General features: G+C 71.5%; 54 protein-coding genes (2 of these 54 cut by a window edge). 47 read left to right on the forward strand and 7 right to left on the reverse strand.

Going from position 1 to position 57,671, the window contains the following annotated elements:
- On the reverse strand, positions 1–87 hold the beginning of the coding sequence (locus ACLJPL_RS26870; RefSeq protein WP_411083516.1) for a potassium channel family protein. Its footprint begins 591 nt before the window's first position; 87 of the gene's 678 nt are visible here — the first part of the coding sequence; the start codon lies at positions 85–87; its stop codon lies beyond the left edge, outside the window.
- A gap of 66 nt (positions 88–153) precedes the next feature.
- Between ACLJPL_RS26870 and ACLJPL_RS26875 the strand changes: the two genes are divergently transcribed.
- Positions 154–714: an HIT family protein gene (locus tag ACLJPL_RS26875; RefSeq protein WP_019765397.1), complete on the forward strand. Its 561-nt coding sequence runs from the start codon at positions 154–156 to the stop codon at positions 712–714.
- Positions 715–787: 73 nt separating this feature from the next.
- On the opposite strand, the gene ACLJPL_RS26880 is transcribed toward ACLJPL_RS26875, so the two are convergent.
- Entirely contained in the window at positions 788–2,458 is a 1,671-nt protein-coding gene (locus ACLJPL_RS26880; protein WP_411083517.1) for a hypothetical protein, read from the reverse strand.
- 181 nt (positions 2,459–2,639) lie between these two features.
- Positions 2,640–4,880 (reverse strand): elongation factor G-like protein EF-G2, encoded by a 2,241-nt coding sequence (locus tag ACLJPL_RS26885; protein ID WP_411083518.1) that lies wholly within the window; start codon positions 4,878–4,880, stop codon positions 2,640–2,642.
- Positions 4,881–5,327: 447 nt separating this feature from the next.
- On the opposite strand from ACLJPL_RS26885, the gene pgsA reads away from it, so the two are divergent.
- The 16 genes from pgsA (at position 5,328) to ACLJPL_RS26965 (ending at position 21,824) form a co-directional block, all read left to right on the forward strand.
- Complete coding sequence (pgsA, locus tag ACLJPL_RS26890) at positions 5,328–6,059, forward strand: phosphatidylinositol phosphate synthase (protein WP_411083519.1); 732 nt, start codon at positions 5,328–5,330, stop codon at positions 6,057–6,059.
- Positions 6,056–6,967, forward strand: coding sequence for a phosphatidylinositol mannoside acyltransferase (locus ACLJPL_RS26895; protein ID WP_411083520.1), 912 nt, complete (start codon positions 6,056–6,058; stop codon positions 6,965–6,967). Before pgsA ends, ACLJPL_RS26895 begins: the two co-directional genes overlap by 4 nt.
- Positions 6,964–8,124: a glycosyltransferase family 4 protein gene (locus tag ACLJPL_RS26900; RefSeq protein ID WP_411083521.1), complete on the forward strand. Its 1,161-nt coding sequence runs from the start codon at positions 6,964–6,966 to the stop codon at positions 8,122–8,124. Before ACLJPL_RS26895 ends, ACLJPL_RS26900 begins: the two co-directional genes overlap by 4 nt.
- Before the next feature lie 280 nt (positions 8,125–8,404).
- A complete protein-coding gene (locus tag ACLJPL_RS26905; RefSeq protein WP_411083522.1) occupies positions 8,405–8,953 on the forward strand; it encodes a hypothetical protein in 549 nt (182 codons plus the stop codon).
- 250 nt (positions 8,954–9,203) lie between these two features.
- Positions 9,204–10,124, forward strand: coding sequence for a pyridoxal 5'-phosphate synthase lyase subunit PdxS (gene pdxS, locus ACLJPL_RS26910; protein ID WP_030574184.1), 921 nt, complete (start codon positions 9,204–9,206; stop codon positions 10,122–10,124).
- Between the two features lie 6 nt (positions 10,125–10,130).
- A complete protein-coding gene (gene pdxT / locus ACLJPL_RS26915) occupies positions 10,131–10,724 on the forward strand; it encodes a pyridoxal 5'-phosphate synthase glutaminase subunit PdxT (protein WP_411083523.1) in 594 nt (197 codons plus the stop codon).
- Between the two features lie 61 nt (positions 10,725–10,785).
- Positions 10,786–11,538 (forward strand): YebC/PmpR family DNA-binding transcriptional regulator, encoded by a 753-nt coding sequence (locus ACLJPL_RS26920; protein ID WP_026242063.1) that lies wholly within the window; start codon positions 10,786–10,788, stop codon positions 11,536–11,538.
- Between the two features lie 162 nt (positions 11,539–11,700).
- Positions 11,701–12,315 carry a crossover junction endodeoxyribonuclease RuvC gene (gene ruvC / locus ACLJPL_RS26925; RefSeq protein ID WP_411083524.1) on the forward strand — a complete coding sequence of 205 codons (615 nt, stop codon included), beginning with the start codon at positions 11,701–11,703 and terminating at the stop codon, positions 12,313–12,315.
- Positions 12,312–12,938 (forward strand): Holliday junction branch migration protein RuvA, encoded by a 627-nt coding sequence (gene ruvA / locus ACLJPL_RS26930; RefSeq protein ID WP_411083525.1) that lies wholly within the window; start codon positions 12,312–12,314, stop codon positions 12,936–12,938. Before ruvC ends, ruvA begins: the two co-directional genes overlap by 4 nt.
- Positions 12,939–12,967: 29 nt before the next feature.
- Positions 12,968–14,056 carry a Holliday junction branch migration DNA helicase RuvB gene (gene ruvB / locus ACLJPL_RS26935; protein ID WP_411083526.1) on the forward strand — a complete coding sequence of 363 codons (1,089 nt, stop codon included), beginning with the start codon at positions 12,968–12,970 and terminating at the stop codon, positions 14,054–14,056.
- A 167-nt stretch (positions 14,057–14,223) separates the two neighbouring features.
- A complete protein-coding gene (gene yajC, locus ACLJPL_RS26940; protein WP_411083527.1) occupies positions 14,224–14,718 on the forward strand; it encodes a preprotein translocase subunit YajC in 495 nt (164 codons plus the stop codon).
- Positions 14,719–14,958: 240 nt separating this feature from the next.
- The gene (gene secD / locus ACLJPL_RS26945) at positions 14,959–16,614 is read left to right on the forward strand and encodes a protein translocase subunit SecD (protein WP_411083634.1); all 1,656 of its coding nucleotides are present in this window, start codon (positions 14,959–14,961) and stop codon (positions 16,612–16,614) included.
- Between the two features lies 1 nt (position 16,615).
- Positions 16,616–17,710 carry a protein translocase subunit SecF gene (gene secF / locus ACLJPL_RS26950; protein WP_411083528.1) on the forward strand — a complete coding sequence of 365 codons (1,095 nt, stop codon included), beginning with the start codon at positions 16,616–16,618 and terminating at the stop codon, positions 17,708–17,710.
- Complete coding sequence (locus ACLJPL_RS26955) at positions 17,707–18,252, forward strand: adenine phosphoribosyltransferase (RefSeq protein WP_411083529.1); 546 nt, start codon at positions 17,707–17,709, stop codon at positions 18,250–18,252. Before secF ends, ACLJPL_RS26955 begins: the two co-directional genes overlap by 4 nt.
- A gap of 280 nt (positions 18,253–18,532) precedes the next feature.
- On the forward strand, positions 18,533–18,979 hold the full coding sequence (locus tag ACLJPL_RS26960) for a hypothetical protein (protein WP_411083530.1): 447 nt from the start codon (positions 18,533–18,535) through the stop codon (positions 18,977–18,979).
- A gap of 211 nt (positions 18,980–19,190) precedes the next feature.
- The gene (locus ACLJPL_RS26965) at positions 19,191–21,824 is read left to right on the forward strand and encodes a RelA/SpoT family protein (RefSeq protein ID WP_411083531.1); all 2,634 of its coding nucleotides are present in this window, start codon (positions 19,191–19,193) and stop codon (positions 21,822–21,824) included.
- A gap of 162 nt (positions 21,825–21,986) precedes the next feature.
- On the opposite strand, the gene ACLJPL_RS26970 is transcribed toward ACLJPL_RS26965, so the two are convergent.
- Positions 21,987–23,216, reverse strand: a complete 1,230-nt coding sequence (locus ACLJPL_RS26970) for a DUF349 domain-containing protein (RefSeq protein ID WP_411083532.1) — start codon at positions 23,214–23,216, stop codon at positions 21,987–21,989.
- Between the two features lie 202 nt (positions 23,217–23,418).
- A complete protein-coding gene (locus tag ACLJPL_RS26975) occupies positions 23,419–24,225 on the reverse strand; it encodes a peptidylprolyl isomerase (protein WP_411083533.1) in 807 nt (268 codons plus the stop codon).
- Between the two features lie 148 nt (positions 24,226–24,373).
- Between ACLJPL_RS26975 and ACLJPL_RS26980 the strand changes: the two genes are divergently transcribed.
- The 4 genes from ACLJPL_RS26980 to ACLJPL_RS26995 all read left to right on the forward strand — a co-directional run bounded on the left by ACLJPL_RS26980 (position 24,374) and on the right by ACLJPL_RS26995 (position 28,700).
- Positions 24,374–25,063 carry an MBL fold metallo-hydrolase gene (locus ACLJPL_RS26980; protein WP_411083534.1) on the forward strand — a complete coding sequence of 230 codons (690 nt, stop codon included), beginning with the start codon at positions 24,374–24,376 and terminating at the stop codon, positions 25,061–25,063.
- Positions 25,064–25,078: 15 nt separating this feature from the next.
- Positions 25,079–26,341, forward strand: a complete 1,263-nt coding sequence (gene hisS / locus ACLJPL_RS26985; protein WP_411083535.1) for a histidine--tRNA ligase — start codon at positions 25,079–25,081, stop codon at positions 26,339–26,341.
- A 288-nt stretch (positions 26,342–26,629) separates the two neighbouring features.
- Positions 26,630–27,268, forward strand: a complete 639-nt coding sequence (locus ACLJPL_RS26990) for a vitamin K epoxide reductase family protein (RefSeq protein WP_411083536.1) — start codon at positions 26,630–26,632, stop codon at positions 27,266–27,268.
- A gap of 64 nt (positions 27,269–27,332) precedes the next feature.
- A complete protein-coding gene (locus ACLJPL_RS26995; protein WP_411083537.1) occupies positions 27,333–28,700 on the forward strand; it encodes a replication-associated recombination protein A in 1,368 nt (455 codons plus the stop codon).
- A gap of 22 nt (positions 28,701–28,722) precedes the next feature.
- Here the strand turns inward: ACLJPL_RS26995 and ACLJPL_RS27000 are convergent, their stop codons facing one another.
- Positions 28,723–29,424 (reverse strand): DUF2470 domain-containing protein, encoded by a 702-nt coding sequence (locus ACLJPL_RS27000; RefSeq protein ID WP_411083538.1) that lies wholly within the window; start codon positions 29,422–29,424, stop codon positions 28,723–28,725.
- 188 nt (positions 29,425–29,612) lie between these two features.
- Between ACLJPL_RS27000 and rpsD the strand changes: the two genes are divergently transcribed.
- The 14 genes from rpsD to nusB all read left to right on the forward strand — a co-directional run bounded on the left by rpsD (position 29,613) and on the right by nusB (position 44,057).
- On the forward strand, positions 29,613–30,227 hold the full coding sequence (gene rpsD, locus ACLJPL_RS27005; protein ID WP_015607373.1) for a 30S ribosomal protein S4: 615 nt from the start codon (positions 29,613–29,615) through the stop codon (positions 30,225–30,227).
- 286 nt (positions 30,228–30,513) lie between these two features.
- Complete coding sequence (locus ACLJPL_RS27010; RefSeq protein ID WP_411083539.1) at positions 30,514–30,975, forward strand: DUF948 domain-containing protein; 462 nt, start codon at positions 30,514–30,516, stop codon at positions 30,973–30,975.
- Between the two features lie 7 nt (positions 30,976–30,982).
- The gene (locus ACLJPL_RS27015) at positions 30,983–31,330 is read left to right on the forward strand and encodes a DUF6167 family protein (protein WP_411083540.1); all 348 of its coding nucleotides are present in this window, start codon (positions 30,983–30,985) and stop codon (positions 31,328–31,330) included.
- Positions 31,330–33,999, forward strand: a complete 2,670-nt coding sequence (gene alaS, locus ACLJPL_RS27020) for an alanine--tRNA ligase (protein WP_411083541.1) — start codon at positions 31,330–31,332, stop codon at positions 33,997–33,999. Before ACLJPL_RS27015 ends, alaS begins: the two co-directional genes overlap by 1 nt.
- A gap of 8 nt (positions 34,000–34,007) precedes the next feature.
- Positions 34,008–34,481 (forward strand): Holliday junction resolvase RuvX, encoded by a 474-nt coding sequence (gene ruvX, locus ACLJPL_RS27025; protein WP_411083635.1) that lies wholly within the window; start codon positions 34,008–34,010, stop codon positions 34,479–34,481.
- A 101-nt stretch (positions 34,482–34,582) separates the two neighbouring features.
- On the forward strand, positions 34,583–36,361 hold the full coding sequence (gene mltG, locus ACLJPL_RS27030; protein ID WP_411083542.1) for an endolytic transglycosylase MltG: 1,779 nt from the start codon (positions 34,583–34,585) through the stop codon (positions 36,359–36,361).
- A complete protein-coding gene (locus ACLJPL_RS27035) occupies positions 36,354–37,184 on the forward strand; it encodes a shikimate dehydrogenase (RefSeq protein WP_411083543.1) in 831 nt (276 codons plus the stop codon). Before mltG ends, ACLJPL_RS27035 begins: the two co-directional genes overlap by 8 nt.
- 146 nt (positions 37,185–37,330) lie before the next feature.
- Positions 37,331–38,515, forward strand: coding sequence for a chorismate synthase (gene aroC / locus ACLJPL_RS27040; protein WP_411083544.1), 1,185 nt, complete (start codon positions 37,331–37,333; stop codon positions 38,513–38,515).
- A complete protein-coding gene (gene aroB / locus ACLJPL_RS27045) occupies positions 38,512–40,149 on the forward strand; it encodes a 3-dehydroquinate synthase (RefSeq protein ID WP_411083545.1) in 1,638 nt (545 codons plus the stop codon). Before aroC ends, aroB begins: the two co-directional genes overlap by 4 nt.
- Complete coding sequence (aroQ, locus tag ACLJPL_RS27050; protein ID WP_411083546.1) at positions 40,146–40,586, forward strand: type II 3-dehydroquinate dehydratase; 441 nt, start codon at positions 40,146–40,148, stop codon at positions 40,584–40,586. Before aroB ends, aroQ begins: the two co-directional genes overlap by 4 nt.
- Before the next feature lie 122 nt (positions 40,587–40,708).
- Positions 40,709–41,656, forward strand: a complete 948-nt coding sequence (locus ACLJPL_RS27055) for a Pro-rich N-terminal domain-containing protein (protein WP_411083547.1) — start codon at positions 40,709–40,711, stop codon at positions 41,654–41,656.
- Positions 41,657–41,899: 243 nt separating this feature from the next.
- Positions 41,900–43,006: a M24 family metallopeptidase gene (locus tag ACLJPL_RS27060; protein WP_411083548.1), complete on the forward strand. Its 1,107-nt coding sequence runs from the start codon at positions 41,900–41,902 to the stop codon at positions 43,004–43,006.
- 50 nt (positions 43,007–43,056) lie between these two features.
- Positions 43,057–43,623 carry an elongation factor P gene (efp, locus tag ACLJPL_RS27065; protein WP_411083549.1) on the forward strand — a complete coding sequence of 189 codons (567 nt, stop codon included), beginning with the start codon at positions 43,057–43,059 and terminating at the stop codon, positions 43,621–43,623.
- 2 nt (positions 43,624–43,625) lie between these two features.
- Positions 43,626–44,057, forward strand: coding sequence for a transcription antitermination factor NusB (nusB, locus tag ACLJPL_RS27070; RefSeq protein ID WP_411083550.1), 432 nt, complete (start codon positions 43,626–43,628; stop codon positions 44,055–44,057).
- A gap of 213 nt (positions 44,058–44,270) precedes the next feature.
- Here nusB and bldD read toward each other — a convergent pair whose 3' ends face one another.
- Entirely contained in the window at positions 44,271–44,771 is a 501-nt protein-coding gene (gene bldD, locus ACLJPL_RS27075; RefSeq protein ID WP_014157378.1) for a transcriptional regulator BldD, read from the reverse strand.
- Between the two features lie 220 nt (positions 44,772–44,991).
- Here bldD and pyrR point away from each other — a divergent pair, with 220 nt between their 5' ends.
- The 12 genes from pyrR to coaBC all read left to right on the forward strand — a co-directional run.
- On the forward strand, positions 44,992–45,576 hold the full coding sequence (gene pyrR / locus ACLJPL_RS27080) for a bifunctional pyr operon transcriptional regulator/uracil phosphoribosyltransferase PyrR (protein ID WP_161277780.1): 585 nt from the start codon (positions 44,992–44,994) through the stop codon (positions 45,574–45,576).
- A gap of 95 nt (positions 45,577–45,671) precedes the next feature.
- Positions 45,672–46,691 (forward strand): aspartate carbamoyltransferase catalytic subunit, encoded by a 1,020-nt coding sequence (locus ACLJPL_RS27085; RefSeq protein ID WP_411083551.1) that lies wholly within the window; start codon positions 45,672–45,674, stop codon positions 46,689–46,691.
- A gap of 2 nt (positions 46,692–46,693) precedes the next feature.
- Positions 46,694–47,980 carry a dihydroorotase gene (locus tag ACLJPL_RS27090; protein ID WP_411083552.1) on the forward strand — a complete coding sequence of 429 codons (1,287 nt, stop codon included), beginning with the start codon at positions 46,694–46,696 and terminating at the stop codon, positions 47,978–47,980.
- On the forward strand, positions 47,977–48,555 hold the full coding sequence (locus ACLJPL_RS27095; protein WP_411083553.1) for a hypothetical protein: 579 nt from the start codon (positions 47,977–47,979) through the stop codon (positions 48,553–48,555). Before ACLJPL_RS27090 ends, ACLJPL_RS27095 begins: the two co-directional genes overlap by 4 nt.
- Complete coding sequence (gene carA, locus ACLJPL_RS27100) at positions 48,552–49,691, forward strand: glutamine-hydrolyzing carbamoyl-phosphate synthase small subunit (protein WP_411083554.1); 1,140 nt, start codon at positions 48,552–48,554, stop codon at positions 49,689–49,691. The genes ACLJPL_RS27095 and carA overlap by 4 nt, the downstream gene beginning before the upstream one ends.
- On the forward strand, positions 49,684–52,992 hold the full coding sequence (gene carB, locus ACLJPL_RS27105) for a carbamoyl-phosphate synthase large subunit (RefSeq protein WP_411083555.1): 3,309 nt from the start codon (positions 49,684–49,686) through the stop codon (positions 52,990–52,992). The genes carA and carB overlap by 8 nt, the downstream gene beginning before the upstream one ends.
- Positions 52,993–53,088: 96 nt before the next feature.
- A complete protein-coding gene (locus ACLJPL_RS27110) occupies positions 53,089–54,201 on the forward strand; it encodes a quinone-dependent dihydroorotate dehydrogenase (protein WP_411083556.1) in 1,113 nt (370 codons plus the stop codon).
- Positions 54,198–55,037, forward strand: coding sequence for an orotidine-5'-phosphate decarboxylase (gene pyrF, locus ACLJPL_RS27115; RefSeq protein WP_411083557.1), 840 nt, complete (start codon positions 54,198–54,200; stop codon positions 55,035–55,037). The genes ACLJPL_RS27110 and pyrF overlap by 4 nt, the downstream gene beginning before the upstream one ends.
- 245 nt (positions 55,038–55,282) lie before the next feature.
- Positions 55,283–55,606, forward strand: coding sequence for an integration host factor (locus tag ACLJPL_RS27120; RefSeq protein ID WP_014157387.1), 324 nt, complete (start codon positions 55,283–55,285; stop codon positions 55,604–55,606).
- A 38-nt stretch (positions 55,607–55,644) separates the two neighbouring features.
- Entirely contained in the window at positions 55,645–56,262 is a 618-nt protein-coding gene (gene gmk, locus ACLJPL_RS27125; RefSeq protein WP_411083558.1) for a guanylate kinase, read from the forward strand.
- 103 nt (positions 56,263–56,365) lie between these two features.
- Complete coding sequence (rpoZ, locus tag ACLJPL_RS27130; protein WP_003970369.1) at positions 56,366–56,638, forward strand: DNA-directed RNA polymerase subunit omega; 273 nt, start codon at positions 56,366–56,368, stop codon at positions 56,636–56,638.
- Between the two features lie 139 nt (positions 56,639–56,777).
- Positions 56,778–57,671, forward strand: the 5' portion of a protein-coding gene (gene coaBC, locus ACLJPL_RS27135) for a bifunctional phosphopantothenoylcysteine decarboxylase/phosphopantothenate--cysteine ligase CoaBC (protein WP_411083559.1). It continues 315 nt past the right edge of the window; the window shows 894 of its 1,209 coding nt (coding positions 1–894); the start codon lies at positions 56,778–56,780; its stop codon lies off the right edge, out of view.

The following is a 57,671-nucleotide window of genomic DNA, read 5'->3' on the forward strand; positions in this document are numbered from 1 at the left end:
CAGCGAGGCGACGAAGAGCGGGATCTCCGTGCGCTGCTCCCAGCGGGTCGACCGGGTGGGGGCCTCGGGGGCTGGTCGAGGGCTCATCGCCTCAGCATCGCCGGGCGGACTCGGGCGCCGCCCCGGCGACACGCTCCGCGCGGGTGACGCAATATGCTGATCGGCATGACGAGTGAGCCGGAGCAGCAGATCGGCGTGGGGACGCCCGACGCGTTTCAGCGTCTGTGGACGCCCCATCGGATGGCGTACATCCAGGGTCAGGACAAGCCGAGCGGCCCGGGGGCCGAGGACGGCTGCCCGTTCTGTTCGATTCCGGCGAAATCCGACGAGGACGGGCTCGTGGTGGCGCGCGGCGAGCACGTCTACGCGGTGCTGAACCTCTACCCGTACAACGGCGGGCACCTCATGGTCGTCCCCTACCGGCACGTGGCCGACTACACGGAGCTGGACGGTCCGGAGACGGCGGAGCTCGCGGACTTCACCAAGCGGGCGATGGCGGCCCTGCGCGCGGCCTCCGGGGCGCACGGGTTCAACATCGGGATGAACCAGGGCTCGGTCGCCGGGGCCGGGATCGCCGCCCATCTGCATCAGCACCTGGTGCCGCGCTGGGGCGGGGACACCAACTTCATGCCGGTCATCGGCCACACGAAGGTGCTGCCGCAGCTGCTGGGCGACACCCGGAAGATGCTGGCCGACGCCTGGCCGGCCGGCTGAACGAGCCGTCCCGTACACGGAGAAGGGCCCCCGCTGTAGCAGGGGCCCTTCTCCGTTTGCGCGGTACGCGCGCCTACGCGTCGTAGACGTCGGCCCTGCGCGGGGCCGGGTCCTGGACGAGGCCGCTCAGTATCATCGAGCGGTTGTCGAAGCGCTCGGTGTCCACGCCGTTCTCCGCCAGGACCCGCATCGCCGCCGCGTGGACCACGCGCAGCACCGGGGTGGCCGCGCGCATCGCGTCGTCCGCCATGAAGCGGTGGTTCCACGGCTTGGCGGCCCAGGCGTGCCGCAGTCCGAAGGGCTCCGGAAGCGCTATCTTCCCGCCCAGGTAGTCCAGCAGCGGCGGATACCAGGTGAAGGGGGCCCGCAGGGCGAGCCGGACGACCTCCTTGGCCTCCACCAGCGGCAACTGGACGTCCCGGGTCTCCCAGAACCTCACGGTCTTGTTGACCGTCTTCGTCCTGGCCTCCGGCTTGGAGAGGAACAGGCCGTGCACCGGGCCCAGCGCGTGTCCGGTGACCTCGATGCGCAGGGTCTCGTGGAGCACGGTCACCGTGATCATCATGGTGATCACGAGCTGGCCGTCCCAGAGGGTGAACTGCACGCCCAGGTAGTGCCGGTCGCCGCTGCCGAACTGCTGGTGGTTGCAGATCCGCTGTATCTCGTGCGGCTTCACCTGGAAGGTGGCGACGTCCTCGCCCTTGCGGCGGGTGACGGAATCGGCGTTCTCCCCGATGGGCGAGACGATCCAGTGCTTCACGGACGGCTTGGGGAAGCCGCCGGTGTTCAGCGGGCCGCGCTCCAGCATCTTCAGCTGGTCGTGGATGATCCGGATCAGGTCCCAGCTGCGGAACTGGTGGATCTCCTTCGTCGGGTCCTTCGGGGTCAGCTCCTCCGCCAGCTGCCAGCTGCCCCACCGGGTGCCCATGCCGAGGATGCCCTTGGGGCCTGCGTAGAAGACGGAGTTCGACTCCTGCTCGGCGGAGAGCTTCTCCAGCCCCTGGCGCAGAGACTCGCGCGCGGTCTCGTTGGGGTTCTTCGGCACCGCCTCCGGGATCTTCGCGATGACCCCGGTGCCGGACAGCAGCCCGTCCCAGCGGGCCCGCAGGTCCCTGGCCGAGGTCTCCGCGATCCGCTTGGCGATGAGCCACCCGATCACCGGGGCCACCATCGCCCCGCGCACATACAGCGCGAGCAGCCCGGCGAGGGGCAGCTTGATCATCAGGATCAGCGCGCCGATCCCGAACACGACGAGGAGCACCGTGCCGACCGCGCGGAACGCCATGTCCTTGGACTTGTTGAGCGAGTCGCGGATGCGGAAGGCGATCACCCACAGCACCAGCCCCGGCAGGAAGAGGATGCCGAACAGCACGGTCACCAGCGTGAGACGGGTGTCGCGGGCCTTGCGCAGGTTGTTCGCGGACAGGCAGTGCTCCACCACCGTCTGCGGATCGGTGCCGAAGGACTGGATGAGGTCCTTGCGGGCCCCGCCCAGCATCCGTTCCTGGACGGCCCGGGCGAACGCCTCCCCGAGATTCGGCTTGAAGTAGCCGGACTTGAAGAGCTTGGACGAGCCCGCCTTCACCTCGGACTTGTGCCACTCGCTGTTGGCGTCGAGGATCTTCTCCACCGGGCTGTCGCGATAGGCCGCCGACGCCAGGGCGTTGGTCGCCACCGACTGGCCGCCGGACCCCTGGATCGGGATCTGCGCCCCGGGTGAGAAGTCGAATACGTCGTTGGCCACTGTCGCCCCCCACTCGCCGCACGGTCTGCTCCTGCGGGTGTGCCCAACTACCGTACGCGGCATACCTTCTGAGCTGCGACCACAGCGTATCGTCCGCGCCCCCGCACCGCGCGTCACCCACACGGACGCGGGCGGTGTTTGCGACAGTGCGCCGGTCACGCGCCGTGCCGGAGTGCGCCGGTCACGCGCCGGGCCGCCCCTCCCCCTGCCGCCCGCCCTCCGCGCGCACCCGGTCGGCGAGCTGCGGCGGCATCGCCTCGAACCGGGCGTGGGCGCGGTCGAAACGGCCGGTGCCATGGGTGAGGGAGCGCAGGTCGAGCGCGTACCGGCCGATCTCCGACTCGGGGGCCTCGGCCCGTACGAGAGTGCGCCCGTCCGGGCCCTGTTCGGTGCCCACGACCCTGCCGCGCCGCCCCGACAGGTCACTCATCACCGGGCCCACATAGTCGTCCGGGACCAGCACGGCGACCTCGCAGACCGGCTCCAGGAGCTGGATGCGGGCGTCGGCCGCCGCCTCGCGCAGGGCGAGCGCCCCGGCGGTCTGGAAGGCGGCGTCGGAGGAGTCCACCGCGTGCGCCTTGCCGTCGAGGAGGGTGACGCGCACGTCGACGAGCGGGTGGCCCGAGGCCAGGCCCCGGGCCGCCTGCGCCCGGACGCCCTTCTCCACCGAGGCGATGAACTGGCGGGGCACCGATCCGCCGACGACCTTGTCGACGAACTCGATGCCGCCGCCCGCCGGCAGCGGCTCCACCTCGATCTCGCAGATCGCGAACTGACCGTGGCCGCCGGACTGTTTGACGTGCCGACCGCGCCCGGCGGCCCGCCCGGCGAACGTCTCGCGCAGGGCGACCCGGTGCGGTTCGGCGTCGACCCGGACGCCGTAGTGGTTGCGCAGCCGGTCCAGAGCGACCTCCTGGTGGGCCTCGCCCAGGCACCACAGGACGAGCTGACGGGTGTCGGGGTTCTGCTCCAGGCGCAGGGTGGGGTCCTCCGTGACCAGCCGGGCCAGCCCCTGGGAGAGCTTGTCCTCGTCCCCCTTGCCGTGCGCCCGGACCGCCAGCGGGAGCAGCGGGTCCGGCGTCGTCCAGGGCTCGATGAGGAGCGGGTCGCCGGGTGGGGAGAGGGTGTCGCCGGTCTCCGCGTCCCCCAGCCGGGCCACACAGGCCAGATCGCCCGCCACGCACCGGTCCACCGGGTGCTGCTGCCGGCCGAACGGCGAGGTGAGCGCGCCGACGCGGACCTCCGCCTCGTGACAGGGCCGCGGCTCACGCCCCGCCGCGTCGAGCCCGTGGCCGTACAGGTGCACGGTGTCGTCGGCCCGCAGGGTGCCGGAGAAGACCCGGACCAGCGAGATCCGGCCGGCGTACGGGTCGGACGCCGTACGGATCACCTCCGCGAGCAACGGGCCCTCCGGGTCGCAGGCCGGGGCGGTCCGGGGCTCGCCGGACGGGGCGGCGACGGCGGGCGGGGTGCGCTCCAGCGGGGTCGGGAAGCCCCGCGTGACGAGGTCGAGCAGCTCCACGGTGCCGACGCCCTGCCGGGCTCCGCCGGCCGCGGGGGCGGCGGCCAGCACGGGGTGGAAAGCGCCCCGGGCGACGGCCCGCTCCAGATCCGCGATCAGTGTCGACCTATCGAGGCCGTCGCCGCCGCTGTCGAGATAGCGGTCCATCAGCGACTCGTCCTCGCTCTCGGCGATGATCCCCTCGATCAGCCGGTCGCGGGCCGCGCCCAGCGCCGCCTCCTGGTCCGGCGCGGGCGGCAGCTCGGCCCGCTCGCCCGAGGAGTAGTCCGAGATCCGTCGCGTGAGCAGCCCGGTGAGCCCGGTGAGCGGGGAGTGCCCGTCCGCGCCCTCGGGACCCGGCACCGGCAGATAGAGGGGCAGTACGGCATCGGGGTCGCCCCGGCCGAAGGCGTCCGCGCAGATCCGGGTCATCTCCTCGAAGGAGGTGCGGGCGGTGTCGAGGTGGGTGACGACGATGGCCCGGGGCATCCCCACGAGCGCGCACTCCTCCCACACCGCCCGGGTGGTCGCGGCCACGGACTCGGCCTCCTGGGCCGCCGAGACCACGAAGAGGGCCGCGTCCGCCGCCCGCAGACCGGCCCGCAGCTCCCCGACGAAGTCGGCGTAACCCGGGGTGTCCAGCAGATTGACCTTGCGGCCGTCCCAGGACACCGGGACCAGCGACAGCTGTACGGAGCGGTGTCGCCGCCGCTCGATCGCGTCGTGGTCGGACACGGTCGCGCCGTCCTCGACCCGGCCCGCCCGGTTCACGGCCCCCGCCGTCAGGGCCAGCGCCTCGACCAGCGTGGTCTTGCCCGAACCGCTGTGGCCGACCAGCACCACGTTCCGTACGGCGGAGGGGTGGGCGGCCGCCGGTGCTCTTCCGGCGGCCCCGGGGTGTGCGTTCGTCTTCTCGCCCATGATGCGTGCCTCCCGGTGGGTGGCGCGGCACGGGGGAGGAGCCGACCGCGCGGTGGGGGAGCGGTGGTCACGGGCACGGGGAGGGCCGCCGCGGCGGTCCCGGCGACGCCCGCGGTCCTTCGAGCTTGGCACCCGGGCGGCGGGGCGTCCATACATCGCGCGGGGGCCCGGAACGCGTCGGGCGCGGCCCCGGAACACATCGGGTGCGGCCCCGGAGCGCCTCGGGCGCGGCCACGGGCCCCATCGTGTGCGGCCCCGGACCGGACGGCCGACCAGTCCGGGGGGCGGCGGCCGCGGTGACATCCGGCGACGGTCCGATCCGGACGCCGAGGGTCCGGTGACACCCTGCGGGCGGGTGCCCGTCCGGTGGCGGGCACTCGGCGTGACTACGATGGGCCCGCCGGTGGCCGTAGGGGCCGCTCGGCCAACCGAACCCTCGGGAAAGCCATGCTGAACAAGTACGCGCGTGCATTTTTCACGCGTGTCCTCACACCGTTCGCCGCCCTGCTGCTCCGTCTCGGGGTCAGCCCCGACGCGGTCACTCTCATCGGCACGGCCGGAGTGATGGCGGGTGCGCTGGTCTTTTTCCCGATGGGGGAGTTCTTCTGGGGCACGATCGTCATCACGATCTTCGTCTTCTCCGACCTCGTCGACGGCAACATGGCCCGGCAGGCCGGGATCTCCAGCCGGTGGGGCGCGTTCCTCGACTCGACGCTGGACCGGGTCGCCGACGGGGCGATCTTCGCCGGCTTCGCCCTCTGGTACGCGGGCGGCGGCGACGACAACGTCCTGTGCGCCGTCTCGATCTTCTGCCTCGCCAGCGGCCAGGTGGTCTCGTACACCAAGGCGCGCGGTGAGTCGATCGGCCTGCCGGTCGCGGTGAACGGACTGGTGGAGCGCGCCGAACGCCTGGTCATCTCGCTGGTCGCCGCCGGCCTCGCCGGACTGCACGGCTTCGGCGTCCCCGGCATCGACGTCCTGCTGCCGATCGCGCTGTGGATCGTCGCCGCGGGCAGCCTGGTGACGCTGATCCAGCGCGTGGTGACCGTGCGCCGTGAGTCCGCCGAGGCCGACGCCGCGGCCGTCGCGGAAGCCCCGGCGGGCGCCCCGGGACAGGCCGACGCCGACGCGGAAGCCGCCGCCGGTCCGTCCGAGCACGGGAGCGGGGCCGACCGGTGAGCGCTCTCAAGGGCCGGATCACCGATGGCCTGTACGGGCTCGGCTGGGGCGCGGTGAAGAAGCTGCCCGAGCCCGTCGCCACGGCGCTCTTCCGCACGATCGCCGACCGGACCTGGAAGCGGCGCGGCAAGAGCGTGCTGCGGCTGGAGTCGAACCTCGCGCGGGTCGTGCCGGACGCGGGCCCGGAGCGGCTGGCCGAGCTGTCCAGGGCCGGGATGCGCTCGTACATGCGGTACTGGATGGAGTCGTTCCGGCTGCCGACCTGGACCCCGGAGCGCATCAGGGCGAGCATCGACGTCCAGGACGCCCACCACCTGACCGAGGGCCTGGACGCCGGCAACGGCGTGATCATCGCCCTGCCGCACCTGGGCAACTGGGACCTCGCCGGAGCCTGGGTCACCACCGACCTGAAGGTCCCCTTCACCACCGTCGCCGAACGGCTGGAGCCCGCGACCCTCTACGACCGGTTCGTCGCCTACCGCGAGGGCCTCGGCATGGAGGTCCTGCCGCACAGCGGCGGGGCGGCCTTCGGCACACTGGCCCGGCGGCTGCGCGCGGGCGGCCTGGTCTGCCTGGTCGCGGACCGGGACCTCTCCGCCTCGGGCGTGGAGGTGTCGTTCTTCGGCGCGACCGCCAGGATGCCGGCCGGCCCCGCGCTGCTCGCCCAGCAGACGGGCGCGCTGCTGCTGCCGGTGACCCTCTGGTACGACGGCACGCCGGTCATGGGGGCACGCGTCCACCCGGCGGTCGAGGCGCCGGAGGAAGGCACTCGCGCCGAGAAGACCGCCGCCATGACCCAGGCACTGGCCGACGCCTTCGCCGGCGGCATCGCGGAACATCCTCAGGACTGGCACATGCTCCAGAGGCTCTGGCTGGACGACCTGGACCCCCGGGGGGAACCCACGTGAAGATCGGCATCGTCTGCCCGTACTCCTGGGACGTACCGGGCGGTGTGCAGTTCCACATCCGGGACCTGGCCGAGCACCTCATCGGGCTCGGGCACACCGTCTCCGTGCTGGCCCCGGCCGACGACGAGACCCCGCTGCCGCGTTACGTCGTCTCGGCGGGCCGGGCCGTCCCCGTCCCGTACAACGGTTCCGTCGCCCGGCTGAACTTCGGGTTCCTCTCCGCCGCCCGGGTCCGCCGCTGGCTGCACGACGGCACCTTCGACGTGATCCACATCCACGAGCCGACCTCCCCGTCGCTCGGCCTGCTCGCCTGCTGGTCGGCGCAGGGCCCGATCGTGGCCACCTTCCACACCTCCAACCCGCGCTCCCGGGCGATGATCGCCGCGTACCCGATCCTCCAGCCCGCCCTGGAGAAGATCAGCGCGCGGATCGCGGTGAGCGAGTACGCCCGGCGCACGCTGGTCGAGCACCTGGGCGGTGACGCCGTGGTCATCCCGAACGGCGTCGACGTCGGCTTCTTCGCCGAGGCCGAGCCGAAGGCCGAGTGGCAGGGCCAGACCCTCGGCTTCATCGGCCGCATCGACGAACCCCGCAAGGGGCTGCCCGTCCTGATGAAGGCCCTGCCCGCGATCCTCGCCGCCCGCCCGGAGACCCGGCTGCTGGTCGCGGGGCGCGGGGACGAGGAGGAGGCGGTGGCATCCCTGCCGAAGGAGCTGCGCGAGCGGGTGGAGTTCCTCGGCATGGTCAGCGACGAGGACAAGGCCCGGCTGCTGCGCAGCGTCGACGTGTACGTGGCCCCGAACACCGGCGGCGAGAGCTTCGGCATCATCCTGGTCGAGGCGCTGTCGGCGGGGGCCCCGGTCCTCGCCAGCGACCTGGACGCCTTCGCACAGGTGCTGGATCAGGGCGCGGCGGGCGACCTGTTCGCCAACGAGGACGCGGACGCGCTGGCCGCCGCCGCGATCCGGCTGCTGGGCGACCCCGAGCGCCGGGCCGGACTGCGGGAGCGGGGCGAGGCCCACGTACGGCGCTTCGACTGGGCGACGGTGGGCGCGGACATCCTCGCGGTGTACGAGACGGTGACGGACGGGGCCGCGTCGGTGGCGGCGGACGAGCGGCCGGGGCTGCGGGCCCGGTTCGGGCTGGCGCGGGACTGAAGGGCTGGGCGCGTCCTGGCCGGCGCGGGACTGAGGGCGGGCGTGTCCGGGCCGGCGCGGGACTGAGGGCGGGCGTGTCCGGGTTGGCGCGGGACTGACGGGATGAAGCCCGGCCGGGGGGCCGGGCGCGCACCCGGCCTCATGTGCCTCACGCGTCTCGTGTGCCTCACGCGCCTCGTCTGAAGGGGCCGTCCGACGCGGCCGGGGGCCTCCGGCCGGAGGCGGGGCCGGGGCGGCCCGTTGGAAAGGGCGGGCCCCGGCGGCGGTAGCGTGTGCGACCGTGACCGTAACCCTCATCGTCTGGATCGTCGTCGCCCTCGTCGCGATCGGCGTGTACCTCAGCTGGACCGCCGGCCGGCTCGACCGCCTGCACTCCCGGATCGACGCCTCCCGCGCCGCACTCGACGCCCAGCTCCTGCGCCGCGCCTCGGTCACCCAGGAGCTCGCCACCTCCGGCGTCCTGGACCCGGCCGCCTCCATCGTCCTGTACGAGGCCGCGCACGCCGCCCGGCAGGCCGAGGAAGACCACCGCGAGGTCGCCGAGAGCGAGCTCAGCACCGCCCTGCGCGCGGTGTTCGGCGAACCGGCCCAGGTGGAAGCGGTGAAGGAGGTCCCCGGCGGGGAGGAGGCGGCCACCGAACTGGCCGCCGCCGTACGCCGCGTACCGATGGCCCGTCGCTTCCACAACGACTCCGTGCGCGCCGCCCGGGCGCTGCGCCGGCACCGTACCGTACGGCTGTTCCGGCTGGCCGGGCACGCGCCCTTCCCGCTCGCCTTCGAGATGGACGACGCCCCGCCGGTGGCGCTCGCGGACCGCCCGGGAACCTGAGGAGGCCGGGGAACCGGGAACCCGGGACGGCCGAGGGACCGGGGACCCGAGACAGCCGGGGGACCGGGAGCCCGAGACGGCCGGAGAGCGGGAACCTGAGACGGCCGGAGACCGGGAGCCCGGGACGGCCGGGGAGCGGATACGGGGCCAAAACGATCCACGGCCTCCCTATTGGCCCTTGCTGTGGACTGGTCCCACAGCGTTTCCTCAGGGGCGCAGTATCCAGCGTCTTTTCACCGAGTGAGGTTCCGTGTCCACGCTTCCCAGCACCCCGCAGTCCGCCGAGTCCCCCGCCATCGGCACCGCCCGCGTCAAGCGCGGCATGGCCGAGCAGCTCAAGGGCGGCGTGATCATGGACGTCGTCGACGCCGAGCAGGCGAAGATCGCCGAGGACGCGGGCGCCGTGGCCGTCATGGCCCTGGAGCGGGTGCCCGCCGACATCCGCAAGGACGGCGGCGTGGCCCGGATGTCCGACCCCAACATGATCGAGGAGATCATCGGGGCCGTCTCCATCCCCGTCATGGCCAAGTCCCGCATCGGCCACTTCGTCGAGGCCCAGGTCCTCCAGTCCCTCGGCGTCGACTACATCGACGAGTCCGAGGTCCTCACCCCGGCCGACGAGGTCAACCACAGCGACAAGTTCGCCTTCACCACCCCCTTCGTCTGCGGCGCCACCAACCTGGGCGAGGCCCTGCGCCGCATCGCCGAGGGCGCGGCCATGATCCGCTCGAAGGGCGAGGCCGGCACCGGCAACGTCGTCGAGGCCGTCCGCCACCTGCGCCAGATCAAGAACGAGATCGCCCGTCTGCGCGGCTTCGACAACAACGAGCTGTACGCCGCCGCCAAGGACCTGCGCGCCCCCTACGAGCTGGTCAAGGAGGTCGCCGAGCTCGGCAAGCTGCCGGTCGTGCTGTTCTCCGCCGGTGGCGTGGCCACCCCGGCCGACGCCGCGCTGATGCGCCAGCTCGGCGCCGAGGGCGTCTTCGTCGGCTCCGGCATCTTCAAGTCCGGCGACCCGGCCAAGCGCGCCGCCGCCATCGTGAAGGCCACCACCTTCTACGACGACCCGAAGGTCATCGCGGACGCCTCCCGCAACCTGGGCGAGGCCATGGTCGGCATCAACTGCGACACCCTGCCCGAGTCCGAGCGCTACGCCAACCGCGGCTGGTAACCACTGATGAGCGACACCCCTGTGATCGGCGTCCTCGCACTCCAGGGCGACGTACGGGAACACCTGATCGCCCTGGCCTCGGCGGACGCCCTGGCCAGGCCGGTCCGGCGTCCCGAGGAGCTCGCCGAGGTCGACGGCCTGGTCATCCCGGGCGGCGAATCCACCACCATATCCAAACTGGCGGTCCTCTTCGGCATGATGGAGCCGCTGCGCGAGCGGGTGCGGGCCGGGATGCCGGTCTACGGCACCTGCGCCGGGATGATCCTGCTGGCCGAGAAGATCCTCGACCCGCGCTCGGGCCAGGAGACCGTCGGCGGCATCGACATGATCGTCCGCCGCAACGCCTTCGGCCGGCAGAACGAGTCCTTCGAGGCCGCGGTCGAGGTCGACGGGATCGACGGCGGCCCGGTGGAGGGCGTGTTCATCCGCGCCCCCTGGGTGGAGTCGGTCGGGGCCGAGGCCGAGGTCATCGCCGAGCACGGCGGCCACATCGTGGCCGTTCGGCAGCGCAATGCCCTCGCCACGTCGTTCCATCCCGAACTGACCGGCGACCATCGCGTGCACGCTCTGTTCGTGGACATGGTGCGCGCGGTGAAGTGAGTGGACCCCGGTAGGATCTCTCGGGTTCGACTCGATTTTGGTGACGCGAAGGAGAAGGCAGATGTCCGGCCACTCTAAATGGGCTACGACGAAGCACAAGAAGGCCGTGATTGACGCCAAGCGCGGCAAGCTCTTCGCGAAGCTGATCAAGAACATCGAGGTCGCCGCGCGCTCCGGCGGCGTGGACCCCGATGGAAACCCGACCCTCGTCGACGCCATCCAGAAGGCGAAGAAGAGCTCCGTCCCGAACAAGAACATCGACTCCGCGGTCAAGCGCGGCGGCGGTCTCGAAGCGGGCGGCGCCGACTACGAGACGATCATGTACGAGGGTTACGGCCCCAACGGTGTCGCGGTGCTCATCGAGTGCCTCACCGACAACCGCAACCGCGCCGCCTCCGACGTACGCGTGGCGATGACCCGGAACGGCGGCTCGATGGCCGACCCGGGCTCCGTCTCGTACCTCTTCAACCGCAAGGGCGTCGTCATCGTCCCCAAGGGCGAGCTGGGCGAGGACGACGTCCTCGGCGCGGTCCTCGACGCGGGCGCCGAGGAGGTCAACGACCTCGGCGAGACCTTCGAGGTGGTCAGCGAGGCCACCGACATGGTCGCGGTGCGCACGGCGCTCCAGGAGGCGGGCATCGACTACGACTCCGCCGAGGCCAACTTCCTGCCGACCATGCAGGTCGAGCTGGACGAAGAGGGCGCGCGCAAGATCTTCAAGCTCATCGACGCGCTGGAGGACAGCGACGACGTGCAGAACGTCTTCGCCAACTTCGACGTGTCCGACGAGGTCATGGAGAAGGTCGACGCCTGAGGCGCGGCCGGCACAGCCCGGTACGACGTGACGACGGGCCGACGGGGACACACCCCGTCGGCCCGTCGTCCTGTCGGTTGCGACGGTTTGTCAGTGCGAGCCGATAGCCTGCGGGAACAGATGAACGAGTGGGCAGGGCGAGCAGCGAGGACAGGGGGCTCCATGCGGGTTCTGGGCATCGACCCGGGGCTGACCCGGTGCGGCGTCGGCGTGGTCGAAGGGGTCGCGGGCCGCCCGCTGACCATGATCGGCGTCGGCGTCGTGCGCACCCCGTCCGACGCGGAGCTCGGCGACCGGCTCGTCGCCATCGAGCGCGGCATAGAGCAGTGGCTCGACGAGCACTCCCCGGGTTACGTGGCGGTGGAGCGGGTCTTCGCCCAGCACAACGTCCGTACGGTGATGGGCACCGCCCAGGCCAGCGCGGTGGCCATGCTCTGCGCCGCCCGCCGCGGCATCCCGGTCGCCCTGCACACGCCCAGCGAGGTCAAGGCCGCCGTCACCGGATCGGGCCGCGCGGAGAAGGCACAGGTCGGAGCCATGGTGACCCGGCTGCTCAGGCTGGACGCGCCCCCCAAGCCCGCCGACGCCGCCGACGCCCTCGCGCTCGCCATCTGCCACATCTGGCGCGCCCCCGCGCAGAACCGGCTCCAGCAGGCGGTCGCCGCCCACCGCACACCGGGCGCGTCCCGTACGCAGCCGCCGCCCGGCATCTCCCGTACGCCCGGCGCATCGCGCACGCCCCGCACGTCCCGCACGCTGAAAGGCCCCGCCGCATGATCGCCTTCGTCTCCGGCCCGGTGGCCGCGCTCGCCCCGACCACGGCCGTCATCGAGGTCGGCGGCATCGGCATGGCCCTCCAGTGCACCCCGCAGACCCTGGCCGGCCTGCGCATCGGCCAGGAGGCCAAGCTCGCCGCCTCCCTCGTCGTCCGGGAGGACTCCCTCACGCTGTACGGCTTCGCCGACGACGACGAGCGACAGGTCTTCGAACTGCTCCAGACCGCCAGCGGCGTCGGCCCCCGCCTCGCCCAGGCGATGCTGGCCACCCACAGTCCCGACGCACTGCGCCTGGCCGTCTCCACCGGTGACGAGAAGGCCCTCACGGCCGTCTCCGGCATCGGGAAGAAGGGCGCGCAGAAGCTGCTCCTGGAGCTCAAGGACCGGCTCGGCGAACCGGTCGGCGCGCACATCGGCCAGCAGGGCATCGGCACGCCCGTCACCTCCGGCTGGCGCGACCAGCTCCAGGCCGCGCTCATCGGCCTCGGCTACGCCACCCGCGAGGCCGACGAGGCGGTCGGCGCCGTCGCCCCGCAGGCCGAGGCGGCCGTCGCCGAGGGCGTCGCACCCCCCGTGCCGCAGTTGCTGCGGGCCGCCCTCCAGACCCTCAACCGCGCACGCTGACCGGCGCCGAACCACCGAAGAGGCCCTTGATGAACCCGGACGCGACCGGACCCGAGACCGACGAGCCGACCGGCCCGGTCCTCGACGACCGGCTGGTCGACGCCGGCCACCTCGACGGCGAGGACACCGCCGTCGAGGCGGCGCTGCGCCCCAAGGACCTGGACGAGTTCGTCGGCCAGGAGAAGGTCCGCGAACAGCTCGACCTGGTCCTCAAGGCGGCCCGCGCCCGGGGCGCCACCGCCGACCACGTGCTGCTCTCCGGGGCCCCCGGCCTCGGCAAGACGACCCTCTCGATGATCATCGCGGCGGAGATGAACGCCCCGATCCGCATCACCTCGGGCCCCGCCATCCAGCACGCCGGCGACCTCGCGGCGATCCTCTCCTCCCTCCAGGAGGGCGAGGTCCTCTTCCTCGACGAGATCCACCGCATGTCGCGGCCCGCCGAGGAGATGCTCTACATGGCGATGGAGGACTTCCGCGTCGACGTGATCGTCGGCAAGGGCCCCGGCGCCACCGCTATCCCGCTCGAACTGCCGCCGTTCACCCTGGTCGGGGCCACCACGAGGGCCGGACTCCTGCCGCCCCCGCTGCGCGACCGCTTCGGCTTCACCGGCCACATGGAGTTCTACGCCCCCACCGAGCTGGAGCGCGTCATCCACCGCTCCGCCCGCCTCCTGGACGTCGGCATCGACGTGGAGGGCGCCGCCGAGATCGCCGGACGCTCCCGGGGCACCCCCCGTATCGCCAACCGCCTGCTGCGCCGCGTCCGGGACTACGCCCAGGTCAAGGCGGAGGGCACGATCGACCGGACCATCGCGGCGGCGGCCCTCAAGGTGTACGAGGTTGACGCGCGCGGACTCGATCGGCTGGACCGCGCGGTGCTCGGCGCGCTGCTGAAACTGTTCGGCGGCGGCCCGGTCGGCCTGTCCACCCTCGCGGTCGCCGTGGGGGAGGAGCGCGAGACCGTCGAGGAGGTCGCCGAACCCTTCCTCGTACGGGAAGGACTGCTGGCCAGGACGCCGCGCGGCCGTGTGGCCACCCCCGCCGCCTGGGCCCATCTGGGACTGATCCCGCCGCAGCACGGCGCAAAGGGACAACAGGGCCTGTTCGGGGCGTGATGCGTCACAGGTTGGCCACCTGCGGAACCGGGGTGCCATGCTGGGCGTTGTTCCATCGATGCGGACTCGCTTAGACTCCGCCGATGCCGCCCTTAACGGTCGGTGTACCCACCCCCGTATATAACAGGCCGCATTCCAGCGCGGTCGTGCGAAGGAATTCCCGTCCCGTGGATATCTTGACTCTTCTCCCCTTCATCGTGCTCATCGGGGCCATGTTCCTGATGACCCGCTCCGCCAAGAAGAAGCAGGCGGCGGCCGCGCAGATGCGCAACGACATGCAGCCCGGCACCGGTGTCCGGACGATCGGGGGCATGTACGCGACCGTCAAGGAAGTCCACGACGACACCGTTCTCCTCGAGGTCGCCCCCGGCGTGCACGCCATCTACGCGAAGAACGCGATCGGCGCCGTCCTCGACGACGCCGAGTACAACCGCATCGTGCACGGCGACGACGAGTTGGAGACCGACACGCCGGTCGTCCCCGACGACGCCTCCTCGCTGACGGCCGCGGACGACACCCCGGACGACGGCAAGCTCAACCTCTCCAAGAGCGACACGGCCGACGAGGCCGGGTCCACGGACGCCACCGACGTCAAGGACGCCGCGGACGCCGAGGACGCGCAGACCAAGGACCGCAAGGCAGACGGCGGCGACGCGAAGTAGCCGCACCGGGGACTGCCGGCCGCTTGTCGGCTCCGGCAGTCCCCGGCCGTGCCGACTTTACGGGGGGCCGCTCCCCACAACACTTCGTGGCCGCCTTGGTGCACACTGCGTGCCGGCGGTTGGACAGGGAGAAACGAGAAGGTGGCAGCTAAGAAGGGCCGGAAGCCTACGGCGTCACAGGGCAGGCCCTGGCGCGCTCTGGCACTGATCGTCATCGTCATGGTGGCGCTGACCGGGGGAATGTTCCTCTCCGGCAAGACGACCCCCCGCCTGGGGATCGACCTCGCGGGCGGTACGAGCATCACGCTCAAGGCCAAGAGCGAGGCGGGCAAGCCCGACGCGATCAACCCGACCAACATGAACACCGCCGTCAGCATCATCGAGCGGCGCGTCAACGGTCTGGGCGTCTCCGAGGCGGAGGTGCAGACGCAGGGCCGCGAGCACATCATCGTGAACATCCCCAAGGGGACCAACGATGAGCAGGCGCGGGAGCAGGTCGGCACCACGGCGCAGCTCTACTTCCGGCAGGTGCTGGCCGTGGCCGGCGCGACGCCGGAGCCGGGGACCGGCAGCGGTTCCCCGACCCCCGCTCCGAGCGGCAAGAGCGGTGAGGGGGACAAGCCGTCCGGCTCCGCCACCCCGTCCGCGACCGCTGAGCCGACCCCTTCGGCCTCCGCCACCACGCAGGGCCGTGCGGTGCCCGGCGCCGTCACGAAGGACGAGACCCCCTCGCCCTCCGCATCGGCGTCCGGCAAGCCCGACGCCTCCCCGAGCCCCGACCCCTCGGCCTCGGCCGCTACCTCCGAGCTGGAGAAGAAGTTCGCCGCGCTCGAGTGCAAGCCGGGCGAGGAGCAGTCCGACGAACCGGCCGCCAAGCCGGACGAGCCCACGGTCGCCTGTAGTGTCGAGGGCGACGCCAAGTACATTCTCGGCCCGGCCGAGGTGGAGGGCACGGACGTCAAGGACGCCAAGGGCGTGTTCGACCCCCAGCGCGGGATCTGGATCGTCCAGCTGGGCTTCACGGACAAGGGTGCGAAGAAGTTCGCCACCACCACGGGCAAGCTCGCCACCCAGCAGGCCCCGCAGAACCAGTTCGCGATCACGCTCGACGGCCGGGTCCAGTCCGCGCCCTCGGTCAGCACCACCATCGCGAACGGCAGCGCGGAGATCTCCGGCAGCTTCAACCGGGAGAGCGCCCAGGACCTGGCGAACATCCTCTCCTACGGAGCCCTGCCGCTGGCCTTCTCGGAGGACAGCGTCACCACCGTCACCGCCGCGCTCGGCAGCGAGCAGCTGAAGGCCGGTCTGATCGCCGGCGCCATCGGTCTCGCCCTGGTCATCATCTACCTGGTGGCCTACTACCGCGGTCTGGCTCTGATCGCCCTGGTCAGCCTGCTGGTCTCCGGAATCCTCACCTACACGATCATGGTGTTGCTGGGCGAGGCCATCAACTTCGCGCTCAACCTGCCCGCGGTCTGCGGGGCGATCGTGGCCATCGGCATCACAGCGGACTCGTTCATCGTCTACTTCGAACGCATCCGTGACGAGATCCGCGAGGGGCGCACGCTCCGCCCGGCGGTCGAGCGCGCCTGGCCGCGTGCCCGCCGCACGATCCTGGTGTCGGACTTCGTCTCCTTCCTCGCCGCCGCCGTGCTCTTCCTGGTCACGGTCGGCAAGGTGCAGGGCTTCGCCTTCACCCTGGGCCTGACCACGCTGCTGGACGTCGTCGTGGTCTTCCTCTTCACCAAGCCGGTGATGACGCTCATGGCGCGTACGAAGTTCTTCTCGGGCGGCCACCCCTGGTCCGGTCTCGACCCGCAGCGTCTGGGCGTCCAGCCGCCGCTGCGGCGCACCCGCCGTGCCGCCCCTGCTCCTCTCGACACTAAGGAGGCGTGAGATGTCGCGACTCGGCAACCTCGGTGCCAGGCTCTACAACGGTGAAGTCGGCTACGACTTCATCGGCAAGCGGATGATCTGGTACGGCGTCTCCATCCTGATCACGATCACGGCCGTCATCGGCCTGGCCGTCCAGGGCCTCAACATGGGCATCGAGTTCAAGGGCGGTGCGGTCTTCACCACCCAGAAGGTGGACGTGTCCGTCGCCGACGCGACGGCCGCCGCCGAATCGGTCTCCGAGCACATCCCGCTGGTCCAGGGACTGGGCAACGGCGGTGTGCGCATCCAGATCAGCGGCGTGGGCACCCAGGAGGCCAACGAGGTCCAGAAGGGCCTCGCCGAGGCCCTGGACATCCCCGCCTCCCAGATCAACGCCGACCTGGTGGGCCCCAGTTGGGGTGCCCAGATCGCCAACAAGGCGTGGACGGGCCTAGGGATCTTCATGATCCTGGTGGTGATCTATCTGGCCATCGCCTTCGAGTGGCGCATGGCCGTGGCGGCCCTGATCGCCCTGATCCACGACATCACCATCACGGTGGGGATCTACGTCCTGGTCGGCTTCGAGGTCACCGTGGGGACGGTGATCGGTCTGCTGACCATTCTCGGATACTCGCTCTACGACACGGTGGTGGTCTTCGACTCGCTCAAGGAGGGGCAGAAGGGCGTCACCAAGCAGACGCGCTTCACCTACAGCGAGATCGCGAACCGCAGCATCAACAGCACGCTGGTGCGTTCCATCAACACCACGGTCGTCGCCCTGCTGCCGGTCGCCGGCCTGCTCTTCATCGGCGGCGGCTTCCTGGGCGCGGGCATGCTGAACGACATCTCGCTGTCGCTGTTCGTCGGCCTCGCCGCCGGCGCCTACTCGTCCATCTTCATCGCCACTCCGCTCGTCGCCGACCTCAAGGAGCGCGACCCGCAGATAAAGGCGCTGCGGCAGCGGGTGCTCGCCAAGCGTGCGGCAGCCGGCGCCAGGGACGAGTCGGCCGGGTCCGGAGAGGGCTCCGGACGGGACGACCAGGACGACGAACCCCGCGAGGCGGGTGTCGGCTCTCCGGGCCGTCACCGGGGCCAGGGATCGGACAAGCGCCGATGACGGTCGAGGTTTCCAGGGACCTCCTGCTGAGCCGCATCCGGGACGTCGCCGACTACCCGAAGCCCGGGGTGCTGTTCAAGGACATCACCCCGCTGCTCGCGGACCCGGTCGCCTTCGCCGCGCTGACGGACACCCTGACCGAGCTGTGCCTCAGGCACGGGGCGACGAAGGTCGCGGGCCTGGAGGCGCGCGGCTTCATCCTGGCCGCGCCGGTCGCCGTCCGGGCCGGTCTCGGCTTCATCCCGTTCCGCAAGGCCGGCAAGCTCCCCGGCGCAACGCTGTCCCAGAGCTACGAGCTGGAGTACGGCGTCGCCGAGATCGAGGTGCACGCCGAGGACGTCGGTCCGGGCGACCGGGTGATGCTCATCGACGACGTGCTGGCCACCGGCGGCACCGCCGGGGCGTCGCTGGACCTCGTCCGCCGGGCCGGTGCGGAGCCGGCCGGTCTGGCCGTGCTGATGGAGCTGGGCTTCCTCGGCGGCCGGGGGCGGGTGGAGCCGAAGCTCGCGGGCGCGCCGCTGGAGGCGTTGATCTCGCTCTGACGTCCGGTTCCGGCCATCGACCGAAGGCCGCGGCCGTAAGCCGTAGCAGATGCAATGAGTAGGCGAGAAGAGGGCTGCGGGTCTTGGACCCGCAGCCCTCTTCCGTGTTCTCCACCCCTCTGAGCTGCTGCTTTCCATGTCGGACGCGGCACGGTGAGCCCTTGCTCTAAACGTTCGTTCGATTGGCTGGGATGTTGCTGGTGGGAACGAAGTGACGGTTGTTAAATCTGAGGCGACCACCCCCGCGAGGGGGCGTACGTGTACCAAAAGGGGAAAGCCTATGAAGATCTCGCACAAGATCGCCACGGGGGCCGTCGCCCTCATGTCCGCCGCGGCACTGTCGGGGGCGACCGCCCCGGCGATCGCGACGCCGCAGACCAAGGCCCCGCAGAGCGCGACGCCGACGACGGCCAAGGAGACGACGGTCGAGCTCGCGGCTGCCTGTCCCGGCAAGTGGAAGAAGGCCGGTGGCATCCCGCGCAAGTGGAGCACCGCCAAGGACAAGCAGTGCTCCATCTTCGGCCGCCCGGGCTACAAGGCGGTGTACCAGTGGAGCGCCGTTCGCGGGAAGCCGTGCATCATGGTCCTCGGCTTCGACAGCAAGGGCCGCGACAAGTGGCACAAGGCCGGTTGCGGCGCGAAGGGCGCCATCAAGGTGCCGTGGGGCAACGTGGCCGCCAACAAGACCATCAAGATCAAGGGCGCCTCGCTCATCGAGTGGCGCTAGGACCCCACGTGCCGTCCCGGTGACCCGAGGGGCCTGACCAGCTTCCGCCGGGACCGGGACCGGGACGGCGTACAGGGGGACGATCACGAAAGCGGGCGCCGGACCTGTTCCGGCGCCCGCTTTCCCGTTCCCCGTCACCGGAGCGCGAGGCGGGCACGGGGATCGTTACCATGGGCTCTCCGGGTACCCCGGATCCGCACGAGGAGCGCTCTTGCCAGACGAGGCCCAGTCAGCCGCCGCCCCGCAGCCCGACAAGCCCGCGGCGGCCCCCGCCACGCCCCGGAAGGCCGCGCCCTCGAACGCGCCGGAGCCCGCGCCCCCGGACCCCGCCGCCGGCTCCGCGCGCCCCCCGGCCGACGCGCCCGCTGCGAAGCCCGCCGAGCCCACGAAACCGGCCACGCCCGCGAGCCCGCCCGCCAAGGCCCCGGAGAAGCCCAAGCCCTCGACGGACGCCCCGCCGCCGAAGCCCCCGGCCCCGACACCGCCTGCCCCCACGCCCCCGGCCCCCGTGAAGCCCGCCGTCCCGGCCGGTTCCGCGCCCCGTTCCGGCGGCTCCTCCAACCGGGTGCGGGCCCGCCTCGCGCGTCTGGGCGTCCAGCGCTCCAGCCCGTACAACCCGGTGCTCGAACCCCTGCTGCGTACGGTCCGGGGCAACGACCCCAAGATCGAGACGGCCACGCTCCGCCAGATCGAGCGCGCCTACCAGGTGGCCGAGCGCTGGCACCGCGGCCAGAAGCGCAAGAGCGGCGACCCCTACATCACGCACCCGCTCGCCGTCACCACCATCCTGGCCGAGCTGGGCATGGACCCGGCCACCCTGATGGCCGGGCTGCTGCACGACACCGTCGAGGACACCGAGTACGGGCTCGACACCCTGCGCCGCGAGTTCGGCGACCAGGTCGCGCTGCTCGTCGACGGCGTCACCAAGCTGGACAAGGTCAAGTTCGGCGAGGCCGCGCAGGCCGAGACCGTACGCAAGATGGTCGTCGCCATGGCCAAGGACCCCCGGGTCCTGGTCATCAAGCTCGCGGACCGGCTCCACAACATGCGCACCATGCGCTACCTGAAGCGGGAGAAGCAGGAGAAGAAGGCCCGCGAGACGCTGGAGATCTACGCCCCGCTGGCGCACCGGCTGGGCATGAACACCATCAAGTGGGAGCTGGAGGACCTCGCCTTCGCGATCCTCTACCCCAAGATGTACGACGAGATCGTCCGGCTCGTCGCGGAGCGGGCCCCCAAGCGCGACGAATACCTCGCCATAGTGACCGACGAGGTCCAGTCCGACCTGCGCGCCGCCCGCATCAAGGCCACCGTCACCGGCCGGCCCAAGCACTACTACAGCGTCTACCAGAAGATGATCGTACGAGGCCGCGACTTCGCGGAGATCTACGACCTGGTGGGCATTCGCGTCCTCGTCGATACGGTCCGCGACTGCTACGCGGCGCTCGGCACCGTCCACGCCCGGTGGAACCCGGTGCCCGGGCGGTTCAAGGACTACATCGCGATGCCCAAGTTCAACATGTACCAGTCGCTGCACACCACGGTGATCGGTCCCAGCGGCAAGCCCGTCGAGCTCCAGATCCGTACGTTCGACATGCACCGCCGCGCCGAGTACGGCATCGCCGCGCACTGGAAGTACAAGCAGGAGGCCGTCGCGGGCGCCTCCAAGGTGCGCACCGACGTCCCCAAGAACACCGGGCGCGGCCAGGACACCGTCAACGACATGGCGTGGCTGCGCCAGCTCCTGGACTGGCAGAAGGAGACCGAGGACCCCAGCGAGTTCCTGGAGTCCCTGCGCTTCGACCTCTCGCGCAACGAGGTCTTCGTCTTCACGCCGAAGGGCGACGTGATAGCGCTGCCCGCCGGTGCGACGCCCGTCGACTTCGCGTACGCCGTCCACACCGAGGTCGGCCACCGGACCATAGGGGCACGGGTCAACGGGCGGCTCGTCCCGCTCGAATCGACGCTCGACAACGGCGACCTGGTGGAGGTCTTCACCTCCAAGGCGGCCGGCGCCGGGCCCTCCCGCGACTGGCTCGGCTTCGTCAAGTCGCCGCGCGCCCGCAACAAGATCCGCGCCTGGTTCTCCAAGGAGCGCCGCGACGAGGCCATCGAGCAGGGCAAGGACGCCATCGCGCGGGCCATGCGCAAGCAGAACCTGCCGATCCAGCGCATCCTGACCGGCGACTCCCTGGTCACCCTCGCCCACGAGATGCGCTACCCCGACATCTCCTCGCTGTACGCGGCGATCGGCGAGGGCCATGTCGCGGCGGCCGGCGTCGTGCAGAAGCTGGTGCAGGCCCTCGGCGGCCACGACGAGGCCAACGAGGACCTGGCCGAGTCCACCCCGCCCTCGCACGGCCGCAGCAAGCGCCGCGCCAACGCGGACCCCGGCGTCGTCGTCAAGGGCGTCGAGGACGTCTGGGTCAAGCTGGCCCGCTGTTGTACGCCCGTCCCCGGCGACCCGATCATCGGCTTCGTCACCCGGGGCAGCGGCGTCTCCGTGCACCGCGCCGACTGCGTCAACGTGGAGTCGCTCTCGCAGCAGCCCGAGCGGATCCTCGAAGTGGAGTGGGCCCCCACCCAGTCCTCGGTCTTCCTGGTCGCCATCCAGGTCGAGGCGCTGGACCGCTCCCGGCTGCTCTCCGACGTCACCCGGATCCTCTCCGACCAGCACGTCAACATCCTGTCGGCGGCCGTGCAGACCTCCCGCGACCGGGTGGCCATCTCGCGCTTCACCTTCGAGATGGGCGACCCCAAGCACCTGGGCCACGTCCTGAAGGCCGTACGCGGGGTGGAGGGCGTCTACGACGTCTACCGGGTCACCTCGGCCCGCAGGCCGTAGGAACGATGAAGAGACGGCAAGAGCGGCGAAAAGACCGTATGGGCGATGAAAGGCTGTAAAGGCAGCTGAACGGTCGTAGGAAAGCAACGAAAGTCGTAAGAAAGCAACGAAAAAGGGGGCCCGGTCACGCGATGCGCACCGGGCCCCCTCCCACACGCTCGGTCAGCCGCCGAACTCCTCCAGGCCCTTGAGCGCCTGGTCCAGCAGCGCCTGACGGCCCTCCAGCTCCTTGGCCAGCTTGTCCGCGCGGGCGTTGTTGCCCTGGGCGCGCGCGGTGTCGATCTGGCCGCGCAGCTTGTCCACGGCCGCCTGGAGCTGACCGGTCAGGCCCTCGGCGCGGGCCCGCGCCTCCGGGTTCGTCCGGCGCCACTCGGACTCCTCGGACTCCTGGAGCGCCCGCTCCACCGCCTGCATCCGGCCCTCGACCTTCGGGCGGGCGTCACGCGGTACGTGGCCGATGGCCTCCCAGCGCTCGTTGAGGGACCGGAACGCGGCACGGGCCGCCTTCAGGTCCTTCACCGGCACCAGCTTCTCGGCCTCGGCTGCGAGCTCCTCCTTGAGCTTGAGGTTCTCGCCCTGCTCGGCGTCGCGCTCGGCGAAGACCTCGCTGCGGGCGGCGAAGAAGACGTCCTGGGCGCCGCGGAAACGGTTCCAGAGGTCGTCCTCGGCCTCGCGCTGGGCGCGGCCCGCCGCCTTCCACTCGGTCATCAGGTCGCGGTAACGCGCGGCCGTGGGCACCCAGTCCGTGGAGCCGGACAGCGCCTCGGCCTCGGTGACCAGCTTCTCCTTGGCCTTGCGGGCGTCCTCGCGCTGGGCGTCCAGCGCGGCGAAGTGGGCCTTGCGCCGCTTGGAGAACGCCGAGCGCGCGTGCGAGAAGCGGTGCCACAGCTCGTCGTCCGACTTGCGGTCCAGGCGGGGGAGACCCTTCCAGGTGTCCACCAGCGCCCGCAGCCGCTCACCGGCCGACCGCCACTGCTCGCTCTGCGCCAGCTCCTCCGCCTCGGCGACCAGCGCCTCCTTGGCGTGCTTGGCCTCGTCGGTCTGCTTGGCCTTGAGGAGCTTGCGCTCCTCGCGGCGCGCCTCGACCGTCGCCACGAGCGCGTCCAGCCGCTTGCGGAGCGCGTCCAGGTCGCCCACCGCGTGGTGCTCGTCGACCTGCTGCCGCAGATGGTCGATCGCGGCGGTCGCGTCCTTCGCCGACAGGTCGGTGGTCTTCACCCGCCGTTCGAGGAGGCCGATCTCGACCACAATGCCGTCGTACTTGCGCTCGAAATAGGCCAGAGCCTCCTCGGGGGAACCGGCCTGCCACGATCCGACGACCTGCTCGCCATCGGCTGTACGCACGTACACGGTGCCCGTCTCGTCGACGCGGCCCCACGGGTCGCTGCTCACAGCGCCTCCTCCACCTGATGCCTGCGAGGGGGTTCACCCCCCGGGCATCGTCCACAGTTTCCTCGGGCGGGCCTCGCCCGCCCTGCACAACGTCAATCTAGGCGACCGGCCGCCCGGCTGTCCGCACTCAGCGCGGCCGAAATTATCCGCTCCCGCCCGGCCGCTCCGGGGCGGAGCCCGCCCGGGCGGGAGCGGAGGCGGATCAGTCCTTCTTCACGGTCGCCTTCTCGATCTTCACGGCCTTCTTCGGCTCGCCCTGGTCCGCACCGCCCTCGACGCCCGCCGCCGCGACCTTCTGCACGGCCTTGAGCGAGGCGTCGTCCAGCGTGCCGAACGGGGTGTAGGTGGGCGGGAGCTTCGTCTCCTTGTAGACCATGAAGAACTGGCTGCCGCCGGACCCCGGCTGGCCGGTATTGGCCATCGCCACCATGCCCGCGGGGAACGTCGCGTACCCGTCCTTGTCCGTCTTGCCGTGCGCGTCCAGGTTCTCGTCGGGGATGTTGTAGCCGGGGCCGCCCGAGCCGTCGCCCTTCGGGTCGCCGCACTGGAGGACGAAGATGCCCGTGCCCTCCATGGTGAGCCGGTGGCACTTCGTCCCGTCGAAGTAGCCCTTGTCGGCCAGCGCCTTGAAGGAGTTGGTCGTGTGCGGGGTCTTCGCCGCGTCCATCGAGAACGTCAGGTCGCCCTGGCTCGTGGCGAGCGACATCGTGTACGCGGCCTTCTTGTCGATCTTCATCGGCGGCTCGGGGGCCTTGCTCTCGCTCTGGGCCTCCGAGGGCGTCGGCTCCGGGCTCTGACTCGCGGCCGTGTCGTTCTTCTTCTTGTCGTCGTCGCCGATCTTGTCCGCAAGCACGAACGCGCTGACGCCCGCGACCGCGGTCACGGCCACCGCCGCGACAACGATCGCCGTGATGCGCGTGGTCCTGCGGCGCGCCTCCTCCCGGCGACTCTGCTGGCGCTCGAACTTCTCCCGGGCGAGCTGCCGTCGCCGCTGTTCGCTGCTGGACACCGGTTGGGCTCCTTGTTACGTCGTGGGAACGGGGCTGGGCTGCCCGTACCGTATATGGGTTACCTGTGTCATGAGGAGCGCCGGTAGGCTCTGATCCGCCGCACCCTTCGCAGCGGCCGCATCCTCCGGACGAACATTAAGGACGATCGTGCTCATTGCCGGGTTCCCCGCCGGGGCCTGGGGGACCAACTGCTATCTGGTCGCCCCCGCCGCCGGTGAGGAGTGCGTGATCATCGACCCGGGCCACCAGGCCGCCCAAGGCGTCGAGGAAGCGCTCAGGAAGCATCGGCTGAAGCCCGTCGCCGTCGTGCTCACCCACGGCCACATCGACCATGTCGCCTCGGTCGTCCCCGTCTGCGGCGCCCATGACGTCCCCGCCTGGATCCACCCCGAGGACCGCTACATGATGAGCGACCCGGAGAAGGCGCTCGGCCGCTCCATCGGGATGCCGCTCATGGGCGAGCTGACCGTGGGGGAGCCGGACGACGTCAAGGAGCTGACGGACGGCTCGAAGCTGACCCTGGCCGGGCTGGAGTTCGGCGTCTCGCACGCGCCTGGCCATACCAAGGGGTCGGTGACGTTCGGGATGCCCGAGGCCGCGGACGTACCGCCGGTCCTCTTCTCGGGCGATCTGCTCTTCGCCGGCTCCGTCGGACGCACCGACCTGCCCGGCGGCGACCACGCCGAGCTCCTCGAGTCGCTGGCCCGCGTGTGCCTGCCGCTCGACGACTCGACCGTGGTGCTGTCCGGCCACGGCCCCCAGACGACCATCGGCCGCGAGCGCGCCTCCAACCCGTTCCTGAACGGTCTGGACGCGCCGCCGCGCCGAGGAATGTAGACGAGAGACGTATTCGTGAGCACCTTTCAGGCCCCCAAGGGCACGTACGACCTGACCCCGCCGGACTCCGCGAAGTTCCTGGCGGTGCGCGAGGCCATCGCGGCCCCGCTGCGCGACTCCGGCTACGGCTACATCGAGACCCCCGGCTTCGAGGACGTCGAGCTCTTCGCGCGCGGTGTCGGGGAGTCCACCGACATCGTCACCAAGGAGATGTACACCCTCACCACCAAGGGCGGCGCGGAGCTGGCGCTGCGCCCCGAGGGCACCGCGTCCGTCCTGCGCGCCGCCCTGGAGGCCAACCTCCACAAGGCGGGCAACCTCCCCGTCAAGCTCTGGTACTCCGGCTCGTACTACCGCTACGAGCGCCCGCAGAAGGGCCGCTACCGCCACTTCTCGCAGGTCGGAGCCGAGGCCATCGGCACCGAGGACCCGGTCCTGGACGCCGAGCTGATCATCCTCGCCGACCAGGCGTACCGCTCGCTGGGCCTGCGCGGGTTCCGCATCCTGCTGAACTCGCTCGGCGACAAGGAGTGCCGCCCGGTCTACCGCGACGCGCTCCAGACCTTCCTGCGCGACCTCGACCTCGACGACGAGACCCGCCGCCGCATCGAGATCAACCCGCTGCGCGTCCTGGACGACAAGCGGGCCGACGTACAGAAGCAGCTCACCGACGCCCCGAAGCTCCGCGACTACCTCTGCGACGCCTGCAAGGCGTACCACGAGGAGGTCCGCGCGCTGCTGACGGCGGCCGGAGTCGCGTACGAGGACGACGAGAAGCTCGTCCGCGGCCTCGACTACTACACCCGCACCACCTTCGAGTTCGTCCACGACGGTCTCGGCTCGCAGTCCGCGGTGGGCGGCGGCGGGCGCTACGACGGCCTCTCCGAGATGATCGGCGGCCCCGCCCTCCCCTCGGTCGGCTGGGCGCTGGGCGTGGACCGCACGGTCCTCGCGCTGGAGGCCGAGGGGATCGAGCTGGACCTCCCCGCCACGACCAGCGTGTACGCGGTCCCGCTCGGCGAGGAGGCCCGCCGCGCCCTGTTCGGCGTCGTCACCGAGCTGCGCCGCTCGGGCGTCGCCGCCGACTTCGCGTTCGGCGGCCGGGGCCTGAAGGGTGCGATGAAGAGCGCCAACCGCTCGGGCGCGCGCTACACCCTGGTGGCGGGCGAACGCGATCTGGCCGAGGGCGTCGTCCAGCTCAAGGACATGGAGTCCGGCGGGCAGAGCGCGGTACCGCTGGCCGAGGTCGTCGCGGAGCTGACGACGCGGCTCGGCTGAGCCGCCCGGTCGGGAAGGGGGGCGCGGTGGAGGAAGGTTTCCAGCCTTCTTCCGCCGCGCCCCCCTTCGTCGTCGCGGGCCCGGTCCCCGTACGTCAACACCGAGCGTCCCGGTTCATCCCGCCGAACCGTTTGCGACCCGGGGAGTCCGGACCGGGCCGATCGCCCGGCGAGGGGCCGGGTTCCCGGCCACCGCCCGTACGCCTTTATGTCCATCGAACGGATCACCCGTCCAGGGGTGCGGCACAATGACCGTGCCCGGCTGACCACTCAGTGATGGAACGGCGATATGACGACTGCAGCGGTAGACCACCACCCCGCATCCGATCAGGACGAGGACGGCGGCAAGCGCACCTTCGGGGCCGGACGCGGTCTCGCCCTGCTCCTGGTGATCACCGGCGCGGCCGGACTGCTGGCCTCCTGGGTCATCACGATCGACAAGTTCAAGCTGCTGGAGGACCCCTCCTTCACGCCCGGGTGCAGCCTCAACCCGGTCGTCGCGTGCGGCAACATCATGAAGAGCGAGCAGGCGTCCGCGTTCGGGTTCCCCAACCCGATGCTCGGCCTGGTCACGTTCGGCATGGTCATCGCCATCGGGATGGGCCTGCTCGCCGGAGCCCGCTACCGCGGCTGGTTCTGGCTCGGCCTCAACGCGGGCACCCTGTTCGGCGTCGGCTTCTGCACCTGGCTCCAGTACCAGTCGCTCTACAACATCAACTCGCTCTGCCTGTGGTGCTGCCTGGCCTGGGTCGCCACGATCGTCATGTTCTGCTACGTGACCACGCACAACGTCAAGCACCGCATCCTGCCCGCCCCGGCGTGGCTGCGCAGCGGGCTCACCGAGTTCCACTGGGTGCCCCCGGTGCTGTGGATCGGGATCATCGGCATGCTGATCCTGACCCGCTGGTGGGACTTCTGGACCAGCTGAGCGCCTGCCGCCCTTTCGGCAGGCGGCCGGGGCGTTGTCAGTGGGGTCGCATAGGCTTCATCACGTGGAGCCCGACCTCTTTACCGCAGCCGCCGAAGACCGCCAGGAGAAGGACCCGTCCAGCAGCCCCCTCGCTGTCCGGATGCGTCCCCGTGTCCTCGACGAGGTCGTCGGCCAGCAGCATCTGCTCAAGCCGGGCTCGCCGCTGCGCCGGCTTGTCGAGGGGAGCGGCGGTCCGGCCGGCGCCTCGTCGGTGATCCTGTGGGGCCCGCCCGGCACCGGGAAGACGACTCTGGCGTACGTGGTCAGCAAGGCCACCAACAAGCGCTTCGTCGAGCTCTCCGCGATCACCGCCGGCGTCAAGGAGGTCCGGGCCGTCATCGAGAGCGCGCGCCGCGCCACCGGCGGCTTCGGCAAGGAGACCGTCCTCTTCCTGGACGAGATCCACCGCTTCTCCAAGGCCCAGCAGGACTCACTGCTCCCCGCCGTGGAGAACCGCTGGGTGACCCTGATCGCCGCCACCACGGAGAATCCGTACTTCTCGATCATCTCGCCGCTGCTCTCGCGCTCCCTGCTGCTCACCCTGGAGCCGCTGACCGACGACGACCTGCGCGATCTGCTGCGCCGGGCGCTCACCGACGAGCGCGGACTCGGCGGGGCCGTCACCCTGCCGCAGGACGCGGAGGCGCATCTCCTGCGCATCGCGGGCGGCGACGCGCGCCGGGCGCTGACCGCCCTGGAGGCGGCGGCCGGCGCCGCCCTCGCCACGCACGAGGCGGAGATCACGCTGGAGACGGTCGAGGCGACCGTCGACCGGGCCGCCGTGAAGTACGACCGCGACGGCGACCAGCACTACGACGTGGCCAGCGCGCTCATCAAGTCCATCCGCGGCTCCGACGTGGACGCCGCCCTGCACTATCTGGCCCGGATGATCGAGGCGGGGGAGGATCCCCGGTTCATCGCCCGGCGGCTGATGATCTCCGCCAGCGAGGACATCGGCCTCGCCGACCCCACCGCGCTGCCGATCGCGGTGGCGGCCGCCCAGGCGGTGGCGATGATCGGCTTCCCGGAGGCGGCGCTCACCCTGAGCCACGCCACGATCGCCCTGGCGCTCGCGCCCAAGTCCAACGCGGCGACGCTGGCGATCTCCGCCGCGCAGGAGGATGTCCGGAAGGGGCTCGCGGGCCCCGTCCCGGCCCATCTGCGCGACGGCCACTACAAGGGCGCGGCCAAGCTCGGCCACGCCCAGGGCTATGTCTATCCGCACGACGTCCAGGGCGGCATCGCCGCCCAGCAGTACGCCCCGGACGCGGTCCGCGACCGGCTGTACTACACGCCCACCCGACACGGCGCCGAGGCGCGGTACGCGGATGTGGTGGAGCGGGTCCGCGAGCGCCTGGGCCGTGGCGGCGGCGGTACGGACCCGTCCTGACGTACGGGCGGTGGCTCCGGGGTCAAGACGCGGCCGCCTCGAAGAGCGTGTGCATCGCCCGGCGCAGCTCGGTGACGTCCCGTACCGGCTCCGGGAACTCGAAGCGGGCGTCGAAGCACGAGCCCTTGTCCTCCACGAAGCGGACCCGCAGCCCGAAGCGGTCGAGCGCGACGGGCACGGCGGTGGGCTGGTGGGAGGAGCAGGCCCGCGCCGTGCGCTCGCCGAGCAGCCCGCACAGGGTGCGCATCTGCTCGTCGTGGGCGGAGTGCAGGTGCTGGAGGAGCTCCGCCTCGTGGCCGGCCAGCGGATCGGGGGCTGCGTCCCGGAAGTCCTCGGCCTCGATGTCCTCGGCGCCCCAGAGGTCGTCCACGTACGCCTCTCCGAACTCCAGCCGCAGCATCATCCGGCCCGGCTCCGCGAGTCCCGGTACGGAGGTGAGCCAGCCGGAGACCCAGGCGCGGCCGCGGATGCGGTGCGGGACGGAGACCGGGGCGACGTCCGTGATCTCCAGCACGGCCGTCAGGTCGTCGCCCTGCGCGTGCGTGGCGGCCCGGACCGCCGGGGAGTCCGCGGGGAATTCGAGGAAGAGATCGCCCTCGGGCCCCACGCTCCTGCTGTCCGGGACCAGGGGTTCGGCGCGGGCCAGATCGAGCCCCGGTACGACGAGCAGCGCGGAGCAGGTACTCTGTACGAGAGTTCGTGTGCGCTCGGCTGCTGACGGCATCCGAGTGGTATCAAGCCCGCTGGGACGCGGCTGACCACGATCAGATCGGCCTTCCGTCGTAGCAGCACCCTCCGAGGTGCTGCCGCTGTCTGTGCTGTCCGTGACGTGAGTGGTGTTCCCAGGGCGAGACATGCGATCTCCTTGAGTAAGGTAAGTCTAACCTAACCTACAACGGAGGTCTGGAGAACGTGCCTAACCAGTCGCGTCCCAAGGTCAAGAAGTCGCGTGCCCTCGGCATCGCTCTGACGCCCAAGGCTGTCAAGTACTTCGAAGCGCGTCCGTACCCGCCGGGCGAGCACGGCCGTGGCCGCAAGCAGAACTCGGACTACAAGGTCCGTCTGCTGGAGAAGCAGCGCCTGCGTGCGCAGTACGACATCAGCGAGCGCCAGATGGCGCGCGCCTACGACCGCGCCAAGAAGGCCGAAGGCAAGACGGGCGAGGCGCTGGTCGTCGAGCTCGAGCGCCGCCTCGACGCCCTGGTCCTGCGTTCGGGCATCGCCCGCACCATCTACCAGGCCCGTCAGATGGTCGTCCACGGCCACATCGAGGTCAACGGCGGCAAGGTCGACAAGCCGTCCTTCCGCGTGCGCCCGGACGACGTCGTCCAGGTCCGCGAGCGCAGCCGCACCAAGGTCCCCTTCCAGGTGGCCCGCGAGGGTGGCTACGACACCGACGGCGAGACCCCGCGCTACCTCCAGGTGAACCTGAAGGCCCTGGCCTTCCGCCTGGACCGGGACCCGAACCGCAAGGAGATCCCGGTGATCTGCGACGAGCAGCTCGTCGTCGAGTACTACGCCCGCTGATCCAGGCGTAGCCGCTCCCACCAGCGCTCCGGCCCGCCCCTCCTCGTCCATCCGGGAGGCGGCGGGCCTTCGCGTTCCCCCGGGGCGCGCCGGAGCGGGCCGTCCCGCTGTGACAACTGCCGCCCTGCCCGCGGGGAATGCGGTAGGGGAGGAGATGTCCGGCGCGATAGGCTCGTGGGACGACGATCGGGCGCACGGGCAGGAGAGCCGGCCCCGCCCCGGCGCAGACAAGCCCCACAGGGGCCGAGTGACGAGCAGAGAGCGGTGCACAGTGTCCGGTGGAGAGGTGGCCGGGATCCTCGTGGCCGTCTTCTGGGCGATCCTGGTCTCGTTCCTCGCCGTGGTGCTGGCGAGGCTCGCGCAGACGCTCAAGGCGACCACCAAACTCGTCGCGGACGTGACCGAGCAGGCCGTTCCGCTGCTGGCCGACGCCTCGGCGACGGTACGGTCCGCGCAGACCCAGCTGGACAAGGTCGACGCCATCGCGAGCGACGTCCAGGAGGTCACCTCCAACGCCTCCGCGCTCTCCACCACCGTCGCCTCCACCTTCGGCGGCCCGCTCGTCAAGGTCGCGGCCTTCGGCTACGGCGTACGGCAGGCCCTGGGCCGCCGCACCGCACCCGAGCCCGAGCCCGAACCGGCACGGGCCCGCTCCGCCACCCGCCGCACCGTGATCGTCGGCCGGACCGTCCCTTCGGCGCGCGGGCGCAAGCGCGAGCGCCGAAACCCCCGCGGACAGAAGGACTGATCCAGCGATGTTCCGCCGCACCTTCTGGTTCACCGCCGGCGCAGCCGCCGGTGTCTGGGCCACCACCAAGGTCAACCGCAAGATCAAGCAGCTGACGCCCGAGAGCCTCGCGGCGCAGGCCGCCGACAAGGCGATCGAGACCGGCCACAAGCTCAAGGACTTCGCCCTCGACGTCCGCGAGGGCATGGTCCGGCGCGAAGCCGAACTGGGCGGCGCCCTGGGCCTTCAGGCGCCGGTCGACCCCGACCTCCCCGTACAGCGGCACTTCGCCGTCGAGGCGGCCGAGCCGGCCGCGCACCCGAACACGTACCGCAAGCTCCCCTACAACCCGAACAACCGGAATGAGGACCACTGATGGAGTCGGCTGAAATCCGCCGCCGCTGGCTGAGCTTCTTCGAGGAGCGCGGTCACACCGCCGTGCCTTCGGCGTCGCTCATCGCGGACGACCCGACTCTGCTGCTGGTCCCCGCGGGCATGGTCCCCTTCAAGCCGTACTTCCTCGGCGAGGTCAAGCCGCCCGCCCCGCGCGTCACCAGCGTGCAGAAGTGCGTCCGTACGCCGGACATCGAAGAGGTCGGCAAGACCACCCGGCACGGCACGTTCTTCCAGATGTGCGGCAACTTCTCCTTCGGGGACTACTTCAAGGAAGGCGCCATCCAGCTCGCCTGGGAGGCCCTGACCAACTCCGTCGAGGACGGCGGCTACGGCCTCGACCCGGAGAAGCTCTGGATCACGGTCTACCTCGACGACGACGAGGCCGAGGCCATCTGGCGCGACAGGATCGGCGTCCCCGCCGAGCGCATCCAGCGCCTGGGCAAGAAGGACAACTTCTGGTCCATGGGCGTCCCCGGACCCTGCGGCCCCTGTTCGGAGATCAACTACGACCGCGGCCCCGAGTTCGGCGTCGAGGGCGGCCCGGCCGTCAACGACGAGCGCTACGTGGAGATCTGGAACCTGGTCTTCATGCAGTACGAGCGCGGCGCCGGCGACGGCAAGGAGGACTTCCCGATCCTCGGGGACCTGCCGTCGAAGAACATCGACACCGGTCTCGGCCTCGAACGCCTCGCCATGATCCTCCAGGGCGTACAGAACATGTACGAGACCGACACCCTGCGCGTCGTCATGGACAAGGCCACCGAGCTCACCGGCGTCCGCTACGGGGCGGAGCAGGGCACGGACGTCTCGCTCCGCGTCGTCGCCGACCACATCCGTACGTCGGTGATGCTCATCGGCGACGGCGTCACCCCCGGCAACGAGGGCCGCGGCTATGTGCTGCGCCGCATCATGCGCCGCGCCATCCGCAACATGCGTCTGATGGGCGCGACCGGCTCGGTCGTCAAGGACCTGGTCGACGTCGTGATCGACACGATGGGCCTCCAGTACCCGGAGCTGGTCACCGACCGCAAGCGCATCGAGACGGTCGCGCTCGCGGAGGAGGCCGCCTTCCTCAAGGCCCTCAAGGGCGGCACCAACATCCTGGAGACCGCCGTCACCGAGACCAAGGCCGCCGGCGGCCAGGTCATCGCCGGCGACAAGGCGTTCCTGCTCCACGACACCTGGGGCTTCCCGATCGACCTGACCCTGGAGATGGCCGCCGAGCAGGGCCTCTCCGTGGACGAGGACGGCTTCCGCCGCCTCATGCAGGAGCAGCGCGACAAGGCCAAGGCCGACGCCCGCGCCAAGAAGACCGGTCACGCCGACCTGTCCGCCTACCGCGAGGTCGCGGACGCCTCCGGGGCCACCGAGTTCACCGGCTACACCGCCACCGCCGGCGAGTCCACCATCGTGGGCCTGCTGGTCGACGGAGTGCCCTCGCCCGCCGCCCTGGAGGGCGACGACGTCGAGGTCGTCCTCGACCGCACCCCCTTCTACGCCGAGGGCGGCGGCCAGCTCGCCGACACCGGCCGCATCCGGCTCGACACCGGTGCCGTGATCGAGGTCCGCGACGTCCAGAAGCCGGTCCCCGGCGTCCACGTCCACAAGGGCGTCGTCCAGGTCGGCGAGGTGACGGTCGGGGCCTCCGCCTTCGCCTCCATCGACTCCACCCGCCGCCGGGCCATCGCCCGCGCCCACAGCGCCACCCACCTCACCCACCAGGCGCTGCGCGACGCGCTCGGCCCGACCGCCGCCCAGGCCGGTTCGGAGAACTCCCCGGGCCGCTTCCGCTTCGACTTCGGTTCGCCCGCCGCCGTTCCCGGCACGGTCCTCACCGACGTCGAGCAGAAGATCAACGAGGTCCTCTCGCGCGAACTCGACGTCCAGGCCGAGGTCATGTCGATCGACGAGGCCAAGAAGCAGGGGGCCATCGCGGAGTTCGGCGAGAAGTACGGCGAGCGGGTCCGGGTCGTCACCATCGGGGACTTCTCCAAGGAGCTGTGCGGCGGCACCCACGTCCACAACACCGCCCAGCTCGGCCTGGTCAAGCTGCTCGGCGAGTCCTCCATCGGCTCCGGCGTGCGCCGCATCGAGGCCCTCGTCGGCGTGGACGCGTACAACTTCCTCGCCCGGGAGCACACGGTCGTCGCCCAGCTCCAGGAGCTGGTCAAGGGCCGCCCCGAGGAGCTCCCGGAGAAGATCGCGGGCATGCTCGGCAAGCTGAAGGACGCCGAGAAGGAGATCGAGAAGTTCCGCGCGGAGAAGGTCCTGGCCGCCGCCGCTGGACTCGTCGAGTCCGCCAAGGACGTCCGGGGCGTCGCCCTGGTCACCGGCCAGGTCCCGGACGGCACCTCCGCCGATGACCTGCGCAAGCTGGTCCTGGACGTACGCGGACGCATCCAGGGCGGCCGCCCGGCCGTCGTGGCCCTGTTCACCACGGCCAACGGCCGCCCGCTCACGGTCATCGCCACCAACGAGGCCGCCCGCGAGCGCGGTCTCAAGGCCGGTGACCTGGTGCGTACGGCGGCCAAGACGCTCGGCGGCGGTGGCGGCGGCAAGCCGGACGTCGCCCAGGGCGGCGGCACGAACCCGGCCGCCATCGGGGACGCCGTCGCAGCCGTCGAACGCCTCGTCACCGAGACGGCGTGACGGGCGGGATGACGCGGATGCGCCGCGGACGACGGCTCGCCGTCGACGTCGGGGACGCCCGGATCGGGGTCGCCTCGTGCGACCCCGACGGGATCCTGGCCACGCCGGTGGAGACTGTGCCGGGACGCGACGTCCCGGCCGCCCACCGGCGGCTCCGCCAGATCGTCGAGGAGTACGAGCCGATCGAGGTGATCCTCGGCCTGCCGCGCTCCCTCAAGGGCGGCGAAGGCCCGGCGGCAGCCAAGGTCCGCGACTTCGCCCAGGCGCTCGCCCGTTCGATCGCACCCGTTCCGGTGCGGCTGATGGACGAGAGGATGACCACAGTGACGGCTGCTCAGGGGCTGCGCGCCTCGGGCGTGAAGTCCAGGAAGGGCCGGTCTGTCATCGACCAGGCTGCCGCTGTGGTGATCCTCCAGAACGCTCTGGAGTCCGAACGGGCGTCAGGCAACCCTCCTGGCGAGGGCGTCGAAGTGGTTGTCTGATCGCGATACGGTAACGTTCCGCGCGATGCGGCGGTGGTTCGAACAAACACTGCACAGCGAAGCGAAGAGACGGAACGTCGTCTCGCGGCTCTAGGGGATCGATGACTGAGTATGGCCGGGGCCCCGGCTCCGAACCGTGGCATCCCGAGGACCCCCTGTACGGGGACCAGGGATGGGGAGGCCCGCAGGCCGCCCACGGTCAGAGCCAGTACGGCGACCAGCAGCAGTCCTATCCGCAGGACCCGTACGCCCAGCAGGACCCGTACACCCAGCAGCACCAGGGCCACCAGCAGTACCAGCAGCAGCCGTACGACCAGCAGCATCAGCAGTACGAGCAGCAGCCGCAGCACCAGCAGCCGCAGCACCACCAGCAGCAGCCGCAGTACGGCACGCCGCAGCAGGACCCGTACGGTCAGCAGCCTCCCGCCCAGCCGCAGTACGACGGCGGCTGGGACCCCGGTCAGCAGGCCGCCGTGCCGTACGGGGCCGAGCCCCAGGACCCGTACGCGCAGCAGCCCGCCGCCTACGCCGAAGCGCACGACCCCTACGGAACGCCCGAGGCGTACCCGCCGCCGCAGCCGCCGGGCCGCCGCGACGCCGCGCCCGAGCAGCAGCAGAAGCCGTCGACGGACTGGGACCCGGACGAGCCGCAGGAGGAGACGCACCCCTTCTTCACCGGCGCGGACGAACCCGCCGGCCGCGAGCCGCGCGACGGCGACGACGAACCGGACGACGACGGATCGCGCTCCTCGCGCCGGGACCGCGGCGGCAGCGACCGCAGGGGCGGAAAGGGCAAGAAGAAGAGCCGCAACGGCTGCGCCTGCCTGGTCGTCTCCCTCGTCCTGGTCGGTGGCGCCGTGGGCGTGACGTACGTCGGCTACAACTACTGGCAGAAGGAGTTCGGCGCCCCGGCGGACTTCGCGGGATCGGGCACCGGCGAGCAGGTCGAGGTCGAGATCCCCGAGGGCTCGTTCGGCTACGACATCGCCAACATCCTGCGCAAGAAGGGCGTCATCAAGTCCTCCGACGCCTTCGTCACGGCGCAGAACCGCAACCCCAAGGGGAAGACGATCCAGGCGGGCGTCTATCTCCTGAACAAGCAGATGTCGGGGGCCAGCGCACTGGAGCTGATGCTCGACCCCAAGAGCCAGAACGCCTTCGTCATCCCCGAGGGCACCCGCAACGTCGCGATCTACGCGGAGATCGACGAGCGGCTCGACCTCAAGAAGGGCACCACGGCGAAGATCGCCAAGACCAAGGCGGAATCGCTGGGCCTGCCCGACTGGGCGGACGACGACCCGGACCTGAAGGACCCGCTGGAGGGCTTCCTGTACCCGGCGGCGTACCCGGTCGCCAAGGGGTCCAAGCCCGAGGACGCGCTGAAGCGGATGGTCACGCGGGCCAACAAGGAGTACGACAAGCTCGACCTCGCGGCCACCGCCAAGAAATACAACCTCGACGGGCCGTGGCAGGTGCTCACGGTGGCGAGCCTGGTGCAGGCCGAGGGCCTCACGCACGACGACTTCCGCAAGATGGCCGAAGTCGTCTACAACCGGCTCGAGCCCGACAACACCATCACCAACCGTAAGCTCGAGTTCGACTCGGCGTTCAACTACCTCAACAACCAGAGCAAGATCAAGATCAATCTCAGGGAGATCCGGACCAACCCCGATCCCTACAACACGTATTACCACGCGGGTCTTCCGCCGGGGCCGATCGGGAACCCGGGCGTCGATGCCCTCAAGGCATCGCTCAACCCGACGTCGAACGGCTGGATGTTCTTCATCTCGCTCGACGGCAAGAAGACCGACTTCACCAAGACCGTCGACGAGCACGAGAGGCTGAACGACAAGTTCAAGGAGCAGCAGGGACTTGGCTGACATTCGCCGCCGGGCCGCCGTCCTCGGTTCGCCCATCGCCCACTCGCTCTCCCCGGTGCTGCACCGCGCCGCGTACGCCGGACTCGGCCTCGACGACTGGTCCTACGACCGGTTCGAGGTCGACGAGGCGGCGCTGCCGGGCTTCATCGAGGGGCTGGACTCCTCCTGGGCGGGGCTCTCCCTGACCATGCCGCTCAAGCGGGCGGTCATCCCGCTGCTGGACGAGATCAGCGCGACGGCCGCCTCGGTGGAGGCCGTCAACACACTCGTGTTCACCGAGGACGGCCGGCGGGTCGGCGACAACACCGACATCCCCGGGATGGTCGCCGCCCTGCGGGAACGGGGGGTCGACAAGGTCGAGTCCGCCGCGATCCTGGGCGCCGGGGCCACCGCCTCCTCCGCCCTCGCCGCGCTCGCGGTGATCTGCGCCGGACCGGTCACCGCCTATGTGCGCAGCCGGGAGCGCGGCGACGAGATGCGCGGCTGGGGACGGCGCCTCGGCGTGGACGTCCGGGTCGCGGACTGGGCGGAAGGGGCGCGGGCGCTCGACGCGCCGCTCGTCATCGCCACCACCCCGGCGGGCACGACCGACGCCGTGGCCACCGACGTACCGGAGCAGCCGGGCATCCTCTTCGACGTGCTGTACGACCCCTGGCCGACCCCGCTGGCCTCGGCCTGGGAGGCGCGCGGCGGCGCGGTGGTCGGAGGGCTCGACCTCCTCGTCCATCAGGCGCTGCTCCAGGTCGAGCAGATGACCGGCCGGGTTCCCGCGCCCCTCGGCGCGATGCGCCGGGCCGGCGAAGCGGCGCTCGCGGCCCGCTGAGCCGTCCCGGCAGGTGGCACGGGCGTCCGTCTGCTGGACCGGCGGCCGGAGGGCGCGCCCAGTCGTGGGAGGATCAAAGGCGGCGGGCCAGGGCCGCGCACCCGGTCGCGCCGCCCGATTTTCAGGCGCGAGCATGAGGAGCACCGTTGAGCAGGTTGCGCTGGCTGACGGCGGGGGAGTCGCACGGCCCCGCACTGGTGGCGACGCTGGAGGGTCTTCCCGCCGGTATCCCGGTCACCACGGAGATGGTGGCGGAGGCGCTCGCCCGGCGACGGCTCGGTTACGGCCGCGGTGCGCGGATGAAGTTCGAGCAGGACGAGGTCACCTTCCTCGGCGGGGTGCGGCACGGCCTCACCATGGGCTCCCCGGTCGCCGTGATGGTCGGCAACACCGAGTGGCCCAAGTGGGAGCAGGTCATGTCGGCCGACCCGGTCGACCCCGACGAGCTGGCCCAGCTGGCCCGTAACGCCCCGCTGACCCGGCCCCGCCCCGGCCACGCCGACCTGGCAGGGATGCAGAAGTACGGCTTCGACGAGGCCCGGCCGGTCCTGGAGCGCGCCAGCGCCCGGGAGACCGCCGCACGCGTCGCCCTCGGGGCCGTCGCCCGCTCCTACCTCAAGGAGACCGCGGGCATCGAGATCGTCAGTCATGTCGTGGAGCTGGCCGCGGCCAAGGCCCCCTACGGCGTGTACCCGGTTCCCGCCGACGTGGAGAAGCTGGACGCCGACCCGGTCCGCTGTCTGGACGCCGACGCGTCCAAGGCGATGGTGGCCGAGATCGACCAGGCCCACAAGGACGGCGACACCCTCGGCGGGGTCGTCGAGGTGCTGGCGTACGGCGTCCCCGTCGGGCTCGGCTCGCACGTCCACTGGGACCGCCGCCTCGACGCCCGGCTCGCCGCCGCGCTCATGGGCATCCAGGCCATCAAGGGCGTCGAGGTCGGCGACGGCTTCGACCTCGCCCGGGTCCCCGGCTCGCAGGCGCACGACGAGATCGTCGCCACCGAGGACGGCATCAGGCGCACCTCCGGCCGCTCCGGCGGCACCGAGGGCGGGCTCACCACCGGCGAGCTGCTGCGGGTCCGCGCCGCGATGAAGCCCATCGCGACCGTGCCGCGCGCCCTGGCCACCGTGGACGTCGTCACCGGCGAGGCCGCCAAGGCCCACCACCAGCGCTCCGACGTCTGCGCCGTCCCGGCCGCCGGCATCGTCGCGGAGGCGATGGTCGCCCTGGTCCTGGCCGACGCGGTCGCGGAGAAGTTCGGCGGCGACAGCGTGGCCGAAACGCACCGCAACGTGCGGTCGTACCTCGACCACCTCCAGATCCGATGAGCGGCCCCCTGGTCGTCCTCGTCGGCCCGATGGGCGTCGGCAAGTCCACCGTGGGCGAACTGCTCGCCGCCCGGCTGGGCGCCGTCTACCGGGACACCGACGCGGACGTCGTCGCCGAGGCCGGCAAGCCGATCGCGGAGATCTTCTACGACGAGGGCGAGGAGCACTTCCGCGCCCTGGAGCGCCGGGCCGTCCAAGCGGCCGTCGCCGGGCACACGGGCATCCTCTCCCTCGGTGGCGGGGCCGTCCTGGACGGGGCGACCAGGGAACTGCTGGCCGGCCGCCCGGTCGTCTACCTCTCCATGGACGTGGACGAGGCCGTCCGCCGCGTCGGGCTGGGCGCCGCCCGCCCGCTGCTCGCGGTCAACCCGCGCCGGCAGTGGCGCGAGCTGATGGACGCCCGCCGCCCCCTGTACGAAGAAGTGGCCGCCGCGGTCGTCGCCACCGACGAACGCACCCCCGAAGAGGTCGCCCAGGCGATCATCGACGCACTGGAACTGCCGGAGGGCGACGCGGCCCCCGGCGTGGAGAACACCGGCATGACGCAGCAGGGCCCCACCCGCATCCAGGTCGCAGGCGCCGAGGGCTCCGCCCCGTACGAGGTCCTCGTCGGCCACCAGCTCCTCGGCGAGCTGCCCCAGCTGATCGGGGACCGCGCCCGGCGGGTCGCCGTCCTGCACCCCGAGGCGCTCGACGAGACCGGAGAGGCGGTCCGCCAGGACCTCGCCGACCAGGGGTACGAGGCCATCGCGATCCAGCTGCCGAACGCGGAGGAGGCCAAGACCGTCGAGGTCGCCGCCTACTGCTGGAAGGCGCTGGGCCAGACCGGCTTCACCCGCACCGACGTCATCGTCGGCATCGGCGGCGGGGCCACCACGGACGTCGCCGGGTTCGTCGCGGCCAGCTGGCTGCGCGGGGTGCGCTGGATCGCGATCCCCACCACCGTGCTCGGCATGGTCGACGCGGCCGTGGGCGGCAAGACCGGCATCAACACCGCCGAGGGCAAGAACCTCGTCGGCGCGTTCCACCCGCCCGCCGGAGTCCTCTGCGACCTCGCCGCGCTCGACTCGCTGCCGGTCAACGACTACGTCTCCGGCATGGCCGAGATCATCAAGGCCGGCTTCATCGCCGACCCGGTCATCCTCGACCTGATCGAGTCCGACCCCGAGGCCGCCCGCACGCCGGCCGGACCGCACACCGCCGAGCTGATCGAGCGGTCCATCCGGGTCAAGGCCGAGGTCGTCTCCTGCGACCTCAAGGAGTCCGGGCTCCGGGAGATCCTGAACTACGGCCACACCCTCGGCCACGCCATCGAGAAGAACGAGCGCTACAAGTGGCGTCACGGGGCCGCCGTCTCCATCGGCATGGTCTTCGCCGCCGAGCTGGGCCGGCTCGCCGGACGCCTCGACGACGCCACCGCCGACCGGCACCGCAGCATCCTTCAGTCCGTGGGCCTGCCGCTCGCCTACCGCGGCGACCAGTGGCCCAAGCTCCTGGAGAACATGAAGGTCGACAAGAAGTCCCGCGGCGACCTGCTGCGCTTCATCGTCCTGGACGCCCTCGGCAAGCCCACCGTCCTGGAGGGCCCCGACCCGGCCGTGCTGCTCGCCGCCTACGGGGAGGTCTCCGCGTGACCCGCAGGGTCCTCGTCCTCAACGGCCCCAACCTCGGCCGCCTCGGCTCCCGCGAACCCGACGTCTACGGGGCCACCTCCTACGCCGGACTCGTCGAGACCTGCGCCGCGCTCGGCAAGGAGCTCGGCTTCGACGTCGACGTACGCGAGACCAACGACGAGGGCGAACTCATCCGCTGGCTCCACGAGGCGGCGGACGGCTCGATTCCGGTCGTCCTCAACCCGGGCGCGTTCACGCACTACTCGTACGCCATGCGGGACGCGGCGGCCCAGCGCACCGCCCCGCTGATCGAGGTGCACATCTCCAACCCGTACGCCCGCGAGGAGTTCCGGCACACCTCCGTGGTCGCCCCGGTGGCCACCGGCACCGTCGCCGGGTTCGGCATCGGCTCCTACCGGCTCGCCCTGCGCGCCCTGGCCGGCGAACTGACGGACTGACAGCCCCGGGGGGCGTGCGGGCACTCCGCACCCTCCCGGGCCGTTCACCCCGATGCGGCCGGGGAAGGTACGGTAGCCGTCCCATCAGCGTCAGTCGCGGTTACGAGACGGAGTGGCACCGGATGCAGCACGCAGTGGGGGCCCCGCTGCCGCCGCCCCAGGGACCCGGCAACGGGCCTGCGGGCTGGTCGCACCAGGCCCAGCACCCCGGTCACCCCGGACCGCCGGGCCCGCCCCCGATACCCCCGCCGCCCCCGGGCCGGGGACAGGTCCCGCACGCTCCCGCTCCGGGGCGGGCCCACCAGCCTCCCGGCCCCGGCCAGGCCCACCAGCCCCCGGCCCCGGGCCGGGCCCCGCAGCTCCCCGCGCCCGGCCAGGCACCGCCGCAGCCCGACTGGAGCGGCACCGGGCCCACCCCGCCGCCCTCGGGCGGCCACGCCACCGGGCACGTCCAACTGCCCCCGGGCGGCCCCGTGCCGCTGCCCGCGCCCCCCGCCGAGCCCGGCACCGGCGGCGCGACGCTCGCCGTGCTGCTGATCGGCCCGGCCGGTGCGGGCAAGACGACCGTGGCCCGGCTCTGGGCGGCCCGCCGCCGGGTGCCCACCGCCCATGTCTCCCTGGACGACGTCCGCGAGTGGGTCTGCTCCGGCTTCGCCGACCCGCAGGCCGGCTGGAACGACCACTCCGAGGCCCAGTACCGCCTGGCCCGCCGCACCTGCGGCTTCGCCGCCCGTAACTTCCTCGCCAACGGCATCTCCTGCATCCTCGACGACGCGGTCTTCCCCGACCGCCCGGTCGTCGGCCTCGGCGGCTGGAAGCGCCATGTGGGCCCCGGCCTGCTGCCCGTCGTGCTGCTGCCCGGCCTGGAGATCGTCCTGGAGCGCAACGCCGCCCGCAGCGGGAACCGCAGGCTCTCCGACGAGGAGGTCGCCCGCATCCACGGACGGATGGCCGGCTGGTACGGGTCCGGGCTGCCGATCATCGACAACTCCACGTACGACGTCGAGACGACCGCCCGGGTCCTGGACGACGTACTCGCGCGGTCGATCGCGAGCCCGCCGGCCTGGTAGCCGCCGGTCCCGGACGCCCGGGGCCGGGTGCCGCCTCGCCCTTCGGCCGGCCGCCCCGACCCCGGGTCGTACGCCCTGCCCTCGGCCGGATGTCCCACCCTCGGGTCGTACGCCCCCCGGGTCGCGCCCCGGCCCCCGGCCGCGCCTCCCCCCCGGGCCGAATGTCCCCCGGGTCGTACGCCCCGCCCCCCGGTCGGATGCGCCGACCGGGCGGGGATCCGCCCCCGCTCGTACGCTCGGAGCATGTCTGAGGTGCACGCCGTCCGACGCGGGCTGCTCCGCGACCGGTGCGCCGCCGCGGGGTCCGCGGCCGCCCTGGTCTCCCGCCCCGCCAACGTCCGCTATCTCGCGGGCGGAGCGCCGCCCGGGGCCGTGCTGCTGCTCGGCCCCGGTGAGGACGTTCTGCTCTGTCCCCGCGCCCCGACCGGCGAGCCCGCCCACGGGCGGCCCGACGAGGCGCTCCGGCTCGATGTGCTGACCGTCCCGGACGGGGACCCGGTGGTGGAGGCCGCAGCTCTCGCCGCCGCCTCCGGGGCGGACTCGCTCGCCGTGGAGGAGCACGACCTGACGGTGGCCCGGCACCGCGCCATGGGGAAGGCCGCCCCGCGCCTGCTCCTGGCCGATCTGGGCTTCACCGTGGAGCAGCAGCGGATCGTCAAGGACGAGGAGGAGATCGGCTGTCTGCGGATCGCCGCCGAGATCACCGACCAGGCCCTGGGCGAACTCCTCGAATCGATCCTGGTCGGCCGCACCGAGCGCCACCTCGCGCTGGAGCTGGAGCGCCGCCTCGTGGACCACGGGGCGGACGGCCCCGCCTTCGCGACCTCCGTGGCCACCGGCCCCAACTCCGGCCAGGGACGCCACCGGCCCTCCGACCGCCGGGTGGAGGAGGGGGATTTCCTCTCCGTCCGGCTGGGCGCGAGCTATCACGGCTACCGGTGCGAGATCGGCCGGACCTTCGTCATCGGGACGGCTCCCGCCCAGTGGCAGATCGAGCTCTACGACCTTGTTTTCGCCGCTCAGCGGGCCGGCCGGGAGGCGCTCGCGCCGGGCGCCGCCTACCGGGACGTGGACCGTGCGGCCCGGCATCCGCTGGAGTCCGCGGGGCACGGGGAGGGCCTTCAGCCGAGGACCGGGCACGGGGTGGGGCTCGAAATCGAGGAGGACCCGCAACTGGCACCGACAGCCATGGGTAAACTGGACGCTTGTGTGCCGGTCACCGTCGAACCGGGGGTCCACCTCCCGGGCCGGGGCGGTGTCCGGATCGATGACACGCTCGTCGTGCGCCCCGAGGCGGACGGCGGACCCGAGCTACTCACCATGACGACCAAGGAGCTGCTCGCGCTCTAGCGCGCGTTCCCGGTCGTTCCACCAGCTTCAGTCCAGGAGATTCCGCAACCGTGGCTTCCACGAACGACCTCAAGAACGGCCTGGTGCTCAAGCTCGACGGAGGCCAGCTCTGGTCCGTCGTCGAGTTCCAGCACGTCAAGCCCGGCAAGGGCCCCGCCTTCGTGCGCACCAAGCTCAAGAACGTGCTCTCCGGCAAGGTCGTCGACAAGACGTTCAACGCCGGTGTGAAGGTCGAGACGGCCACCATCGACCGCCGCGACATGCAGTTCTCGTACATGGACGGCGAGTACTTCGTGTTCATGGACATGAACACGTACGACCAGCTCATGGTCGACCGCAAGGCCGTCGGCGACGCCGCCAACTTCCTCATCGAGGGCTTCACCGCCTCCGTCGCCCAGCACGAGGGCGAGGTGCTCTACGTCGAGCTGCCCGCCGCGGTCGAGCTGACCATCCAGCACACCGACCCGGGCGTCCAGGGCGACCGCTCCACCGGTGGCTCCAAGCCCGCCACCCTGGAGACCGGTTACGAGATCGGCGTGCCGCTCTTCATCTCCACCGGCGAGAAGATCAAGGTCGACACCCGCTCGGGCGACTACCTCGGCCGGGTGAACAGCTAACCGTGGCTGCCCGGAACAAGGCCCGCAAGCGCGCCTTCCAGATCCTCTTCGAGGCCGACCAGCGCGGTGAGCCCGTGCGGAGCGTCCTCGCGGACTGGGTCCGGCACTCGCGGACCGACGACCGTCAGCCGCCGGTCGGCGAATTCACGATGGAGCTCGTCGAGGGGTACGCGCAGTACGCGGACCGCATCGACGACCTCATCGTCACCTACTCCGTGGACTGGGAGATCGACCGCATGCCGGTCGTCGACCGCAGCATCATCCGGCTCGGCGCGTACGAGCTGATCTGGATGGACGAGACCCCGGACGCCGTGGTGATCGACGAGGCGGTCCAGCTCGCCAAGGAATTCTCCACCGACGACTCCCCGTCGTTCGTGAACGGCATGCTGGCCCGGTTCAAGGACCTCAAGCCGAACCTCCGCCGGGAGCAGTAGCCCCGGGCGGGGCCGCTCGGCCACGCACGCCACGAAGGGTCCACGGTCAGCCGACCGTGGACCCTTCGGCGCACCCCGGCACGCCGCTAGGGTGTGTCCGGGGCACGAAAAACGCCGGGCCGGCGGGGGCCCGAAGGCTCCCGCCGACCCGGCGGCACGTTTCTGCGGCGGGTCCGCCGCGGGCCGTGAGGGCGGCCCGGACCCGCTGGGCTCTCAGCCCTCGTCGTGGGCGACCGCGCGCCGCGCGTCCGCGTCCAGCACGCCCCAGCTGATCAGCTGCTCCGTCAGCACGGACGGCGACTGGTCGTAGATCACGGCCAGCGTGCGCAGGTCGTCCTGGCGGATCGAGAGCACCTTGCCGTTGTAGTCACCGCGCTGGCTCTGGATGGTCGCCGCGTAGCGCTGCAGCGGACCGGCCTTCTCCGGCGGGACGTGGGCCAGGCGCTCCAGGTCCAGGACGAGCTTCGGCGGCGGCTCGGCGGCCCCGCCCGGCGTCGTGCCGGGCAGCAGCTCCTGCACCGGGACCCCGTAGAAATCCGCCAGCTCGGCCAGGCGCTGTACGGTCACGGCGCGGTCGCCGCGCTCGTACGAACCGACCACGACGGCCTTCCAGCGACCCTGCGACTTCTCTTCCACGCCGTGGAGCGAGAGCCCCTGCTGGGTGCGGATGGCACGGAGTTTGGCCCCGAGCTGCTTTGCGTATTCGCTGGACATATGGCTCCCCGGACGCTGGAACAGTGTGCGGCTCCGCCGCGTGGCTGGTAACTCACTGTGAGGTTACGCAGCGTTACTTGGATGCGTCAAGCCGGATGGTCCGGACCGGCGTCTCCCAGGGGCGGTGCCGGGCCTCGCGCAAGCCCTGGTACCGTGGATGACGTAATTTCGACGTCCTTTAAGGTCCGTCCCGTGAGGCGGAGAAGGAGGTCCGTTTCTTATGGACGCACAGCACGACGACACCGGCAACGCGGCGCGCCCCGTTCTCGAGGCCCCCGACATCGCCCGTGTACTGACCCGTATCGCCCACGAGATCGTCGAACGCGCCAAGGGCGCCGACGACGTGGTGCTGCTCGGCATCCCGACGCGGGGCGTCTTCCTCGCCCGCCGGCTCGCCGACAAGCTCGAGGAGATCACCGGCCGGAAGATGCCGGTCGGCTCCCTCGACATCACCATGTACCGCGACGACCTGCGGCTGCGCCCGGCGCGCGCCCTGGCCCGCACCGACATCCCCGGCGAGGGGATCGAGGGGAAGCTGGTCGTCCTGGTCGACGACGTGCTCTTCTCCGGCCGCACGATCCGCGCCGCACTCGACGCGCTGGGCGACATCGGCCGCCCGCGCGCCGTGCAGCTCGCGGTCCTCGTCGACCGCGGTCACCGCGAACTCCCGATCCGCGCCGACTACGTCGGCAAGAACCTCCCCACGTCGCTGCGGGAGACGGTCAGGGTCCAGCTCGCCGAGGAGGACGGCCGCGACGCCGTGCTGCTCGGCGTCCAGCAGGCCGCCCCGGCGGACGCTCAGTAACCCGAGCCCTCCCGTACGCCCTTCCGGGGCCGTACGGCCGCCTCCGCGCGCCCGCATGCCTCGAAACTCCCTCCAGCCACCCGGAGACCCCCCAGATGATGCGCCACCTCATCTCGGCCGCCGATCTCACCCGCGACGACGCCGTCCTGATCCTCGACACCGCCGAGGAGATGGCCCGGGTCGCGGACCGGCCGATCAAGAAGCTCCCGACCCTGCGCGGCCGTACCGTCGTCAACCTCTTCTTCGAGGACTCGACCCGGACCCGCATCTCCTTCGAGGCCGCCGCCAAGCGGCTCTCCGCCGACGTCATCAACTTCTCCGCCAAGGGCTCCTCGGTCTCCAAGGGCGAGTCCCTGAAGGACACCGCGCTGACCCTGGAGGCGATGGGCGCGGACGCCGTCGTCATCCGGCACGGCGCGTCCGGCGCCCCCTACCGGCTCGCCACCTCCGGCTGGATCGACGGGGCCGTGGTCAACGCCGGCGACGGCACCCACGAGCACCCCACCCAGGCCCTGCTGGACGCCTTCACCATGCGCCGCCGGCTCGTCGGCCCCGACGCCGGGCTCGGCCGGGACCTGGACGGCCGCCGGATCACGATCGTCGGGGACATCCTGCACAGCCGGGTCGCCCGCTCCAACGTCCACCTGCTCACCACCCTGGGCGCGCACGTCACCCTGGTGGCCCCGCCCACCCTGGTGCCCGTGGGCGTCGAGCGGTGGCCCTGCGACGTCAGCTACAGCCTGGACGACGTGCTGGCGAAGTCCGACGCGGTGATGATGCTGCGGGTGCAGCGCGAACGGATGAACGCCGCGTACTTCCCGACCGAGCGCGAGTACTCCCGCCGCTACGGCCTGGACGGCCTGCGGATGGCGAAGATGCCCGAGCACGCCATCGTCATGCACCCCGGCCCGATGGTCCGCGGCATGGAGATCACCGCCGAGGTGGCCGACTCGGACCGGTGCACGGTCGTCGAGCAGGTCGCCAACGGCGTCTCCATCCGGATGGCCGTGCTCTACCTGCTGCTCGGCGGCTCCGACACCGCCCTGTCGGCCCCTGCCCGTACCGAGAGCCCCGCCCGTACCGAGGCCCCCGCCCGTACCGAGGAGACCAAGTAACCATGAGCAAGATCCTTATCCGCGGTGCGCGCGTCCTCGGCGGCGAACCGCAGGACGTCCTGATCGACGGCGAGACCGTCGCCGAGGTGGGCACGGGCATCGACGCCCCCGACGCCGCCGTCATCGAGGCGGCGGGCCAGGTCCTGCTGCCCGGCCTCGTCGACCTCCACACCCATCTGCGCGAGCCCGGCCGCGAGGACTCCGAGACCGTCCTCACCGGCACCCGGGCCGCGGCGTCGGGCGGCTTCACCGCCGTCCACGCCATGGCCAACACCTTCCCCGTCGCCGACACCGCCGGCGTCGTCGAGCAGGTCTGGCGGCTCGGCAAGGAGTCCGGCTACTGCGACGTGCAGCCGGTCGGCGCGGTCACCGTGGGCCTGGAGGGCAAGCAGCTCGCCGAGCTCGGCGCGATGCACGACTCGGCCGCCGGGGTGAAGGTCTTCTCCGACGACGGCAAGTGCGTCGACGACGCGGTGATCATGCGCCGCGCCCTGGAGTACGTGAAGGCGTTCGACGGCGTCGTCGCCCAGCACGCCCAGGAGCCCCGCCTCACCGAGGGCGCCCAGATGAACGAGGGCGTCGTCTCCGCCGAACTCGGCCTCGGCGGCTGGCCCGCCGTCGCCGAGGAGTCGATCATCGCCCGCGACGTCCTCCTCGCCGCCCACGTCGGCTCCCGCGTCCACATCTGCCACCTCTCCACCGCCGGATCCGTGGAGATCGTCCGCTGGGCCAAGTCCAAGGGCTGGAACGTCACCGCCGAGGTCACCCCGCACCACCTCCTCCTCACCGACGAGCTGGTCCGCTCCTACAACCCGGTCTACAAGGTGAACCCGCCGCTGCGCACCGAGGCCGACGTCATGGCCCTGCGCGAGGCCCTCGCGGACGGCACCATCGACTGCGTCGCCACCGACCACGCCCCGCACCCGCACGAGGACAAGGACTGCGAGTGGGCGGCGGCCGCCATGGGCATGGTGGGCCTGGAGACCGCGCTCTCCGTCGTCCAGCAGACGATGGTGGACACCGGCCTGATCGACTGGGCGGGCGTCGCCGACCGCATGTCGTTCCGCCCCGCGGCCATCGGCCGTCTCGAAGGACACGGCCGTCCCGTCTCGGCGGGTGAGCCCGCCAACCTCACCCTGGTCGATCCGGCATACCGTGGAGCCGTGGACCCCGCGGGCTTCGCGTCCCGCAGCCGTAACACCCCCTACGAGGGGCGTGAGCTGCCGGGCCGCGTCACCCATACCTTCCTGCGGGGCCGTGCCACGGTCGTCGACGGGAAGCTCGCGTGACAACACTGACCCCCCTGTACCTACTGGCCGCCGAGAAGAAGTCGGCGGAGGTGACGGACTGGTCCGCCCGCATCGCGTGGGTGGTCGGCCTGGCCGTCCTGGTCGCCCTCGTCTACTGGCTGATGCGCCAGGGCTGGAAATGGCGCGGCAGCCTCCAGTCCGGCCTGCCGGAGCTCGCGGCCGCCCCCGAGGGCTTCGACCGCGAGGAGGCGGTCCTGACGCTCACCGGGCGCTACCACGCCTCCACCACCGCCGGGCAGTGGCTCGACCGGATCGTCGCGCACGGCCTCGGCGCCCGCAGCCGGGCCGAGCTCACCCTCACCGCGAGCGGCCTGGACGTCCAGCGTCCCGGAGCGGCGGACTTCTTCATCCCGGCCGACGCCCTGCGCGAGGCCCGGCTCGACAAGGCGCTCGCGGGCAAGGTCCTCCCCGAGGGCGGCCTCCTGATCATCACCTGGGCGCACGGCGGGACGCTGATCGACTCCGGCTTCCGCTCCGACCACGCCGCCGAGCACCCGGCGTGGGTCGAGGCCGTCAACCACCTCACCAGCACTACGGAAGGCACCGCACGATGACGATCTCCACCCGGGGAGCCCAGGCTCCCGCCGTACTCGTCCTGGAGGACGGCCGCGTGTTCCGCGGCCGTGCCTACGGGGCCGTGGGGGAGACCTTCGGCGAGGCGGTGTTCTCCACCGGCATGACCGGCTACCAGGAAACCCTGACCGACCCCTCGTACCACCGCCAGGTCGTCGTCATGACGGCCCCGCACGTCGGCAACACCGGTGTGAACGACGAGGACGCGGAGTCGGCGCGCATCTGGGTCTCCGGCTACGTGGTCCGCGACCCCGCCCGCAAGCCCTCCAACTGGCGCTCCCGGCGCTCGCTGGACGAGGAGCTCCAGGCCCAGGGCGTCGTCGGCATCAGCGGCGTCGACACCCGCGCCCTCACCCGCCACCTGCGCGAGCGGGGCGCGATGCGGGTGGGGATCTTCTCCGGCAACGCGGTCGCCGACGAGGGCGTCCTCCTAGCGAAGGTCCGCCAGGCCCCCGAGATGACCGGCGCCGACCTCTCCGCCGAGGTGGCGACCAAGGAGGCGTACGTCGTCCCCGCGATCGGCACGAAGAAGTTCACCGTCGCCGCGATCGACCTCGGCATCAAGGGCATGACCCCGCACCGGATGGCCGAGCGCGGCATCGAGGTCCACGTACTGCCCGCCACCGCCTCCCTGGAGGAGGTGTACGCGGTCGGGCCGGACGGCGTCTTCTTCTCCAACGGCCCCGGCGACCCGTCCACCGCCGACCACCCCGTCGCCCTCATGCGGGGCGTCCTGGAGCGGTCCACCCCCCTCTTCGGCATCTGCTTCGGCAACCAGATCCTCGGCCGGGCCCTCGGCTTCGGAACGTACAAGCTGAAGTACGGCCACCGCGGGATCAACCAGCCGGTGCAGGACCGCACCACCGGCAAGGTGGAGGTCACCGCGCACAACCACGGGTTCGCCGTGGACGCCCCCCTGGACAAGGCGTCGGAGACGGAGTTCGGCCGGGCCGAGGTCTCCCACGTCTGCCTGAACGACCAGGTCGTCGAGGGGCTCCAGCTCCTGGACCGGCCCGCCTTCAGCGTCCAGTACCACCCCGAGGCGGCCGCCGGCCCGCACGACGCCGCGTACCTCTTCGACCGTTTCGTCTCCCTGATGGAGGGCCAGCGTGCCTAAGCGCTCCGATATCCAGTCCGTCCTGGTCATCGGCTCCGGCCCGATCGTCATCGGCCAGGCAGCCGAGTTCGACTACTCCGGCACCCAGGCGTGCCGCGTCCTCAAGGCCGAGGGCCTGCGCGTCATCCTGGTGAACTCCAACCCGGCGACGATCATGACCGACCCGGAGATCGCCGACGCCACCTACGTCGAGCCGATCACCCCCGAGTTCGTCGAGAAGATCATCGCCAAGGAGCGCCCCGACGCCCTCCTGCCCACCCTCGGCGGCCAGACCGCGCTGAACACCGCGATCTCCATGCACGACCAGGGCGTACTGGAGAAGTACGGCGTCGAGCTCATCGGCGCCAACGTCGAGGCGATCAACAAGGGCGAGGACCGCGACCTGTTCAAGGGCGTCGTCGAGGCCGTCAAGCAGAAGATCGGCTACGGCGAGTCCGCCCGCTCCGTCATCTGCCACTCCATGGACGACGTCCTCAAGGGCGTCGACACCCTCGGCGGCTACCCGGTCGTCGTGCGCCCCTCCTTCACCATGGGCGGCGCCGGCTCCGGCTTCGCCCACGACGAGGAGGAGCTGCGCCGCATCGCCGGCCAGGGCCTCACGCTCTCCCCGACCACCGAAGTGCTCCTGGAGGAGTCGATCCTCGGCTGGAAGGAGTACGAGCTGGAGCTGATGCGCGACCGCAACGACAACGTCGTGGTCGTCTGCTCCATCGAGAACTTCGACCCCATGGGCGTCCACACCGGCGACTCGATCACCGTCGCCCCGGCGATGACGCTCACCGACCGCGAGTACCAGCGGCTGCGGGACGTCGGCATCGCGATCATCCGCGAGGTCGGCGTCGACACCGGCGGCTGCAACATCCAGTTCGCCATCGACCCTGCTGACGGCCGGGTCATCGTCATCGAGATGAACCCCCGCGTCTCCCGCTCCTCGGCGCTCGCGTCGAAGGCGACCGGTTTCCCGATCGCGAAGATCGCCGCGAAGCTCGCCGTGGGCTACACGCTGGACGAGATCCCCAACGACATCACCGAGAAGACCCCGGCCTCCTTCGAGCCGACCCTCGACTACGTCGTCGTGAAGGCCCCGCGCTTCGCCTTCGAGAAGTTCCCCTCGGCCGACTCCACCCTCACCACCACCATGAAGTCGGTGGGCGAGGCCATGGCCATCGGCCGGAACTTCACCGAAGCCCTCCAGAAGGCGCTGCGCTCCCTGGAGAAGAAGGGCTCGCAGTTCGCCTTCACCGGTCCGGTCGGCGACAAGGCCGAGCTGCTGGCCGAGGCGGTGCGCCCCACGGACGGCCGGATCAACACCGTCATGCAGGCGATCCGCGCCGGAGCCACCCAGGAGGAGGTCTTCGACGCGACGAAGATCGACCCGTGGTTCGTCGACCAGCTGTTCCTGATCAAGGAGTACGCCGACGAGCTGGCCGCCGCCGAGCGGCTGGACGCCGACCTGATCGCCGAGGCCAAGCGGCACGGCTTCTCCGACGCCCAGATCGGCGAGATCCGGGGCCTGCGCGAGGACGTCGTCCGCGAGGTCCGCCACGCGCTCGGCATCCGCCCGGTCTACAAGACGGTCGACACCTGTGCGGCGGAGTTCGCGGCGAAGACGCCGTACTTCTACTCCTCCTACGACGAGGAGTCCGAGGTCGCCCCGCGCACCAAGCCGGCGGTGATCATCCTCGGCTCGGGCCCCAACCGCATCGGCCAGGGCATCGAGTTCGACTACTCCTGCGTGCACGCCTCCTTCGCGCTGAGCGACGCGGGCTACGAGACCGTCATGGTCAACTGCAACCCCGAGACCGTCTCCACGGACTACGACACCTCCGACCGGCTCTACTTCGAGCCGCTCACCCTGGAGGACGTCCTGGAGATCGTGCACGCCGAATCGCTGGCGGGCCCGATCGCCGGCGTGATCGTGCAGCTCGGCGGCCAGACCCCCCTGGGCCTGGCCCAGGCGCTCAAGGACAACGGCGTCCCCGTCGTCGGCACGCCCCCGGAGGCGATCCACGCCGCCGAGGACCGCGGAGCCTTCGGCCAGGTGCTGGCGGAGGCCGGACTGCCCGCGCCCAAGCACGGGACGGCCACCACGTTCGCCGGCGCCAAGGCCATCGCGGACGAGATCGGCTACCCGGTCCTGGTCCGCCCGAGCTACGTCCTCGGCGGGCGCGGCATGGAGATCGTCTACGACGAGACCCGGCTCTCCTCCTACATCTCCGAGTCCACCGAGATCAGCCCCACCCGGCCGGTCCTGGTCGACCGCTTCCTCGACGACGCCATCGAGATCGACGTCGACGCCCTCTACGACGGGAGCGAGCTCTACCTCGGCGGCGTCATGGAGCACATCGAGGAGGCCGGCATCCACTCCGGCGACTCCGCCTGCGCCCTGCCCCCCATCACCCTCGGCGGCTTCGACGTCAAGCGGCTGCGCGCCTCCACCGAGGCCATCGCCCACGGCGTCGGGGTGCGCGGACTGATCAACATCCAGTTCGCCCTGTCCGGCGACATCCTGTACGTCCTGGAGGCCAACCCGCGCGCCTCGCGCACGGTCCCCTTCACCTCCAAGGCGACCGCCGTGCCGCTGGCCAAGGCCGCCGCCCGCATCTCGCTCGGCGCGACCGTCGCCGAACTCCGCGCGGAGGGCCTGCTGCCGAAGACCGGCGACGGCGGCACCCTGCCGCTGGACGCGCCGATCTCCGTCAAGGAGGCCGTCATGCCGTGGTCGCGCTTCCGCGACATCCACGGCCGGGGCGTCGACACGGTCCTGGGCCCGGAGATGCGCTCCACCGGCGAGGTCATGGGCATCGACTCCGTCTTCGGCACCGCGTACGCGAAGTCGCAGGCGGGCGCGTACGGCCCGCTGCCCACCTCGGGCCGGGCGTTCATCTCGGTCGCCAACCGGGACAAGCGCTCGATGATCTTCCCGGCCCGCGAGCTGGTCGCCCACGGCTTCGAGCTGATGGCCACCTCCGGCACCGCCGAGGTCCTCAAGCGCAACGGCATCAACGCCACCGTCGTGCGCAAGCAGTCCGAGGGCGCCGGGCCGAACGGCGAGAAGACCATCGTCCAGCTCATCCACGACGGGGAGGTCGACCTCATCGTCAACACCCCCTACGGCACCGGCGGCCGCCTCGACGGCTACGAGATCCGCACCGCTGCGGTCGCCCGCTCGGTGCCCTGCCTGACCACGGTCCAGGCCCTCGCCGCGGCGGTCCAGGGCATCGACGCCCTCACCCACGGCGACGTCGGCGTCCGCTCCCTCCAGGAACACGCCGAACACCTGACAGCGGCCCGCGACTAGCGGCCGCAGAGAGGGGGGACACCGGAAACGGTGTCCCCCCTCTCTGCGAGCGCACCCCGCACCCCGCGCACACCGAGCACCCGAGGACACCTCCCCATGTACGAGTTCTTCTTCCGGCTGGTCTTCAAGCGGATGGACCCCGAGCGGGCCCACCACGCCGCCTTCCGCTGGATCCGCCTCGCCGCCCGCATCCCCGTCCTGCGCACCTTCGTCGCCGCCGCCCTCGCCCCCCGCCACAAGGAGCTGCGCACCGAGGCCCTGGGCCTGCGGATGCACGGCCCGTTCGGGCTGGCCGCCGGCTTCGACAAGAACGCCGTCGCGATCGACGGCATGGCGATGCTCGGCTTCGACCACGTCGAGATCGGCACCGTCACCGGCGAGCCGCAGCCCGGCAACCCCAAGCAGCGCCTCTTCCGGCTCGTCGCGGACCGCGCGCTGATCAACCGCATGGGCTTCAACAACGAGGGCTCCGCCGCCGTCGCCGCCCGCCTCGCCGCCCGCAACCCCGTCTTCCGCACCACGGTCGGCGTCAACATCGGCAAGACCAAGGTCGTCCCGGAGGCCGATGCCGCCGCCGACTACGTGAAGTCCACCGAGGCCCTCGCCGCCCACGCGGACTACCTGGTCGTCAACGTCTCCTCGCCCAACACCCCCGGCCTGCGCAACCTCCAGGCCACCGAGTCGCTGCGCCCGCTGCTCACCGCCGTACGCGAGGCCGCCGACCGCACCGTCACCACCCGCCGCGTACCGCTGCTCGTCAAGATCGCCCCGGACCTCGCGGACGAGGACGTGGACGCGGTCGCCGACCTCGCCGTGGAGCTGGGCCTCGACGGCGTCATCGCGACCAACACCACCATCGCCCGCGACGGGCTCGGCCTGAAATCCTCCCCGGAACTGGCGGGCGAGACCGGCGGACTCTCCGGCGCACCCCTCAAGGAACGCTCCCTGGAGGTCCTGAGCCGCCTGTACGCCCGTGTGGGGGACCGGATCACCCTGGTGGGCGTCGGGGGCGTGGAGAGCGCCGAGGACGCCTGGCAGCGCATCCTGGCCGGGGCCACCCTCGTACAGGGCTACAGCGCCTTCATCTACGAGGGCCCCTGCTACGCCCGCGCGATCCACAAGGGCCTCGCCGCCCGGCTGGCCGCGTCCCCGTACGCCACCCTCGCCGAGGCCGTCGGCGCCGAGACCCGGAAGAAGGCCGCCCTGTGACCCCCGAACCCTTCGGCGCGCGCCTGCGCCACGCCATGGACACCCGCGGGCCGCTCTGCGTCGGCATCGACCCGCACGCCTCCCTGCTCACCTCCTGGGGGCTGAACGACGACATCGCGGGCCTGGAGCGCTTCACCCGGACCGTCGTGGAGGCGCTGGCCGACCGGGTCGCCGTCCTCAAGCCGCAGTCGGCGTTCTTCGAGCGGTTCGGCTCGCGCGGCGTCGCCGTCCTGGAGAAGGCCGTCGCGGAGGCACGGGCCGCCGGGGCGCTGGTCCTGATGGACGCCAAGCGCGGCGACATCGGCTCCACCATGGGCGCCTACGCGGCGACCTACCTGGACGAGGACTCCCCGCTCTTCTCCGACGCGGTCACGCTCTCCCCGTACCTCGGGTTCGGCTCGCTGCGCCCGGCCCTCGACGCGGCCGCCGTCTCCGGCGCGGGCGTCTTCGTCCTCGCCCTCACCTCCAACCCGGAGGGCGCGGAGGTCCAGCGCGCCACCGCGGCGGACGGCCGCTCGCTGGCCCAGCTGATGCTGGACCACATGGCCGCGGAGAACGCGGGCGCGGCTCCGCTCGGCTCGGTCGGCGCGGTCGTCGGCGCGACGCTCGGCGACGCGGGAGCGGACCTGGCGATCAACGGACCGCTGCTGGCCCCCGGCATCGGCGCGCAGGGGGCGACTCCGGCGGATCTCCCGGCGGTCTTCGGGGACGCGGTGGGCAACGTGGTGCCCAGCGTGAGCCGGGGCGTGCTGCGCCACGGACCGGACGCGTCAGGGCTGCGCGAAGCGGCCGAGCGGTTCGCGGACGAGGTCCGCGAGGCCGTGTCCGGCAGCTGACCCTGACACGTTTACAGCCTGTTGACGAAATTACTGACAGAAATCCCGGTTGTTATGCGGTAAATGTCCTGGTCGGCCACAGCTGACCAGGACTTTTCGTCTGTTCTCGCTGACTACGGCGGCCTTGGCCGCTAGTCTCCGTCGAGAGCGGACGAGCACGTTGTGTTCGTCACTCACCTGGTGGAGGGCGTCCGGCCCTCCCACCGGTCCGTATCCGACAGATCGACATCCGAGGTGACGTAGGCGTGGCTCTTCCGCCCCTTACCCCTGAACAGCGCGCAGCCGCGCTCGAAAAGGCCGCCGCGGCTCGCCGGGAGCGGGCCGAGGTCAAGAATCGACTCAAGCACTCCGGCGCCTCCCTCCACGAGGTCATCAAGCAGGGCCAGGAGAACGACGTCATCGGGAAGATGAAGGTCTCCGCCCTCCTGGAGTCCCTGCCCGGCGTCGGCAAGGTCCGCGCCAAGCAGATCATGGAGCGTCTCGGCATCTCCGAAAGCCGCCGGGTCCGGGGTCTCGGCTCCAACCAGATCGCGTCCCTGGAGCGTGAGTTCGGCGGCAGCGCCGCCTGACGTTCTCAGGCACCCCTGAGAACCTGGATAATCGCCCCATGGCTGCAACATCCCGGGGGACGTCCCCCGTACCCCCGGACGTACGTCCGCGGCTGACCGTGCTCTCCGGCCCCTCAGGGGTCGGCAAGAGCACGGTCGTCGCTCATATGCGCACTGTGCACCCCGAGGTCTGGCTCTCCGTGTCGGCGACGACCCGCAAGCCCCGCCCCGGGGAGCGCAACGGCGTCCACTACTTCTTCGTGGACGACGAGGAGTTCGACAAGCTCGTCGCCAACGGCGAACTGCTGGAGTGGGCCGAGTTCGCGGGCAACCGGTACGGCACGCCGCGCCGCGCCGTGCTGGACCGCCTGGAGGCCGGTGAGCCGGTCCTGCTGGAGATCGACCTCCAGGGCGCCCGGCTGGTCCGCCAGTCGATGTCCGACGCGCGTCTGGTCTTCCTCGCGCCGCCGAGCTGGGACGAGCTGGTGCGCCGGCTCACCGGGCGGGGCACCGAGGCCCCCGAGGTGATCGAGCGCCGGCTCACGGCCGCGAAGGTCGAACTGGCCGCCGAGGCGGAGTTCGATACGACGCTCGTCAACACCTCCGTCGAGGATGTGGCCCGTGAGCTGCTAACGTTGATGCTGCAGGCTTCCGACCACCCTGACAGCAGCGGCTGAACGCTACGCCGCGGCTGGCCCGGAGTCCGACCAGGCGTCCGACTCACCGGAATCCGCACGATCAAAGATCTCTTTGATCTCTACCCCCTTCGGAAGGCAGAGAGTGTCCTCTTCCATCACCACGCCCGAGGGCATCATCAACCCGCCGATTGATGAGCTCCTCGAGGCCACCGACTCGAAGTACAGCCTGGTCATCTACGCCGCCAAGCGCGCGCGTCAGATCAACGCGTACTACTCGCAGCTCGGCGAAGGTCTCCTCGAGTACGTCGGTCCGCTCGTCGACACCCACGTGCACGAGAAGCCGCTGTCGATCGCGCTCCGCGAGATCAACGCGGGCCTGCTGACCTCCGAGGCCATCGAGGGCCCCGCGCAGTAAGCAGAGCAGCACCTCGTTCTCAGGCCCGGCGGCCCGTCCGCCGGGCCTGAGGCGTGTCCGGGGCCGGGTGAACGCGCGTTCCGCGCGGTGAGGCAGCATGGGAGCCACGTTCTTACGTTGCCGAGTGCGGGGAGACGCAGTGGACAAGCCGAAGGTCGTCCTGGGGGTCAGCGGGGGCATCGCCGCCTACAAGGCGTGCGAGCTGCTGCGCCGGCTGACCGAGTCCGGGCACGATGTACGGGTCGTCCCGACCGCCGCCTCGCTGCACTTCGTGGGCGCCGCCACCTGGTCGGCGCTCTCCGGCCACCCCGTCTCCGAGCAGGTCTGGGAGGACGTGCACGAGGTCCCGCACGTGCGGATCGGACAGGGCGCCGACCTCGTCGTCGTCGCCCCGGCCACCGCGGACATGCTGGCCAAGGCCGCCCACGGGCTCGCCGACGACCTGCTCACCAACACGCTGCTGACCGCCCGCTGTCCGGTGGTCTTCGCCCCCGCCATGCACACCGAGATGTGGGAGCACCCGGCCACCCAGGAGAACGTCGCGACCCTGCGCCGCCGGGGGGCCGTCGTCATCGAGCCCGCCGTGGGACGGCTGACCGGCGTCGACACCGGCAAGGGCCGGCTGCCCGACCCGGGCGAGATCTTCGAGGTCTGCCGCGGGGTGCTGGCACGCGGCGTCACCGCGCCCGACCTCGCGGGCCGCCATGTGGTGATCAGCGCGGGCGGCACCCGCGAGCCCCTGGACCCGGTGCGCTACCTCGGCAACCGCTCCTCCGGCAAGCAGGGGTACGCGCTGGCGCGCACCGCCGTGGCGCGAGGCGCGCGCGTCACCCTGATCGAGGCGAACACCGGGCTGCCCGACCCGGCCGGCGCCGACGTCGTCCGGGTCGGCACGGCCGTCCAGCTGCGGGAAGCCGTCCTGAAGGCGGCCCACGGCGCGGACGTCGTGGTGATGGCGGCGGCGGTCGCCGACTTCCGGCCCGCCGAGTACGCCCAGGGGAAGATCAAGAAGAAGGACGGCGAGGAAGCGCCC

Origin of the sequence: Streptomyces sp. cmx-18-6 (genome assembly GCF_046548915.1) — a bacterium.
Taxonomy (GTDB): domain Bacteria; phylum Actinomycetota; class Actinomycetes; order Streptomycetales; family Streptomycetaceae; genus Streptomyces.

Bases quoted from the DNA above. Each gene is read 5' to 3' on its own strand.
- ACLJPL_RS26875 (WP_019765397.1), top strand. From the start codon at position 154: ATGCTGATCGGCATGACGAGTGAGCCGGAGCAGCAGATCGGCGTGGGG.
- ACLJPL_RS26885 (WP_411083518.1), bottom strand. From the start codon at position 4,880: ATGGGCGAGAAGACGAACGCACACCCCGGGGCCGCCGGAAGAGCACCG.
- pgsA (WP_411083519.1), top strand. From the start codon at position 5,328: ATGCTGAACAAGTACGCGCGTGCATTTTTCACGCGTGTCCTCACACCG.
- pdxT (WP_411083523.1), top strand. From the start codon at position 10,131: ATGAGCGACACCCCTGTGATCGGCGTCCTCGCACTCCAGGGCGACGTA.
- ACLJPL_RS26920 (WP_026242063.1), top strand. From the start codon at position 10,786: ATGTCCGGCCACTCTAAATGGGCTACGACGAAGCACAAGAAGGCCGTG.
- ruvC (WP_411083524.1), top strand. From the start codon at position 11,701: ATGCGGGTTCTGGGCATCGACCCGGGGCTGACCCGGTGCGGCGTCGGC.
- ruvA (WP_411083525.1), top strand. From the start codon at position 12,312: ATGATCGCCTTCGTCTCCGGCCCGGTGGCCGCGCTCGCCCCGACCACG.
- ruvB (WP_411083526.1), top strand. From the start codon at position 12,968: ATGAACCCGGACGCGACCGGACCCGAGACCGACGAGCCGACCGGCCCG.
- secD (WP_411083634.1), top strand. From the start codon at position 14,959: ATGTTCCTCTCCGGCAAGACGACCCCCCGCCTGGGGATCGACCTCGCG.
- secF (WP_411083528.1), top strand. From the start codon at position 16,616: ATGTCGCGACTCGGCAACCTCGGTGCCAGGCTCTACAACGGTGAAGTC.
- ACLJPL_RS26955 (WP_411083529.1), top strand. From the start codon at position 17,707: ATGACGGTCGAGGTTTCCAGGGACCTCCTGCTGAGCCGCATCCGGGAC.
- ACLJPL_RS26960 (WP_411083530.1), top strand. From the start codon at position 18,533: ATGAAGATCTCGCACAAGATCGCCACGGGGGCCGTCGCCCTCATGTCC.
- ACLJPL_RS26990 (WP_411083536.1), top strand. From the start codon at position 26,630: ATGACGACTGCAGCGGTAGACCACCACCCCGCATCCGATCAGGACGAG.
- ACLJPL_RS27000 (WP_411083538.1), bottom strand. From the start codon at position 29,424: ATGCCGTCAGCAGCCGAGCGCACACGAACTCTCGTACAGAGTACCTGC.
- ACLJPL_RS27015 (WP_411083540.1), top strand. From the start codon at position 30,983: ATGTTCCGCCGCACCTTCTGGTTCACCGCCGGCGCAGCCGCCGGTGTC.
- alaS (WP_411083541.1), top strand. From the start codon at position 31,330: ATGGAGTCGGCTGAAATCCGCCGCCGCTGGCTGAGCTTCTTCGAGGAG.
- ruvX (WP_411083635.1), top strand. From the start codon at position 34,008: ATGACGCGGATGCGCCGCGGACGACGGCTCGCCGTCGACGTCGGGGAC.
- mltG (WP_411083542.1), top strand. From the start codon at position 34,583: ATGACTGAGTATGGCCGGGGCCCCGGCTCCGAACCGTGGCATCCCGAG.
- aroB (WP_411083545.1), top strand. From the start codon at position 38,512: ATGAGCGGCCCCCTGGTCGTCCTCGTCGGCCCGATGGGCGTCGGCAAG.
- ACLJPL_RS27055 (WP_411083547.1), top strand. From the start codon at position 40,709: ATGCAGCACGCAGTGGGGGCCCCGCTGCCGCCGCCCCAGGGACCCGGC.
- ACLJPL_RS27060 (WP_411083548.1), top strand. From the start codon at position 41,900: ATGTCTGAGGTGCACGCCGTCCGACGCGGGCTGCTCCGCGACCGGTGC.
- bldD (WP_014157378.1), bottom strand. From the start codon at position 44,771: ATGTCCAGCGAATACGCAAAGCAGCTCGGGGCCAAACTCCGTGCCATC.
- pyrR (WP_161277780.1), top strand. From the start codon at position 44,992: ATGGACGCACAGCACGACGACACCGGCAACGCGGCGCGCCCCGTTCTC.
- ACLJPL_RS27085 (WP_411083551.1), top strand. From the start codon at position 45,672: ATGATGCGCCACCTCATCTCGGCCGCCGATCTCACCCGCGACGACGCC.
- ACLJPL_RS27090 (WP_411083552.1), top strand. From the start codon at position 46,694: ATGAGCAAGATCCTTATCCGCGGTGCGCGCGTCCTCGGCGGCGAACCG.
- carA (WP_411083554.1), top strand. From the start codon at position 48,552: ATGACGATCTCCACCCGGGGAGCCCAGGCTCCCGCCGTACTCGTCCTG.
- ACLJPL_RS27110 (WP_411083556.1), top strand. From the start codon at position 53,089: ATGTACGAGTTCTTCTTCCGGCTGGTCTTCAAGCGGATGGACCCCGAG.
- gmk (WP_411083558.1), top strand. From the start codon at position 55,645: ATGGCTGCAACATCCCGGGGGACGTCCCCCGTACCCCCGGACGTACGT.